General features: G+C 55.4%; 58 protein-coding genes, 5 tRNA genes and 1 pseudogene (2 of these 64 only partly in view). 39 read left to right on the top strand and 25 right to left on the bottom strand.

Translation table 11 applies throughout. The annotated features are described in order from the left end of the window. The 10 genes from A7P96_RS00575 to A7P96_RS00535 form a co-directional block, all read right to left on the bottom strand. On the bottom strand, positions 1-905 hold the 5' portion of the coding sequence (locus A7P96_RS00575; protein WP_067442237.1) for a phage major capsid protein. It extends 340 nt beyond the left edge of the window; the window shows 905 of its 1,245 coding nt (coding positions 1-905); its start codon is at positions 903-905; the stop codon falls past the left edge of the window. A 62-nt stretch (positions 906-967) separates the two neighbouring features. Continuing rightward, complete coding sequence (locus A7P96_RS00570) at positions 968-1,741, bottom strand: head maturation protease, ClpP-related (RefSeq protein WP_082887874.1); 774 nt, start codon at positions 1,739-1,741, stop codon at positions 968-970. After that, complete coding sequence (locus A7P96_RS00565; protein ID WP_067442241.1) at positions 1,707-2,960, bottom strand: phage portal protein; 1,254 nt, start codon at positions 2,958-2,960, stop codon at positions 1,707-1,709. The genes A7P96_RS00570 and A7P96_RS00565 overlap by 35 nt, the downstream gene beginning before the upstream one ends. Beyond that, a complete protein-coding gene (locus A7P96_RS00560; protein WP_067442243.1) occupies positions 2,957-4,630 on the bottom strand; it encodes a terminase large subunit in 1,674 nt (557 codons plus the stop codon). The genes A7P96_RS00565 and A7P96_RS00560 overlap by 4 nt, the downstream gene beginning before the upstream one ends. Beyond that, complete coding sequence (locus A7P96_RS00555) at positions 4,618-5,346, bottom strand: hypothetical protein (protein ID WP_156496212.1); 729 nt, start codon at positions 5,344-5,346, stop codon at positions 4,618-4,620. Before A7P96_RS00555 ends, A7P96_RS00560 begins: the two co-directional genes overlap by 13 nt. Positions 5,347-5,481: 135 nt before the next feature. Further along, positions 5,482-5,844 (bottom strand): HNH endonuclease, encoded by a 363-nt coding sequence (locus A7P96_RS10070; protein WP_082887873.1) that lies wholly within the window; start codon positions 5,842-5,844, stop codon positions 5,482-5,484. 138 nt (positions 5,845-5,982) lie between these two features. Further along, positions 5,983-6,378 carry a sigma-70 family RNA polymerase sigma factor gene (locus A7P96_RS00550; protein WP_067442247.1) on the bottom strand — a complete coding sequence of 132 codons (396 nt, stop codon included), beginning with the start codon at positions 6,376-6,378 and terminating at the stop codon, positions 5,983-5,985. Positions 6,379-6,784: 406 nt separating this feature from the next. Beyond that, positions 6,785-9,658, bottom strand: a complete 2,874-nt coding sequence (locus tag A7P96_RS00545) for a DUF5906 domain-containing protein (protein ID WP_156496211.1) — start codon at positions 9,656-9,658, stop codon at positions 6,785-6,787. A gap of 149 nt (positions 9,659-9,807) precedes the next feature. Then, on the bottom strand, positions 9,808-10,353 hold the full coding sequence (locus tag A7P96_RS00540) for a KilA-N domain-containing protein (protein ID WP_067523937.1): 546 nt from the start codon (positions 10,351-10,353) through the stop codon (positions 9,808-9,810). 12 nt (positions 10,354-10,365) lie between these two features. Next, positions 10,366-10,587 (bottom strand): YdaS family helix-turn-helix protein, encoded by a 222-nt coding sequence (locus A7P96_RS00535; RefSeq protein WP_067442251.1) that lies wholly within the window; start codon positions 10,585-10,587, stop codon positions 10,366-10,368. A 117-nt stretch (positions 10,588-10,704) separates the two neighbouring features. Here A7P96_RS00535 and A7P96_RS00530 point away from each other — a divergent pair, with 117 nt between their 5' ends. From A7P96_RS00530 to A7P96_RS00470, 13 genes are all read left to right on the top strand, one after another. Next, complete coding sequence (locus A7P96_RS00530; protein WP_067442253.1) at positions 10,705-11,397, top strand: S24 family peptidase; 693 nt, start codon at positions 10,705-10,707, stop codon at positions 11,395-11,397. A gap of 181 nt (positions 11,398-11,578) precedes the next feature. After that, positions 11,579-11,812, top strand: coding sequence for a hypothetical protein (locus A7P96_RS00525; protein WP_067442255.1), 234 nt, complete (start codon positions 11,579-11,581; stop codon positions 11,810-11,812). Continuing rightward, complete coding sequence (locus tag A7P96_RS00520) at positions 11,809-12,297, top strand: hypothetical protein (RefSeq protein WP_067523936.1); 489 nt, start codon at positions 11,809-11,811, stop codon at positions 12,295-12,297. The genes A7P96_RS00525 and A7P96_RS00520 overlap by 4 nt, the downstream gene beginning before the upstream one ends. Before the next feature lie 21 nt (positions 12,298-12,318). Next, the gene (locus tag A7P96_RS00515; protein WP_067523958.1) at positions 12,319-12,672 is read left to right on the top strand and encodes a hypothetical protein; all 354 of its coding nucleotides are present in this window, start codon (positions 12,319-12,321) and stop codon (positions 12,670-12,672) included. A gap of 39 nt (positions 12,673-12,711) precedes the next feature. Beyond that, complete coding sequence (locus tag A7P96_RS00510; protein WP_067523934.1) at positions 12,712-13,566, top strand: DUF2303 family protein; 855 nt, start codon at positions 12,712-12,714, stop codon at positions 13,564-13,566. 360 nt (positions 13,567-13,926) lie between these two features. Next, a complete protein-coding gene (locus A7P96_RS00505; RefSeq protein ID WP_067442262.1) occupies positions 13,927-14,190 on the top strand; it encodes a hypothetical protein in 264 nt (87 codons plus the stop codon). Next, entirely contained in the window at positions 14,187-14,753 is a 567-nt protein-coding gene (locus tag A7P96_RS00500) for a hypothetical protein (RefSeq protein ID WP_067523933.1), read from the top strand. The genes A7P96_RS00505 and A7P96_RS00500 overlap by 4 nt, the downstream gene beginning before the upstream one ends. Next, the gene (locus A7P96_RS00495; protein ID WP_067442266.1) at positions 14,750-15,034 is read left to right on the top strand and encodes a hypothetical protein; all 285 of its coding nucleotides are present in this window, start codon (positions 14,750-14,752) and stop codon (positions 15,032-15,034) included. Before A7P96_RS00500 ends, A7P96_RS00495 begins: the two co-directional genes overlap by 4 nt. Further along, positions 15,031-15,273, top strand: coding sequence for a hypothetical protein (locus A7P96_RS00490; RefSeq protein WP_156496210.1), 243 nt, complete (start codon positions 15,031-15,033; stop codon positions 15,271-15,273). The genes A7P96_RS00495 and A7P96_RS00490 overlap by 4 nt, the downstream gene beginning before the upstream one ends. A gap of 11 nt (positions 15,274-15,284) precedes the next feature. Further along, on the top strand, positions 15,285-15,569 hold the full coding sequence (locus A7P96_RS00485; RefSeq protein WP_067523929.1) for a pyocin activator PrtN family protein: 285 nt from the start codon (positions 15,285-15,287) through the stop codon (positions 15,567-15,569). Beyond that, positions 15,566-16,204, top strand: a complete 639-nt coding sequence (locus tag A7P96_RS00480; protein WP_067523927.1) for a hypothetical protein — start codon at positions 15,566-15,568, stop codon at positions 16,202-16,204. Before A7P96_RS00485 ends, A7P96_RS00480 begins: the two co-directional genes overlap by 4 nt. Further along, positions 16,201-16,527: a hypothetical protein gene (locus tag A7P96_RS00475; protein ID WP_067523926.1), complete on the top strand. Its 327-nt coding sequence runs from the start codon at positions 16,201-16,203 to the stop codon at positions 16,525-16,527. The genes A7P96_RS00480 and A7P96_RS00475 overlap by 4 nt, the downstream gene beginning before the upstream one ends. Before the next feature lies 1 nt (position 16,528). Then, positions 16,529-17,617 (top strand): DNA cytosine methyltransferase, encoded by a 1,089-nt coding sequence (locus tag A7P96_RS00470; protein ID WP_067523924.1) that lies wholly within the window; start codon positions 16,529-16,531, stop codon positions 17,615-17,617. Positions 17,618-17,873: 256 nt separating this feature from the next. On the opposite strand, the gene A7P96_RS00465 is transcribed toward A7P96_RS00470, so the two are convergent. After that, positions 17,874-17,949 (bottom strand) — tRNA-Lys (locus A7P96_RS00465). A 2-nt stretch (positions 17,950-17,951) separates the two neighbouring features. Continuing rightward, a tRNA-Asn gene (locus A7P96_RS00460) sits at positions 17,952-18,027 on the bottom strand. Positions 18,028-18,259: 232 nt separating this feature from the next. On the opposite strand from A7P96_RS00460, the gene A7P96_RS00455 reads away from it, so the two are divergent. Continuing rightward, positions 18,260-19,030: a YggS family pyridoxal phosphate-dependent enzyme gene (locus tag A7P96_RS00455; RefSeq protein ID WP_067523923.1), complete on the top strand. Its 771-nt coding sequence runs from the start codon at positions 18,260-18,262 to the stop codon at positions 19,028-19,030. A gap of 108 nt (positions 19,031-19,138) precedes the next feature. On the opposite strand, the gene recC is transcribed toward A7P96_RS00455, so the two are convergent. Continuing rightward, positions 19,139-22,357 carry an exodeoxyribonuclease V subunit gamma gene (gene recC / locus A7P96_RS00450; RefSeq protein WP_067523921.1) on the bottom strand — a complete coding sequence of 1,073 codons (3,219 nt, stop codon included), beginning with the start codon at positions 22,355-22,357 and terminating at the stop codon, positions 19,139-19,141. A gap of 529 nt (positions 22,358-22,886) precedes the next feature. Between recC and tatA the strand changes: the two genes are divergently transcribed. The 10 genes from tatA (at position 22,887) to A7P96_RS00395 (ending at position 32,503) form a co-directional block, all read left to right on the top strand. Then, positions 22,887-23,096 (top strand): Sec-independent protein translocase subunit TatA, encoded by a 210-nt coding sequence (gene tatA / locus A7P96_RS00440; protein WP_035581206.1) that lies wholly within the window; start codon positions 22,887-22,889, stop codon positions 23,094-23,096. 3 nt (positions 23,097-23,099) lie between these two features. After that, positions 23,100-23,555 (top strand): Sec-independent protein translocase protein TatB, encoded by a 456-nt coding sequence (gene tatB / locus A7P96_RS00435; RefSeq protein ID WP_067523916.1) that lies wholly within the window; start codon positions 23,100-23,102, stop codon positions 23,553-23,555. 14 nt (positions 23,556-23,569) lie between these two features. After that, positions 23,570-24,319, top strand: a complete 750-nt coding sequence (gene tatC / locus A7P96_RS00430) for a twin-arginine translocase subunit TatC (RefSeq protein ID WP_067523914.1) — start codon at positions 23,570-23,572, stop codon at positions 24,317-24,319. 151 nt (positions 24,320-24,470) lie between these two features. Beyond that, positions 24,471-24,818 (top strand): DUF2069 domain-containing protein, encoded by a 348-nt coding sequence (locus A7P96_RS00425; RefSeq protein ID WP_369799127.1) that lies wholly within the window; start codon positions 24,471-24,473, stop codon positions 24,816-24,818. Then, positions 24,815-26,644, top strand: a complete 1,830-nt coding sequence (locus A7P96_RS00420) for a PglL family O-oligosaccharyltransferase (RefSeq protein WP_067523911.1) — start codon at positions 24,815-24,817, stop codon at positions 26,642-26,644. The genes A7P96_RS00425 and A7P96_RS00420 overlap by 4 nt, the downstream gene beginning before the upstream one ends. A 575-nt stretch (positions 26,645-27,219) precedes the next feature. Further along, positions 27,220-27,726 carry a pilin gene (locus A7P96_RS00415; RefSeq protein WP_067523909.1) on the top strand — a complete coding sequence of 169 codons (507 nt, stop codon included), beginning with the start codon at positions 27,220-27,222 and terminating at the stop codon, positions 27,724-27,726. Between the two features lie 75 nt (positions 27,727-27,801). Further along, complete coding sequence (locus A7P96_RS00410; protein ID WP_067523908.1) at positions 27,802-28,608, top strand: hypothetical protein; 807 nt, start codon at positions 27,802-27,804, stop codon at positions 28,606-28,608. Continuing rightward, positions 28,601-29,080, top strand: a complete 480-nt coding sequence (locus A7P96_RS11090; RefSeq protein ID WP_067442291.1) for a pilin — start codon at positions 28,601-28,603, stop codon at positions 29,078-29,080. Before A7P96_RS00410 ends, A7P96_RS11090 begins: the two co-directional genes overlap by 8 nt. A gap of 87 nt (positions 29,081-29,167) precedes the next feature. Beyond that, entirely contained in the window at positions 29,168-30,034 is an 867-nt protein-coding gene (tehB, locus tag A7P96_RS00400) for a tellurite resistance methyltransferase TehB (RefSeq protein WP_067523907.1), read from the top strand. A gap of 615 nt (positions 30,035-30,649) precedes the next feature. Continuing rightward, a complete protein-coding gene (locus A7P96_RS00395) occupies positions 30,650-32,503 on the top strand; it encodes an ABC transporter ATP-binding protein (RefSeq protein WP_067523905.1) in 1,854 nt (617 codons plus the stop codon). Between the two features lie 518 nt (positions 32,504-33,021). Here A7P96_RS00395 and yidC read toward each other — a convergent pair. The 4 genes from yidC to rpmH all read right to left on the bottom strand — a co-directional run bounded on the left by yidC (position 33,022) and on the right by rpmH (position 35,439). Then, positions 33,022-34,653: a membrane protein insertase YidC gene (yidC, locus tag A7P96_RS00390; protein WP_067523903.1), complete on the bottom strand. Its 1,632-nt coding sequence runs from the start codon at positions 34,651-34,653 to the stop codon at positions 33,022-33,024. A gap of 101 nt (positions 34,654-34,754) precedes the next feature. Then, on the bottom strand, positions 34,755-34,967 hold the full coding sequence (gene yidD / locus A7P96_RS00385) for a membrane protein insertion efficiency factor YidD (protein WP_067523899.1): 213 nt from the start codon (positions 34,965-34,967) through the stop codon (positions 34,755-34,757). After that, the gene (rnpA, locus tag A7P96_RS00380; RefSeq protein ID WP_067523897.1) at positions 34,961-35,302 is read right to left on the bottom strand and encodes a ribonuclease P protein component; all 342 of its coding nucleotides are present in this window, start codon (positions 35,300-35,302) and stop codon (positions 34,961-34,963) included. Before rnpA ends, yidD begins: the two co-directional genes overlap by 7 nt. Before the next feature lie 2 nt (positions 35,303-35,304). After that, a complete protein-coding gene (rpmH, locus tag A7P96_RS00375) occupies positions 35,305-35,439 on the bottom strand; it encodes a 50S ribosomal protein L34 (protein WP_003824630.1) in 135 nt (44 codons plus the stop codon). A 217-nt stretch (positions 35,440-35,656) separates the two neighbouring features. Here rpmH and dnaA point away from each other — a divergent pair, with 217 nt between their 5' ends. The 3 genes from dnaA to A7P96_RS00360 all read left to right on the top strand — a co-directional run bounded on the left by dnaA (position 35,657) and on the right by A7P96_RS00360 (position 40,290). Then, positions 35,657-37,189, top strand: a complete 1,533-nt coding sequence (dnaA, locus tag A7P96_RS00370) for a chromosomal replication initiator protein DnaA (RefSeq protein WP_067523895.1) — start codon at positions 35,657-35,659, stop codon at positions 37,187-37,189. Positions 37,190-37,204: 15 nt separating this feature from the next. After that, positions 37,205-38,308 (top strand): DNA polymerase III subunit beta, encoded by a 1,104-nt coding sequence (dnaN, locus tag A7P96_RS00365; protein WP_067523893.1) that lies wholly within the window; start codon positions 37,205-37,207, stop codon positions 38,306-38,308. A gap of 164 nt (positions 38,309-38,472) precedes the next feature. Next, the gene (locus tag A7P96_RS00360) at positions 38,473-40,290 is read left to right on the top strand and encodes a tetratricopeptide repeat protein (RefSeq protein ID WP_067523892.1); all 1,818 of its coding nucleotides are present in this window, start codon (positions 38,473-38,475) and stop codon (positions 40,288-40,290) included. 73 nt (positions 40,291-40,363) lie between these two features. Here the strand turns inward: A7P96_RS00360 and A7P96_RS11085 are convergent, their stop codons facing one another. The 7 genes and pseudogenes from A7P96_RS11085 to A7P96_RS10905 all read right to left on the bottom strand — a co-directional run bounded on the left by A7P96_RS11085 (position 40,364) and on the right by A7P96_RS10905 (position 45,516). Further along, complete coding sequence (locus A7P96_RS11085; protein WP_082887872.1) at positions 40,364-40,573, bottom strand: hypothetical protein; 210 nt, start codon at positions 40,571-40,573, stop codon at positions 40,364-40,366. Positions 40,574-40,689: 116 nt separating this feature from the next. Continuing rightward, positions 40,690-40,809, bottom strand: a pseudogene (locus A7P96_RS11460) (acetamidase); the annotation flags it as partial. A gap of 352 nt (positions 40,810-41,161) precedes the next feature. Next, on the bottom strand, positions 41,162-42,397 hold the full coding sequence (gltS, locus tag A7P96_RS00350) for a sodium/glutamate symporter (protein ID WP_156496208.1): 1,236 nt from the start codon (positions 42,395-42,397) through the stop codon (positions 41,162-41,164). A gap of 468 nt (positions 42,398-42,865) precedes the next feature. Next, positions 42,866-43,561, bottom strand: a complete 696-nt coding sequence (gene pgl / locus A7P96_RS00345; protein ID WP_067523890.1) for a 6-phosphogluconolactonase — start codon at positions 43,559-43,561, stop codon at positions 42,866-42,868. 82 nt (positions 43,562-43,643) lie between these two features. Further along, positions 43,644-44,099: a hypothetical protein gene (locus A7P96_RS00340; protein WP_064106430.1), complete on the bottom strand. Its 456-nt coding sequence runs from the start codon at positions 44,097-44,099 to the stop codon at positions 43,644-43,646. Between the two features lie 116 nt (positions 44,100-44,215). Further along, positions 44,216-44,674: an aspartate carbamoyltransferase regulatory subunit gene (pyrI, locus tag A7P96_RS00335; protein ID WP_067523889.1), complete on the bottom strand. Its 459-nt coding sequence runs from the start codon at positions 44,672-44,674 to the stop codon at positions 44,216-44,218. A gap of 68 nt (positions 44,675-44,742) precedes the next feature. Continuing rightward, complete coding sequence (locus tag A7P96_RS10905) at positions 44,743-45,516, bottom strand: family 16 glycosylhydrolase (protein ID WP_067523887.1); 774 nt, start codon at positions 45,514-45,516, stop codon at positions 44,743-44,745. Positions 45,517-45,725: 209 nt separating this feature from the next. On the opposite strand from A7P96_RS10905, the gene A7P96_RS11080 reads away from it, so the two are divergent. Next, on the top strand, positions 45,726-45,974 hold the full coding sequence (locus A7P96_RS11080) for a hypothetical protein (protein WP_067523885.1): 249 nt from the start codon (positions 45,726-45,728) through the stop codon (positions 45,972-45,974). Positions 45,975-46,266: 292 nt separating this feature from the next. On the opposite strand, the gene pyrB is transcribed toward A7P96_RS11080, so the two are convergent. After that, positions 46,267-47,187 carry an aspartate carbamoyltransferase gene (gene pyrB, locus A7P96_RS00320; protein WP_067523883.1) on the bottom strand — a complete coding sequence of 307 codons (921 nt, stop codon included), beginning with the start codon at positions 47,185-47,187 and terminating at the stop codon, positions 46,267-46,269. Between the two features lie 454 nt (positions 47,188-47,641). On the opposite strand from pyrB, the gene A7P96_RS00315 reads away from it, so the two are divergent. The 11 genes from A7P96_RS00315 to A7P96_RS00265 all read left to right on the top strand — a co-directional run. Beyond that, positions 47,642-49,177: a helicase HerA-like domain-containing protein gene (locus A7P96_RS00315; protein WP_067523881.1), complete on the top strand. Its 1,536-nt coding sequence runs from the start codon at positions 47,642-47,644 to the stop codon at positions 49,175-49,177. A gap of 315 nt (positions 49,178-49,492) precedes the next feature. Then, on the top strand, positions 49,493-49,864 hold the full coding sequence (gene rpsL, locus A7P96_RS00310) for a 30S ribosomal protein S12 (protein WP_003824684.1): 372 nt from the start codon (positions 49,493-49,495) through the stop codon (positions 49,862-49,864). A gap of 117 nt (positions 49,865-49,981) precedes the next feature. Continuing rightward, the gene (gene rpsG, locus A7P96_RS00305) at positions 49,982-50,455 is read left to right on the top strand and encodes a 30S ribosomal protein S7 (protein WP_067523880.1); all 474 of its coding nucleotides are present in this window, start codon (positions 49,982-49,984) and stop codon (positions 50,453-50,455) included. An 18-nt stretch (positions 50,456-50,473) separates the two neighbouring features. Continuing rightward, entirely contained in the window at positions 50,474-52,579 is a 2,106-nt protein-coding gene (fusA, locus tag A7P96_RS00300) for an elongation factor G (RefSeq protein ID WP_067523879.1), read from the top strand. A gap of 133 nt (positions 52,580-52,712) precedes the next feature. Then, entirely contained in the window at positions 52,713-53,897 is a 1,185-nt protein-coding gene (gene tuf, locus A7P96_RS00295) for an elongation factor Tu (RefSeq protein WP_067523877.1), read from the top strand. A 17-nt stretch (positions 53,898-53,914) separates the two neighbouring features. After that, positions 53,915-54,226, top strand: a complete 312-nt coding sequence (gene rpsJ / locus A7P96_RS00290; RefSeq protein WP_002642322.1) for a 30S ribosomal protein S10 — start codon at positions 53,915-53,917, stop codon at positions 54,224-54,226. A 170-nt stretch (positions 54,227-54,396) separates the two neighbouring features. Further along, on the top strand, positions 54,397-54,963 hold the full coding sequence (gene rsmD, locus A7P96_RS00285) for a 16S rRNA (guanine(966)-N(2))-methyltransferase RsmD (RefSeq protein WP_067523955.1): 567 nt from the start codon (positions 54,397-54,399) through the stop codon (positions 54,961-54,963). 143 nt (positions 54,964-55,106) lie between these two features. Next, entirely contained in the window at positions 55,107-55,364 is a 258-nt protein-coding gene (locus tag A7P96_RS00280; protein WP_067442337.1) for a YfhL family 4Fe-4S dicluster ferredoxin, read from the top strand. Positions 55,365-55,469: 105 nt separating this feature from the next. Then, positions 55,470-55,553 (top strand) — tRNA-Tyr (locus tag A7P96_RS00275). A 30-nt stretch (positions 55,554-55,583) separates the two neighbouring features. Continuing rightward, a tRNA-Gly gene (locus A7P96_RS00270) sits at positions 55,584-55,657 on the top strand. A 13-nt stretch (positions 55,658-55,670) separates the two neighbouring features. Then, positions 55,671-55,690, top strand: a tRNA-Thr gene (locus A7P96_RS00265); it runs 55 nt beyond the window's last position.

The raw sequence follows: 55,690 nt of genomic DNA, 5'->3' as shown, positions 1-55,690 counted from the left end.
GTGGCATCATGCATCATAAAGCCCACTTTACCGCCGTTGCGGTAGGCCGGATCAACCGAATGCTCCAAATCCACCAAATCATCGTAAGTTATGCTGGTGGCTTGGCCGGTTTTACCTGCCTTGCCCACCGTGGCGGCGGTAATCAGCCCTTTTGGCTGGCCGCTACCGGTGCCCACCGTGAAATGCTTGTCGGTGATGCGGCCGATACGGCGTGCCAGCAGCGCCTGAATATAAGCCTCAATGTCGAACATACTGTCCTGAATCAGCTCAAAGGGCAGAGCCATATTTTTGGATGAGTATTTGAACACATCAATGCTGGTTTGGCCGAAAGTGGTGTCAGCAGTAGCTACCGCCTCATTCTGCCCCACAATCTCGCCTTCCTCGCTGGTGGCGTCGGCGGTGGGAAACAGCATTTGTGCGCCGGTGCTGGTTTGCAGGATGCGTGCCACTGAGCGGATGCCACCGGTCTGTTTCATCGCTTCGGTCAATTCGCGGTAGTATTCAGTGGCTACGGTAAAGCCGCCTTCGCTGCCGGTGGTGGTGGACATGGCCGCCTGAATATCCGGCGAACGGCGTGCGTTATGCGCCTGCAGCTGCTCGTCCGTCAGTGCCTGCAAGCCGCCGGTCAGGTAGGCGCGCAGCGGCTGGTTGTCGCCGGATTGGCGGCCGTTGTCCAAGGTAAAGCGGTTGCGGTCTTCATCGCTCACCCCTGCGCCGATGGCGTTCATGGCATCGTGGTGGCGTTTGATTTCGGCATCAATTTGGCCGATGTCGGCCATCGCCTTGTCATACTGCGCCTGATGGTCGGCAGTCCATTCCGGGGTTTTGTCTTTATCCACCAAGTTTTGCAACAGGGCGGCGGTTTGGTCGCGCTTGGCGCGCAGGGCTTGAATATGTTGAGACATTAGCATTTCCTTTTCAAAAAATAGTGCCGCAGCTGCGGCGTGGTTACTGCGATAAAAACATTTCAGGCGGCTACGGTGCCCAAAATGGCTACCTGCGCCGCCCGCGCCAAGGCGGCACGGTCGGGCTGCGGTCCGGTTTTGGCCGGCGGCCCACCCTTGGCGGCTGGGGGCGGCTGGTCGTCGGCTACGGGTGCGGAAGGGGCGTTTTGGTAGGCGGATAAATCCCAGCGGTTTTGCGCCGCACTGCCTTCTGCCACACGGTCGGCAAAGCCTTTTGCCACCGCCTCGTCGGCATCTAGCCACGTTTCCGCCGCCATCATCTCGGCCAGCTCGCTTTCAGGCAGCCTGGTGCGTGCGTGGTAGGTTTTCACCAGCGAGCCGTCCACTTTGTCCAGCAGGTCTGCCTGTTTGCGCAAATCGTTGCCGTTGCCCCACGCCAGCGTCCAAGCCTTGTGAATCATGAAAAACGCACCTTGCGCCATCTCAATTTCATCGCCCGCCAGCGCCACAAACGAAGCGGCGGAGGCGGCCAGCCCGTCCACATGTACAATCACCTTGGCCGAATGCTCACGCAGTGAGGTTTCCATCGCCCGCCCGGCAAACACCGAGCCGCCGGGCGAATTGATGCGCAGGTGGATGGTTTCGGCGTCCAGCCCGGCCAGCTGCTTTACGAACGATTGCGCCGACACGCCGCCGTACCATTCCGCCTCCTCATCGGTGGCCACGATGGCATCGTAGAGATACACCGTGGCCTCTTTGCCGTCGGCGGTGGCCTTGATTTCAAACTGCCCGCGGCCGCGGTTACGCGCCAACAGCCGCATCAGATTCTGCTTCATCTTGAGTTCCTCTAAAAAGCACATCGCCGCCCTCCAAAGGCGGCAGGTTTTCCGCACGGCGCACCTCGTTTACCGTCATCCAGCCTGGCTCGCCGGCGCGCCCCAAGGCAATGCGGTAGGATTCGTTGCGGCTCTTCAGGTCGCCGCGCTCAATGCCCTTGGTGTTAAATTCGCAAAACAGGCCGCTGAGCGCATTGCACTTGCGGTTGATTTCCTGCTCAAACTTCACCAAATGCCGCTGCATGGTGTATTTCACGAAGCCCAGCGACATTTGCTCAATCCCGCTACCCCACGAAGTGGTTTTCTCCGTCATGCCGATCATGTGCGGCGGCACGCCGAAAATCTGCGCGATTTCGTGCGCCTGCAGTTTGCGCGTTTCCAGCAGCTGCGCATCCACGGCGGTCATGGTGAGTTGCTTCAAATCCATGCCGCCGGTGAGCACCACCGGCGCACCGCTGTTGGAAACGCCGCTGTAGCGGGCATGCCACTGCTGGCGCACTTGGTCGATTTGCTCGTTGGACAGTTTCGTTCCTGCCGGCGATTGCAGTACCAAATCTGGCCGCATCCCATCGCCCAAAAACGCGCCGGCCTGACTGCCTGCATCATTGGCAATGTTTACCGGTTGGCGCAGCACATAGCTGATTTGGCTCATACCGCGCTTGCCATCAAAACCCAAGCCGGGAACGTGCAGCACATCATCTTGGTCATACACCCGAATCTGCCCGTCATCGTTGTACAGATACAGCAGCCGCCCATCCTGCTTGCGTATATCCACCGCCAGCGGGTGCAGCGGCGTGAGGCCGGCAATGCGGTTGCTGTATAAACTTACGCGGTCGATACGGAAAAACGCATCGCCGTGCAGCAATAGCGACTGCATACCAAATTCCCAACCCATCGCCGCCGTCCAGCGGGTCTGCATCTGCTCGTTTAAGATGTGCCATAAATCGTTGCGCACCCGTTCGCGGCCGTCTGCGGTGTGGCGGTACAGGTGCAGCGGCATGGAGGCCAGAGCCCCGGATAACAGCCCCACACAGGCATACACCGTGCCCTGTGCCAGTGCCGTCGTTTCCGACAGGGGGCGTCCATAGCCGGCCGCGCCACCGGTAAGCCAGGCATAGGCTGGCGTGCCGGGTACGATACCCGAGGCAGGAGACGGATTACTGCCCTCCGCCTGCGGTTCGGTTTTTTGGCTGCCTGAAAACCATTTAAAAAGTCTCATAGTGTGATAATCCCCGGGCTGTCCATGCCCAATTTCGGGTCTTGCATGATGTTCACCGCACAAAACAACGCAATCACCGGGTCGATTTTCGCCACCCCCGCCGCCTGTTTGGTGATGTACACCGCATTGCCCCGCAGTTCGGCTTTGGCGTTGGTGATACTCCATGCCAACAGCGGCTGCCCGCCGTGCAGCAACCGCCCTTCGCCCAACTTTTGCTCGGCCATTTTGATGTCATTGGTAAGCTGGTAGCCCTGTTTTACAGCGGTGGCATCGCTATCCGCGAAACCGTGCCGATTCAGTGCATCCAAAATCACGCTGTTGCGTGCCGGGTCAATGCCGATGCCGCCGAGCTGCCCGCAATCGCGCACTTCGGCAATCAGCTCGGCCATTTGTTCGTATTCTTGGCCGAATTCGTCCACAATCTGCAAATCGCCCTGCCGCTCGAAATCAAGCAAAAGCGGCGCAATTTGCTTGCGCCGCTCCAATACCACCCGGTTTACCCATGCCCGGCTCCAAACCAGCCAGCTTTCCGGGTCGGCCTTCAGCCGCCCCAGCAACACGAAGCCCAACAGGTCGTCCATGCCGCCGCCGTCGATGCCGGCCGTTACCACATCGCAATTTGCTAGCAGGTATGGCAGCCCGGCCATTTCCGGCCGTGCCTGCTTCTCCCAGAAATCCGCACCCACCCAGCGGTCGTTGCGCAGGTTCAGCCCGATTTCCACATTCAGGTGCTTGGCGTAAAACTCGGCAATCGCCTCGCCGCCCTTGGCTTCCGCCTTCTGTTTCAGCGTCAGCAGGGTGCGCACGTCCACGCTGGCTCCGAGATTCGGGTTGGTGATGTGGAAATTGTCCGGGTTTTCGTAAGCCTTGCTGTCCAGCATGGCGCGCGGAAATTCGTACAGCACCGGTAGATAATTGGGGTTTACCACCTTACCGTCGCGCACATCACGCGCCAAATCCAGCTCCGCCTTAAATACCCCGGCCGGCGGCTCGGTGGATTGGGTCGAGAGTTTGATCACAAAGCCGTCGATACGCGACAGCAAGCCGCCTGTGGCTTCGGTGATGACGGATTCGGCATTGGCCACCTTGCCGAACAAGTGCAGCTCGTCAATCAAAATCCCCGTCGCCTTCGAACCGCCTACGGTTTTATCATCCGCCGCCACCACTTTCAGCGTGGCACGGGTTACCCGGTTGGTGATGGTGCGCGTGTGCGGCTGGATGTGGTAGGTAGCGGTCAGCGCTGGGTCGGAACGGATCATGTCCCACGCCGGCTTGAAGCTGTTATCTGCTACCTCCTTAGTCGGCGCCAAAATCAAATATTCCGAGCTTTCGCGCTCATCCAAATCCATTGCCGTCAGCATAATGGCGGCGGCAATGGTGGATTTGCCGTTCTTCTTGGAAATCAACAGGAAAAAATCGTTGATTTCGCGCCGATAGGTTGTCGGGTGATGTGCGCCGAAAATCGCGCCCACGAAGTCATACACCCACGGCCGGGTTACATCGCCGATACGCGGCCGCCCTAGCACATCCCGCAATACCAGCGAGGCAAAAAACTGCACAGCTCGGTTCGCCATTTCCGGATATAGCGGCCGCACCGGCACCAGGCTTTCGCCGGCCATAATGCGCCGCTCCCAGTCCGGTAGGGCGGTTGTCCACTTTAATTCGTCCATACCGGCACCCGTCCTTTAAACGGCGCGGCTTGTCCGCCCGCCTCTTCGCCGGGCCCGTCGCCCGTTTCAAACAGCGGTGCGCCGCCATCGGTTGGGCGGCGAGCGTAGCGCAAGCGCTGCGCCTGCTCCAGTTCGGCTTCCTTCTTGTTTTGTGCGGCAGGTTTGGCCATCGTGTATTTCGCCTTAGCTTCCGCTGCCGCCTGTTTTTCTTTGTGCGAGGCGTGCGGGTTGATCAGCACGCTGTCCCAATATTGCAGGGGCTCGGTAGTTGCCCCCAACCGGCGGCAAAACACCTGCACAAGTTCGCAAAACAGCGCGTCTGCCGTATCCGCCTGCGCCAACCACGCCTTGATTTTCGGCGCAGTGATGCCCCAAGCCGCCGGCATCGCCGCCAGCACCGCCTCTGCCACCACCTGCAACTCTTCCGGCTTGGCATAGCGCAGCCAAGCGGCCACATCATCGGCACAAAAAAACGGCAATCCGTTTTGGATTGCCGTTCTATTCTGTTTTTCCCCTTGCGGCGGGCTGTAGTATTCCGGCCAGCAGGAGGCGATAAAGGCGCGTACATCCGCATCCCTCGCCCAGCGCGAGCCTGAAGCCGCCGCACACTTCGCGCTGCAGCCGATTTCCAACGCCGCAGCCCGATTCGATATTCTCTCCGGCTTGGCGGCAACAATAGCTTCCGCAAAGCTACGTTTTTTCCCAACCAAAGCCATAAAAAACCTTTAAAAACAATATATAAAAATAGTAAACAAGCCTTTAACGCTAAAGCATTAACAAACCCACCCAAAACACACTAAAAAATGCGCGTGAGGGGGCGGGCGGTCTAGGGCGGCGAGGGCTGTAGAGTTTTATACCCCCCTGCCCATAAACCGGCCACCTTGCCGCTCTTGTTTCTGTTTTCGGCTGTCGTGGCAATGCTTGCAAAGCGGCTGCCAGTTTGTGCTATCCCAAAACAAAGTATCATTGCCACCATGCGGTTTGATGTGATCGACCACCGTGGCTGGTACAGTCTTGCCATCAGCAGCACACATTACACATAGCGGATGTTCAGCCAGATAGTGCAGGCGCGCCTTTTGCCAGCGGTAGCCATATCCGCGCGCGGTGCTGCTACTGCCTTTGGCACGCCGTGCCGAGCCAGATATACCTGCGGGAATGGAAATGCGACTGGTTCCGGGTTTTAGCCGGACAGCCGCCTTTTTAAGTCGTCCCATATCAACCACCAAAACCAAACCGCCCGGTTTTTTACACCGGACGGTTTGGTATACTCGCCTAATTAATTGTATCAAGACATGGTATATACAACTTAACCCATGCTTGCACGTTATGCTACGCGCAGTTTACATAAACTGTCAAGCGGCTTTTAACATCTTTTTTAACCGCGCATCAGCAAACACAGAGTTAACAGCCGAATCAAGCAGCTTATACATAGTTCGCCGCGACACGCCCAAATCAGCCGCCATCTGATCCACTGTGCCCGACTGCTGGTAATATCGGCGCACCACCTGCTTGGGAATCATCGGCAGCCGGTTCACTGCGTAGTCAATCGCCGCAAACACCGCATCCACATCCGAGCCATAGGAAAGCACCACCGAGTGGAAGCCACCACCGCCCGGCAGGCTGCCGGACATCAAAAGGTTTAAAGAACTCGGCTTGTAGCCATTTGGCCCAACCTGCACAGTCCAACGTCGCCAAGCTGCCCATTCGCGCATCAGCGCATCTTTTACATCCTCGGAAAAATCAAACACAGCATGATACCCATGCCCCTTTTGTTACCTCTTACGCGGCAGCCCTCTGCCGCTTTTTTATTGTGCCGCTATTTTACTAAAAATCGCGATAAAACAACAGATAAAGTGGTAAAAATCCCCAGTTTCCGCTGTATTGCACAAAGTGCATATTTATGCAGTTTTAAAAACCGCTGAAAGCCTTATCTGGCGGGCATTTGTGCACTTTGTGCAGTATATGCAGTATATTTTCACACGCATGGAGAAAAAAAATAAAAAGGCGGAGAAACAGGAGGGAATACGCTTATATATAACGCGCGTACGCGTGCGCGAAAAAACGCTGCACATACTGCACAAAGTGCACAAAGCCCCGCCCAGCGTGGATTTGCAGGGAGGGGCAAAAGTGCATTTTTGTGCAGTTGTGCAGCGTTTAGTAGCCTTTCGGGTTTCGCAGGTCTTGCACGGCCTGCTGGAATCTAAGCACCTGCGGGCCGATAAAGTCCATTTCCGGCGTGCCCTGCGGCGGGCGGGTGCCGGGCGGGAGGAAGATATTATCCTGCATCTTTTCTTCCGGGCGCGGGCTGTTGGGCAAACGCCACCACCGCCGCGCCCTTGGCATCTTGCTGGCAATGTGCTGCAGGAATTTCGATTTGGAAATCTGCCGCTCGTTGTTTTTGGTGCACCACCACAAATACAAATCCCACACATCGCCGGTAATCGCAGCGCAGTAGGGGACATTTTCGATTTCGCCGCGCTCCCACTCCATATAAAACGTCTGCCACCCATACCGCCCATAATTGATAACATTAGCCTTAGCCTCCGTCATCGGCGGTTGGGTGTGCGGGTCGAAACGCGGGCCGCCCTCTTCGATCACCTCATAGGCGTCCGGCTGCACGGGGTCGCTGCTTTCTATCCGGCGGTAGTTGATGGTGAGCGGGAGGGATAACAGTAGCATAAAAAACTGCAACACGCCATCCGCGCCAAGCTCTTCGGTCAATTCCAGGCGCAGGCTCTCCGGCAGTTTGGTTTTCGGCCAAATCACAAAGTAGCGCCGGTCGTTCTCTTCGATTTTAAACGGCTGCTCCTCATTGGAGAGAAACACGCAATTGATGTGGTTGGCCTCTTCGTAGCTGTCCACAAACTTGCGCTCGATGCGCATGGTTTTGCCGGTAACCATGTGCTTCATTGCGCCGGATTGATCATACTTTTGTTTGGGATTAAAAATTTCCTCGAACACGATAAACAGCTTGCCCGAGCGGTTGCCCGTATAGTTGCTCTCCAAATCCGACTGTCCCAGCGTGGCGGCATAATCGCCGTACATCGGCTTGATAATCTCTTCAAACAGCAAGGATTTGCCCGCGCCGTGCACATCGCCGTGCATCACCAGCGACGTTGCCATTTTCGCGCCCGGGTGCTGCAAAGGGTAGGCCAGCCAGTTATACACCCACTCCATAACCAATTTATTGTGATTGCACAAATGCGCGATCAGCTTTTGGATGGCGCGGCAGCCCGGGTATAAATCCAACACATCCAGCCACCAAGTCGGCATCTCCTCACGCGGGCGCGGAAACTGCACCTGATCCGCCAGCGGCAGCCCGCGATAGATATTGATGTATTCGTCCGACATTTCCCGGCCGGGCTCGAACACCACGCGGTCAAAACGCTTAACTATCCGCGCCGGGCTGTCTTGCCAAATCTTAAACTGGCTGCCCATCGCCAACTTGGCCGAGCCCTGGTCAATCATGCGCCACAGTTTGTTGTCCCAAATGCTGGAGCTGCCGTCGAGGTACACATAGCGTGCCATCATATCCTTTAAGTCGTCGTCTTGGGCTACCTGAAACGCCGCCCGGTCGCGCTTGAGCTTGTTGACCTCATATTGGGTCATTACCGGGGCGCGGCCACAGTTATACCAGCTGTCCACCGATTTTTTGCAAAAGTGGTCGGTCAGCGCCTTGCGGCTGTATTCCACGCCCGTTTTTCTGCTCACCGCGCGGCTCTTGCCTTCGATGAGGGAGAACTCCCGTTTCAAGCGGTCGAAGTTCTCTTGATAGCGGCTTTCGCCTTCCGGCGTTTCTGGCATATTTTCCCCGCCGCCCCCCATGTTTTCGCGTGCCTCACCTTCCGGCGGCTCGCCCCCCGTGGTGGGTGCGGGAGGCGGTGCCGCCTGTTTCAGGTAGCCTGAAGCCTGCGCCGCCGCCAACACCTCGGTATATTCGGCGGTGTAATCCGCCAAATGCTGCCAGCTCAATGCCGCCAACGCATCAATAATCTGCCCACGGTCGGCCAGCGCATCGGCAATATCGTAGCCCGCCGGCCACACGCCCGGCTCAGGTGTGCGCACAAACGCCACTTGGCAGCCCTGCGCCGTCAGCCGCTCGGCAATGCCCAGCATCGCCGCCATACCCGGCTGCGCGTATTTATCCAGATACGGCTTACTTTCCGCATCCGTGCCCGCCTTGCGCTCGGCGGCAGTCAGCTTTTCGCGTTGCGAATCGCAGTCCGGCCACAAGATGACGCGCCGGTTTTGCACCGCCGCCCAATCCGTCTTATCCCAGTTGCCCGCGCCGCCGTGCCAAGTAATCACCGCATAGCCCGGCTGCGCCGCATCCGCCGCGTTTTTGCACTTCTCGCCTTCCACCACCAGCACCGGGCGCGTAGGATCGGCCGCCAGCGCGTCCAAACCGTACAGCGGGCGCAAACCCTGCCAGCCGCGCCAGCGCCACATTTTTTCGTGCGTATCCAAGTTTTCGCAAAACGTATAGGGCAGGTCGATTTTGCTGCCGTCCGACTTGATAAACCGCGCCACCGCGCCGAGCACCTGCCCCGCCGCATCGCGGAATACCGAAGTAAACACCGGCTCCGCCCGCTCGCTTTGGCGGAACGAATGGCGGAAATTCATCGTTTTTAGGGCATAGGGCGGCACGGGCACAATCGGCTGCCAGCGCGCGTTTTTGCCCGGTTTGGCCGCGCTGCCGCCATCCAGTGCCACCTTTTGCACCGGCGCAAAATTGCCCAGGCTCAAACGCTCGGCAATCGCCCGCGCCGCCTGCGCCGGGTTGCAGCTGTAGAGGTAGGCATACAAGTCGATTAAATCCCCGCCCTTGTCGCCCGTGGCAAAATCCGCCCATGCCCCAGTGCGGGTGTTGATGCGGAAACTGCCCAGCTTTTTATCCGCGCGCGTAGGATTGAGCGCCACAAACTCATGCCCGTCATAGCGGCCGGAAGGCAGCCATTCCGCCAGCAGGTTGTCCACAGCGCCCAAGGCGGCGCTTGAAATAGTGGCAAAATCAATAGATTGGCTCATAACACAGCTTTCAGGTAGCCTGAAAAAGGCGTATAAAGAGCCTGCCCCTGCTTAAACAGCGGCAGGCGGTATAAAAAACGGCGGCAAAGGGAAGCAGGAAACCGCCGAAAACCCCGGCACAAGGGAGGGAGTGCCGAAGAAAGAGGAAACTATTCCGGCAGCGTTCCGGCCAGCGCGTCTTCAATAAATACATCGCGCCAATAAGTGAGCCAATGCTCCACCTTCGCCACCCGCATATTCAGCGCATTCACCTCGCGCAACGTCTCATCCGCCAAGGCGCAGGCGGCGGCGTAATCGCGCGGCGGGCGCAACGGCAGCAGCGGCGGCCGCCAGCCCTGCACCTGCGGCAGGCTGCCGGAAATTGCCGCATCGTAAGTGCGCAACACTTGCAGAAAGAACTGCGGTGAAATCCAGGCGGCGTAGGCGTACACCAATTCTTTGCAAGCGAAAGTGCCGTGTTGTTTGCCGCCGTGAATGGATTGGATAACCTGTTGATTTTGTTTCAAGGCCGTAATCTCGGCCTTGGCTGCTTCCTTATTTAATTCTTCAATAATTTCAGAAGTTTGTTTCAATGCCAGCCAATAACTAGGGCGGTGGCGCTTTTCGCCGCCGCTGGCTTTATGCAGGTCGTTCAGGCAATACAAATCGCCGTGACGGCGAATCACTCGGTTGGCAATCACAATTTGGGTATTCATGGGTATCTCCGGTTAGGCGGCCAGTTCCGGCCAAATCTGTGCGTAATCGTGCGGGCGCAGTTCTTTCCGAGTAACCGCCCCATCTGTTTTTTGCTCAATAGCCACACACCAATGCGCGGGCACTGGGCGCGTACCTTTAGCCCAACGGGTCAAATCCGGCTGATGGCAGCCAAGCAAACGGGAAAACGCGTTTACCGTCATTTGTCGTGCTTCCAAAAATTCTGTAATTGTCATCGCCATTCCTTTATCAATAGCAATATGCTAGCAATTTGCTATTTACAAGTCAATAGCAAATTGCATATTTTATTCATATAGCGTTTTGCTATGATTTAGGGAAAAGGAGTGTGCAGCATGAAATCGATTGAAGAAATCCGCAGAGAACGCTTGAATATGCTGGTACAGGAATACGGCTCTCAAGCGGAGCTGGCGCGGAAAATTGATAAGAGCCCAACCCAAATATGGCAATGGATTAACGGTACGCCCAGCGTAACCGGTACGCCGCGCTCTTTGCGGAACACTACTGCCCGCGAAATTGAAAAACGAGTGAACAAGCCGACAGGTTGGCTTGATCGTCCGCTTGGCGAAATAGAAGAGGAAGAGCCTACAGCAGGGGATAGCATCACATTCCGCCATAAAGAAATTCTGGTATCTTGTGGCGAAGGCGTGGTAAATGCAGATTTCCCCGAAGTTATCAGAACACTAGAAATTCCAACCAATCAAGTAATAAAGCTGTTCGGACGGCATGATGTGGAACATTTAGATATTGTTGGCATCAGCGGCGATTCAATGGAGCCAACCCTGCCGCAAAAAGGGCTAGCATTTGTCGATACACACATCAACTATTTTGACGGCGACGGCATTTACGCCTTTTATTATCGGGATGGCTGTTATATGAAACGGCTGCAGAAGCTGCCCGGCAAAATGATTGCTAAATCTGACAACCCACTATACGACCCATTTGAAATCAATCCTGAGCATGAAGGGGAATTTGTCATTATCTCTAAATTTGTAGCAGTTTTACCATTAGAAATCATAAGTCTGTAATCAAAATATAAAGAATCCCGCAATCTACCACGGATTGCGGGATTTTTTTATCAAAATAATTATCTTATATATCAATAAAATAGCAAAAATATGCAAAAATAGTGCATTTTGCTATTTACTTAATCTATAGCAATTTGCTAATATGTGCTCCAACAAATCAACAACACATGGAGCAAATCAAATGCCATCCGTCACCAACTCACCCGCGAAGCCCAGCAAGGCATCCGAGCTGCTGGCCAGGCTACTAACCACCGCCCCGTTGCACATCGAAATAGATGTGCAGCCCGCCGGAATAGTCAGCCTGAATATTCGCAGCCGAGAAATCGTATTAGGGCCGAGCGACACCCTAAAAATAGTCAAACAGCTACTTACCGCGCTGGAAATCGACAACGAACCCACCAAGGGGAACCCATGAAAACCTACCCCATCATGCTGCCCTGCTACGGCGGAGAAGACGTACAAGCCGCCACCCTGACCGAATACCAAGACGGCGGCTGCGTTATCGAAACCGGCAGCACCATCACCACCGGCAACAAAGCCGCCGCCCTCGACGTCATCAAACGCCGCTGGCCATCCGCCTACATCGCCGAGGCCGTGCGCATCGAGCTGGAAAACCCGCCGGCGGCCGCACCAACAACCCACTGGGGCAGCCTGCTAGACCTCGCCATCGAAGTGCAGTCCAGCCACTGCCTCGATGTGGACGTACGCTACAACGCCGGGCGATGCGAGCTCACCCTTGAGGCACTCTGGCCGCGCTACCCGGAAGACGGCAACCACAACTACAGCTGCCACGTAATCTGCTGCAACGACTTTACCGAGCACACCCGGCCGGCCGTTATCGAAAACGCCAAAGAATGGCTTGACGGCCTAATCAAGCAATACGGCAATCCCGCCGCCTAACCCTCTCATATGGAGATCATCATGAACCAAGATAAAAAAATCATTCCCGCCACCAAGATGCTGCGCGCCATCAACAGCGGCCTGCTCGACACCGAACTGGGCGAAGCCATCAGCACCGCCGTAGCCGCCTGTTTGTCGCACGGCAAACGCGCCACGGTCACGCTCAAGCTGACGATTGACTCGCAAAACATCAAAGACGGCACCGTGCGCATCAGCCACGACATCGCCAGCAAGCTGCCGAAAGAAAAACGTGAGGGCAGCATCGTATTTGCCACCCCCGAAGGCAACCTCACCACCGAAGACCCCGCCCAGGCCAAGCTCGACCTGCAGGGCACGGGCGAATCCAAAGTAATCAAACTCACCGGCACCAAATAAGTGCCATTTACCAACCCACCTAAAACAGGAAATCCGACTATGGAAAACCAAAACAACATCATCCGCACCGCACTGGACGCGGCACAAAAACCCTTTATCGCCGCCATGCCGGACGGCACGCCGGTGGTATTTACCCCGGGCGAAAACGGCGGTTGGCACTACGATACCTACAGCGGCTGCCGTGCCGAACCTGCCCGCAAAAAAGGCTTCGCCACCGCCCACGACCTAGACAGCCTGATCGCCTACGTCAAAAAACACCAAACAGCAGGTACGGAAATCTATATCGACGCTGATTTCCTGCGTGGCGACATCGGCATCCGCGCTGTGCTCAACGGCGACACCGCCGAAGCCGGCGGCTTTAAGGATTTTGGCATCGACTACCAACCGGTATTCACGCCGGCCGCCAGCGAGTGGAAACGCTACAACGGCGAAAAACTGAACCAAATCCAGTTTGCCGGCGTACTCACCAACAACGCACGCGACATCGTGAGCTCCAACCCGGATGACCCGGAAGCCAAATACCCCACCGGCTCCGAAGTGTTGGACTTTGCCTTAAACCTCGAATACACCGAGAAAACTACCTTTAAGCAAGGCTACCGCGAGCAAGACGGCCGCATGAATTTTGTGTTCCAGAGCGAGGACGCCGGCAAAACCGACACCACCCTCAAAGCCTTTGAAAAATTCGGCGTGGCCTTTACCCCGTTTTTGGGCGGCAAAACCTACTTTGTCGAGGCGCTGCTCAAATTCCGCGTCGACAAAAACAACGGCGGCCTGATCCTATGGTACGAGCTGCAACAGCTGCACCGCGTAATGGAGCTGGCCACCCAAGACATCGCCAAAGCCCTGCGCGAAGCCCTGCCCGAACTGCCGATTTATAACGGCAAGCCGACCTAAACCTTCCCGCCGCCTGATTCAGGCGGCATCGGGCAGGCGGTTGCCGCCAACAACGGCGGAGCGGTCTTTCCTTTAACCGCACATCACAGCCGCCTGCCCCATGCCGAGGAGCGAGAAATGAACGAAACTACCGTACAACTTACCCTTATCACTTTAGCCTTTATCACGCAGGCCATCGTGCTGTTTCAGGCCGCCTGCATCCTATTTTAATCATGTGGTGGCACCCATGCCCCAGCCGCAGGTGGGCAAACGGCGGCAGCAGGTCACGGAAAAAGCAAAGACCGCCTTTCGACGCACCACAATGGAGCCGGAGACCTGCACCAAACCATTTTCAGGCTACCTGAAAAGAGAGACCGAATTATGAAACCCATCATCTTCAAACTGATTTTCGCCACCATCGCCGCAACCGCGCTGGCAGCCGTGCCCAATATCGACGCGCACGATCCCTATTTGCAGCCCGCCGCGCAAAACACTGCCAGCGAGCCCACCAGCGCCGAAATCATCGCCGCAAAAGACCTGCAGGCCGAAGCCGCCGCCGCAGCGGCGGCCAAACAGTACGAAGAAATGACCGACTACGAAATCATGCGCGGCGTGGTGTACGAGCCCGCAGGAGAGCAGCCATGACCACCAAAGCAGGTTTGTCCGCACAGCGAAAAGTGGCGGAATTGCTATCAGATGGAAATTGGTACAGCATTGCCAGCATCGCCAAAAGCACCGGCTTAGGCGCGGAAGCCATTGATGTTTTATACCGAATGGAACAAATCGGCGCGGTCGAGTGCGAAATCATCGGCGGGCGCTCAAGATACCGCGATGCCGCACAAGCAGGCAGCCTGAAACCGCAACCGCGCAAAAAGCCCGGGCCCAAACCCAAAACCAAACCCGAACCAGCACGGCAACCAGTACCGCAGCCGGAACCGCCGCCGCAGGCCGTGCAAGCAGAACCACCCACCCGCGCCGCCGAGCTACTAAGTGAAGGCGACACCGTGGCCGTACCGTTTTTACCCATCAAAGCCAACGCTGGCGAACAGCCAATCAGCGAGCGCACCCTGAAAATCGGCGGATTTTCCGACGGCAGTTTTACCATCAGCCACCGCCACGGCATCCGCAGCGAACTCACGCTCACCCGCGAAGAGGCGCAGCAGGTGGTGGCATTTATCCAGCGCTTTATCCATATGGAGGCAGTATGAATCTGCGCTATCTCTACAACAACCACGAAAACACCGTAACCATCCAAGCCGAGCTCATGGGCTACCTGCCTGCCGAAAACGCCCCACACAGCTGGAGCAACCGCCAGCCACGCCCTGGCGAAATCGAGGTGGTGTCAGAAAAAACCTTTAAACAGAGCGATACCGAGCAAATCCAAGCCTACGTTGAGAGCCTCTACGCCGCTGATGCCGACATCCGCGCCAAAGCGCAACACCGCCTGCCGGTAGCCCGCACAATACAGTATCGCTACCGTGGCGAATGATGATGGATAAAACCTGCCTAACCTGCCGCCACTGGCAAACCGCCAAGCCCGACCGCCACGGCGAACAAAAGCCCACCGCCATGCTGCGCCACAAACTCGCCCCCTGCGCACTCGGAAAAGAATACAACTCACTCCCCTACAAAACCCCGGCTTGCAACAAATACCAAGCCATCAGCCCCGCCGCCTTGCAGCGACGGGAAGAAAAAATCGCCGAAATCCAAAACACGCCCTACAGATAACGAGACAAAAGATGAATCCCACCCTCGACACCGGCTTTATGCTCGCCCTGCGCTACCGCGCCCCGGTTATCTCCCTCGAAACCGCCTGCGCCGACTTTATGCCGCACCTGAGCATAGAGGTAGCCCGCCGCCGCGCCAAAGTGCAAACCCTGCCCTTCCCGGTTTTCCAGGCGGACAAATCCCAAAAAACAACTTTTTTTGTAAACGTTTCCGACCTCGCCGCCTGGCTGGAATCCAGCCGCGAACAGGCCGCCGAAACATGGATGAAAATGCACAATATGGAGACTGAAAAATGAAAATCGCCCGAGCCACCCCCGAAGATATTAATGCTTTATGCGACCTAGCATTTGCCGTAGATGCCATCACCGCAGGCAGCATCCCGCCCGCCGAAGACGGCGAAGATGACGAATGGGAATACATCGGCGCAGGCAACCTCCTCAACATCCTGCACGACGACACCCCCGCATCCCTGCAAAAAGAATCCCTCGACATTTGCCGCCGTTGCCTGCTCCGTCTGCTCGAGATTGCGGAGAGCGCCCATATCATCCGCGCCGCCGGCAACCTCGAAGCCGTATTTTTGCCGAGCAACCGCATAATCGACCTCGAAGCCGACACACTCGAAACCCACCCCAGCATAGACCAAGGCTGGGCCGATACCGCCCGGCTGGACTGGCTTGCCGACCCGGAAAATACCATCGGCAAAGTTATGTTGCCGGGTTGGTGCTCCGGTGAATATGACAGCCTGCGCGATGCCATCGACGCCATCATAAACTCACCAACCTACCTAGAGCGTAAATACGGAAAAACCAAATCAGGCAGACTATTTGTCATCTTCGAAGAGATTTTTAACAACAAAGAAAAGGCAGTAGCAAGCAAAGACGCGATGCGAAGCCTGATCACTGGGCAACCGATAAACAAGGAGCAACCATGACCAAGCAATTTAAATTCGGCGATATTGTGTGGTTTAATCCGGCAAAGCAAATGGGTATAGTCGTTGAAATCAATGAAGAAAGAATGAAGGTTGATTTTTTCTTGGATGACGAGGATGGGTACGCCCCGAAATCTTTTTGGGATTGTTTCGAACTGATCCGTGCCGCCGACAACCACCCCGACACCGAGCGCCTAGACTGGCTGGCCGCACAAGACGACATCATCATTACCCTTGGCAACGCCATCAACCTCAAACTGCCCGACCTGCGCACCGCCACCGATGCAGCCATGCAGTCACAAGCAGCGGAAGCAGAGGCTACCTGAAATGCGCTACGGCAGCCTGTGCAGCGGAATCGAAGCCGCATCCGTGGCGTGGGAGCCGCTCGGCTGGCAGCCCGCATGGTTTGCCGAAATCGAGCCGTTTCCCAGTGCCGTTTTAAAACACCACTGGCCGCACATCCCCAATCGCGGCGACATGTCCAAATTTAAAGAGTGGCCGAATGACCCAATTGACCTTCTTGTCGGCGGAACCCCATGCCAGTCCTTCAGCGTTGCCGGATTGCGAAAAGGACTGGCAGATCCGCGTGGCAACCTCATGCTTACCTATCTTGCCATTGCTAACCGATATCGCCCCGAGTGGCTGGTATGGGAAAACGTCCCCGGCGTTTTGTCGTCAAATCGAGGGCGCGATTTTTCCTCCTTCCTCAACGGGTTGGCGGAACTCGGGTATGGGTTCGCCTACCGCGTTCTTGACGCTCGATACTTCGGAGTCCCGCAGCGGCGCCGCCGCGTCTTCGTTGTCAGCCATATTGGAGGCTGGCAACGTGCCGCAGCGGTATTATTTGAGCGCGAGAGCCTGCAAGGGCATCTTGGACAGAGCGGAACGCCGCAAGAAAACCCTGCCGCCTTTATTGAAGGCAGCTTTGGCGCGTATCGCCAATCCGACAGCGCCGGAACACTGAAAGCGAGCGGCGGTGCCCTAGCTGGCGGCAGTGAAACCCTGCTGATGGTGCACGGCCAGCAAGACCCCCGCACACCCGATCAGGCGTTTGCGCTCGACTGCCAAGGCAGCAGCAACACCAACGTTGTTTGCATTGCAGGAAACATCATCAACAGGCAGCACCACAACGGCGGAAACGGCGTAGGTGCAGACGACAGCGGCATCTGCTACACCCTAACCGCCACCGACCGCCACGCCGTATCCGATGGCGCGCAGGTGCGCCGCCTCACTCCCCACGAGTGCGAGCGCCTGCAGGGCTTTCCCGCCGGGCACACGCAAATACCTTGGCGTGGCAAACCAGCCGCCGACTGCCCGGACGGGCCGCGTTATAAAGCCATCGGCAACAGTATGGCCGTGCCGGTGATGCGCTGGATAGGCGAGTGTATCGAGCAGGTATCTAGTATCAAAGAGTAATAAAAACAGGCTGCACTTCGCAGCCTGTTTGCATATCAATTCACACACAAAAAATCACTTAATCAATGCACCATATTTGCACCATTAAAAAACAATAATATATATTATTTTGATAAATATATATTATTTTTATATATAGATGCAATCCAGCATCGGAGCAACAGATAAACGGCGGGCGGGTAGGGTTTGGCAAACGGGCATGATGGGCAGGGGATAAAGAAAAAGCCTAAACGGGATGTTTAGGCTTTTTAAAATTTGGTGGGTCGTGAGCGATTCGAACGCTCGACCAACGGATTAAAAGTCCGCTGCTCTACCGACTGAGCTAACGACCCTTTGGCTCCCCGAGCTGGGCTCGAACCAGCGACCTGCGGATTAACAGTCCGTCGCTCTACCGACTGAGCTATCGGGGAAAGGAAGCGCGCATTGTAGAGATGAAGCGGGAAATTGTCAATAAAAATTTTGCAGTAGGCGGTAAAAAAACAAGGAAAATCTAATTGATTGAAATAAAAGATGGATTCTTGGAGGAAAGTGGTTGACTTTAGGCTTATAATTTGTTCTGCAACAATTTTAGACTGTTTCATCCGGATGGTCGGCAGATGATGCCGACTGCACGCTAACTTTATAATTTGGAGAAAAAAAGAGATGCTTACCAAACCCCACTATGCCAAGGCCGAAACCATTGAAGAATTGGCCGCCAATTTTGCCGAGATTGAAAACAGAATCCGTGCCGCCTGCCACCGCGCGGGCAGGCCGGAGCAGTCGGTGCGGCTGCTGCCGGTAACCAAAACGGTGGACGAGCGGCGGCTGCGCATGGCGTACGAACTGGGCTACCGCCATTTCGGCGAAAATAAGGTACAGGAGGCGTGGGGCAAGGCGGAGGCGATGGCGGATTTGCCGATAGAATGGTCGGTAATCGGCCATCTGCAAACCAACAAAATCAAATACGTTGCCCGCTTTGCCGCCGAGTTTCAGGCTTTGGACAGCCTGCGGGTGGCCGAGCAGCTCGACAACCGCCTGCAGCAGGAAGGGCGGGAGTTGGACGTGCTGGTTCAGGTAAACACGTCGGGCGAGGAAAGCAAATACGGCTTGCCGCCGCAGGAAGTGGTGCCGTTTGTGCAGCAGCTGGTGCCGTTCACGCGCCTGAAAATCAAAGGGTTAATGACTCTTGCCCTGCTTTCCAGCGAACGCGGCAAGGTGCGCGACTGCTTCGTGCTGCTGCGCACCTTGCGGGACGAACTGCGCCGCAACCTGCCGGCAGGAATGAGCATGGACGAATTGTCGATGGGCATGTCGGGCGATTTTGAGATTGCGATTGAGGAGGGGGCAACTATTGTGCGGGTGGGGCAGGCGATTTTCGGCGCACGGGCTTTGCCGGACAGCCATTATTGGCCGGAAGGGGAAAGGCCGGACTAACCCCGGGGGACTTGGTATCGAGGGTGGATTTATCTGCCAAAACAGGCTACCTGAAAACTTCCGGTTACACGGAAAGGTTTTCAGCCAGCTTTTTTGCCTTTGCCTTCTTTATGTGCCAAACCACAAATGCAGCGGGGCGAGCAGCTCTAAAACAAGGCGGGCGAACAGGGGGCTGTTAATCGGCTCGTCTTCATCACGGCCATATACTTGGGCGACTTCAGGGTCTTGGTTTTGGCCGGAGTAGTCACGGCTGTCGCGGTATTTACTGCGGGCAGCTTTGAGGGCTGCTTCAGGTAGCCCTTGGGCGGCGAGGTTTTCGGCGGTGCAGGCTTTGGCAGTGGCAAGGCTGGTGCGGGGAAAGAAGGGTAGCGGTTGTTTTTGGCCGAGCAAGTAGTAGTCGAACCAGCGGGCAAGTTGCTCGGCAGCTTCCGTTTGCGACAGCGGAGGCAGGGTTTGCGGGCTGTCGAGGGAGACGAGGTGGGTGGCTTGCGCTTTGGGGTAAACGGCGCAATACACCAGGTGTTGCAGCCACAGCCTAATTTCGGCGGGGGCTTTGAGTTCGGCGGCGCGGTAGAAGATTTGGCCGTGTTGGTGCAGGTGGGTGAGACTACCGACGAGAGTGTGGCCGCCGTGCTCGAAACGGAAGGGAAAATCGGGCTCGCGCGGGCTGGCGAGCAGTTCGGAATCGAGCTGCTTGGCGGCGGTGCGCTCGGGCTCTTGCAGGATTTCGCCGAGCAGGCCGGCGGGTAGGAGACTGTCGGCCTGCAGCTTGGCTTCGGTTTGGGCGAAGTCTTCGCAGTGGCGGCGGGCGTCGAGGTAGCGCTGTTTCACTTCGTCGGAGTGCTCGATGGCGTAGGGCTCGGCGGAATCGGCGGGGCGGTCGGCATAGGGGCGTTGCCATTGCAGGGTGTGGCGTAACCAATAGCGCACGGGGTTGCTCCAGAAGTTTAGGAAACTGTCGAGCGATACGGCGGGCTCGGCTGCGGCTTCAGGCAGGGTATCGCTGATAAAGGGTGCAGCTTCGGCGGCTGGCTGATTGAGGGCTTGGGCGTAGTCTTGGCGGAGGCCGGATAGGCTACCTGAAAGCCCGTTTTCGCTGAGGCCGGCTGAACTTTCTCCATCCTGTTGTGGGGCAAAGTAGCGGGTGGAAAAGGCTTGCAGGGGATGTTGGCGCACATGGGCGGCGGCGAAATCGGCGCTGCTCTGGTCGGCCATTTGTGCCAGCGTGTCGATGAGCTCGCTCAGCAGCGGCGAGGGGGCTTGGGCTTCGTCTTTGAGATGGTCGCGGCCGATGTAGGACAGATAGAGGTGGCTGCGGGTGCTGAGCAGGGATTCGAGGAACAGGTAGCGGTCGTCGTCGCGGCGGGAACGGTCGCCGGATTGGGGGTGGCGGGCGATGAGGTCGAAGGAGGGGGCGGGGGTTTGGCGCGGGTATTTGCCGTCGTTCAGGCCGAGCAGGCACACGGTGTCGAACGGCAGGCTGCGCATAGGCACCATGCTGCAGAAGGTGATGCCGCCGCGCAAAAAGGCGGCTTCACTGCTTTGGCCGAAGAAGCGGCGCAGGTGCTGGCAGGCGGTGTCGGGCGGCAGGGCTGCGGCATAGCCCGCCAGCGCGGCTTCTTCCTGCCAGGTGGCCAAGGCCTGACTGATTTGCTGCCAGGCGGCTTGGTCGGCTTCGGCAGGGGTATCGCCCGCGGCATCGGCCAAAAGGGCGCGGAAACGTTCGATCCAGCCTTCGATGGACGCGAGGCTTTGCCAGCGGCGGTGGTGCTCGCGCAGTTTGCCCAGCAGCACAAACCAGGCGGCTTGGGCAGGCTGGCGGGCCAAATCGGCCGGCCAAGGATGCACACCCTGCCACAGCGTATCTTCGCCCTCGGGCAGCAGCCAGCCCAGCACGCTGCGTTCGGCGGCCTGCTGCCAAGTGAAGGCCTTGCCGCTGCCGCCGTAGTCGGCGCGCATTTCGGCATCCGCGCCCCAATGCACGTTGAGCTCGGCCACGCTGCGGCGCAGGAATTCGGCATCGGTTTCGTCAATCTGCCAATGACGGCGCACCGCTTGGGCATCGATCAGGGGCAGCAGGCGTTCGGTTTCGAAGCGGCTTTGCATCAGGGCGATGAGCTGTTCGGCCAGCAGCATTAAAGGCTGGCTGCGGCTGAGGCGCACGTCGGCCACGGAATACGGCAGGGCGCGGCTGCCGGGCGCGGCTTCGCCGAACACGGCGTGGATGAAGGGCAGGTAGTCTTCCACGGCGGGGGTGAGCACGGCGATGTGGTGCGGCTGCAGCTCGGGCCTGTCTGCCAAACGGCGCAACAGGTGTTCTTTGAGGATTTGCAGCTCGCGCAGGGGGCTGTGGGCGGCTTGGATCACGATGCTGCCGTCCATCTGCGCGCTGCCTTTTTCAGGTAGCCTCAACAGCTGGATATCAGCCTGCAGGCGTTGCAGCAGGCTGGGCGATTCGGGGGGCACGGGGAAGAGTTCCACCTGCTCCATAGGCCGTGTGCTCACGGCCAGGCGGTCGAAAAAGTCGCGCCCCTGTTTGCCCAGTGAGGAGAGCAGCGGGTGGCCGGCTTCTTCGGCTGCGGGTTCGGCCTGCGCGGCCAGCCGTTTCGGGCTTTGGATGTCGCCCCAATATTGCTGGCTGGGATTAACCGCAAACAGGTGCACATCGGTGTGCTCGGCCAAGGCCTGCAACAAATCCAGATACACCGGCGCCAGCGTGGAAATGCCGAACGCCAAATAACGCTGCGGCAGGCGCGCCGGATTCAGCGCGGCCAGCAGTTGTTCGTGTTGCGCGGCGCGGTGGGCGGCGGGGGTGTCGGCGGCGAGCGTGCGCCACAACGTGGCCTGCCAGGCTTCGTCTGCGCCCAAGCCGTTGAGCTTGCCCTGCTCCCATTGCGCGAGCCAGTGCGGGCGGTACACCAAGTATTGGTCGAACACGTCCGCCAGCCGCCCCGCCAAATGATAAGCCGCCGCCGTGCTGCTTTTCAGGTAGCCCTGCAATACTGCGGGCAGGGCCGAATCAGCACTTTCCAGCAGCGGCAGCAGCCGCCAGCGCAACACTTCCGGCGCAAACGGGTTCAGGCGCGGCGCATCCGGCAGGAAGCGGCGCGTGAGCTGCCAGCTTAGTGCCGCCGGCAGGCTGAAATTCAAATTGGCCGCAATGCCGCTGCGCTCGGCCAAATAGTGGTTGAGATAACGGCGCATCCCCTGGCTCTGCACCACGATTTCTTCCGGTGCAAACACCGCTTCCGGCGGCGCAGTCTGCATCAACGCAACGGTGGTTTCAGCAAGGAATTCTAGGCGGTTGGAAGAATAAAGATGGAGCATGGCGCGTGAGGGGCAAGGAAGTAAGAAAGAATCGGCATTATATAGCGAACAACCGGGTTTGGCGGCACGGCAGAAGGCTACCTGAAATGGTAACGGCAGGCTTGGCGGGAAGACATGGCGGCGCAGTCAAGCCGGCGTTTGGTTTGTACCCGTTTTCAGGTAGCCTCATCCAAGCTGGCAGGATAAAACCGTTCCGACGGGATAACTTGTAGCCCGCCATCTTGCAGGCTAGCTGAAACCCGGTAGGAATAGGCTTGATACCTGCCAGCAGCCCTAACAAGGGCTACCTGAAATTGGCACGGCATGGCTTGTCTGACATCCGCAGCTTGCTTACTGCTGCACCGCCATACCATCCGCCCGCTGCGTCGTTCTTTCGGTTTGCCGCGCCCGCTGTTACAATCGCGGCTGTTTGCAGATTGGCGGCGGGGCTGTTTAATTCGGCCGGAAACAACGTTTTGGCGAAACCTGCCGCGCCGGTTTCAGGTAGCCTCATGCGTGCTGCCGTTGAATGGATTGAAAGGAAAGAATGATGGGTATTTCTAGCGGCCTGCATTGGCTGGTGATTTTGATTGTGGTGGTGCTGATTTTCGGCACGAAGAAGCTGCGCAATGTGGGCAAAGACCTCGGTGGGGCGATTCACGATTTTAAAAAGGGCTTAAACGAAGGCAGCGAGGGCGAAAGCGAAACGGCTGCGCCCAAGCAGATTGTTGAACACAAAGAAGAGAAGCCGGGCGAATAGGCGATGTTTGATTTCGCGTTCAGCGAGATGCTGCTGGTGGCGCTGGTGGCGCTGGTGGTGCTGGGGCCGGAGCGGCTGCCGCAGGCGGCGCGGGCTGCCGGACGGATGGCGGGCAAGCTCCAACGCTTGGCCGGCAGCCTGAAGGCGGAGCTGGCGCAGCATGCGGATATGGCGGATTTGCGCCGGATGCAGGAAACGCTGGCGGATACGGCCAATGAGTTGCGCCAGGAAATGCAGCATTTGCGCTCTTCGGCCGCGCCGGATGTGCCGGCCTGGGAGCGTTTGCCGCCGCAGCGCACGCCGGCGGATTTCGGCTTGGACGAAGACGGCCTGCCCGCCCTGCGGGATGTGCCCGCGCCGGGCTTCCACACGCCTTCGCTGGGGCAGCGCTCGCGTGCGTGCCGGCGCAAGCTGCAGCCGCGCGTGCGGGTGCGGCCGCGTTTGCGGGTGCGCAAATAGGCGGGAGGTGGCAGATGAACGCGCAGCCTTTGGTGGAACATTTGAAGGAATTGCGCCGCCGCCTGATGTGGGTGGCGGCGGTGTTGCTGCTGTGCCTGTTTGCGGCAGTGCCGTTTGCCAACCGGCTGTATGCGCTGGTGGCCAAGCCTTTGATGGCAAGCCTGCCGCCGGGGGCGCATATGCAGGCGATCGATGTGATTGCGCCGGTGTTCGTGCCGCTGAAGGTGGCGCTGATGGCGGCGTTTTTGGTGTCGCTGCCGCATACGCTCTACCAGCTGTGGGCGTTTGTGGCGCCGGCGCTCTACCGGCACGAGAAACAGCTGGTGCTGCCACTGTTGCTCTCAAGCGTGGGGCTGTTTTTTGCGGGGATGGCGTTTTGCTATTTTTTGGTGTTCCCGCTGGTGTTTAAGGTGTTTGCCTCGGCCACGCCGGAAGGGGTGAGCATGATGACGGACATCGACCGCTACCTTTCCTTCGTATTGGGGATGTTTGTGGCTTTCGGTATGGCGTTTGAGCTGCCGGTGTTGGTGGTGTTGCTGTATCGGATGGGGGCGGTATCGCTCGCGGCGCTGAAAACGGCGCGGCCTTATGTGGTGGTGGTGGCGTTTGTGGTGGCGGGGATTGTGACGCCGCCGGATGTGATTTCGCAGTTTCTGCTGGCGGTGCCGCTGATTGCGCTGTATGAGGCTAGCTTGCTGATGTGCCGGCTGTTTAAGCCGAATGCGGAGGTGGCGGAAACTGTGGAAGCAGATGAGACTACCTGAAAACATCGGCTTTAGCGAAGCTAAGCTTCATTTGCATTTTCAGGTAGCCTTTCCATTGCAGCAGGCGGGTGTAAAACCTGCCTTTACTGGTTTCAGGCAGCTTCTTTATTGATTCAATCCAATTCTTTTTTAATTTGAACAAGCAATGCCGATTTCGCAATCTTTTGCCTACCGCACGGCTGTGTGCAGCCTGTTTGCGCTGATTTTCCTTTCCCTGGCTTGGGAGCTGTGGCTGGCGCCGCTGCGGCCGGGCGGCTCTTGGCTGGCTTTGAAGGCGCTGCCTTTGTGCCTGCTGCTGCCGGGGGTGTTGCGGCGCAACCGGCAAACTTTCCTGCTGGGCGGGATGTTGGTGCTGTTTTATGCGGCGGAGGCGGTGGTGCGGCTGTTTGACGCACAGCCGGCGAGCCGGGTTTGTGCGGCGGCGGCTTTCGCCTTGGGAGTGTTGTTTTTTGTGTCGTGCCTGATGTTTATGCGAGCAGGCAAACGGGAGCGGTCATGATGTGGGAACGATTGAAAGAAAGCTGGGTGGTGTGGCTGGGCATGGCGCTGATGGCGGTGGTGCCGTTTTTGTCGTCTTGGCGCACGGGGCCGCAGGGAGGCTGGTTTATTGAGAGCGGCTCGCTGCTGTTTGCCGCTTTGTTTGCATTGCTCACGCTGTGGCGCAATCCGGCGCGCGCGCGGCTGCCGGGGGCGATGGTATTTTTTGTGCTGCTGGCGGGATTTTGGCTGGTGCAGGCGCGGATTTTGCGGCTGCCGTATCCGGAAATGTCGGATTTGACGGCGGCGGTGTTTTGCGTGATGGCGCTGCTGGCTTGGGCTTGTCGGCTTCAGGTAGCCCGGCTGGGGCAAGACAGGGTGGTGGAAATTTTTGCCTGGGCGCTGCTTTGCGGGGCGGTGTTGCAGGGCTTGGTGTGCGTGTTTCAGTTTATCGGCCACACGTCTTGGCTGCCGGGGATGATGCGCGCGCCGCAGAAGTATTTTGTGTTCGGACAAGTGGGGCAGCGCAATCATTTGGGGCACTACATGATGTGGGGTGTGCTCGCGCTGGGCTACCTGTGGAGCAGACGGCGGCTGTCGGGGCTGATTGCGTTGGCGCTGGCGGTGTTTTTGCTGCAAGTCATCGGGGTGATTACTTCGCGCACGATTATGGTGTATGTGGGGGCGTTGTTGTTGCTGGTGCCGCTGCTGTATGTGTTGGGCGGCCGACCGCTGCGCCGTTGGTGCGCGCTGACGGGGCTGTTGGTGTTGGGCGTGCTGGCGGCGCAGTTGATTATGCCTTGGCTGGTGGATACGTGGCTGGCGCCTGATGTGCAGTCTTCGGGCGTGGGGCGTTTGGTGTCGGGCGATGCGGCCAGCCCGGGGCGTACTTCGGAATGGGCGAAGGCGTGGACGGTGTTTACCGAGCATCCGTGGCTGGGCGTGGGCTGGCAGGGCTATGCGCACGAGAGTTTCGCGCTGGCCATGCGCGGTTCGGCGTTTCGCAATTATGACGTAGGCGTGCTGTTCACCCACAGCCACAACAGTATGCTGGAAATCTTGGCCGAGATGGGCGTGGCGGGCGCCATCTTGGTGTTCGGCGGCTGGCTGGCGGTGGCCAAGGGCTACCTGAAAAAGGGATTGGGCGCGTCTTCGGCGCTGATGCTGGCGCTGATGACCGTATCATTGTGCCACAGCCTGCTGGAGTATCCGCTGTGGTATGTGTATTTCCTCACGCCGTTTGTCGTAATGATGAGCCTCACACCGGCCAAAGCACCCGGCTGGTATATCGTGCAGGCGGGCAAGTGGCCGCAACGTTTTGGCATGGCCTTTGCCGCGCTGGCGGCCGTTATCATTGTGCAATACGGCTTTGCCTACCACCGCCTGGTGTTCGCCTACGCCAACCCCACCGAAAACTATCCGCAATACAAGCAAGTGGATACCCTGCGCGAACTGGAAGGTAAACACTATTTCCTCAAATACTATGCACAGATGGGCTTAATCCGCAAAGTGGATTGGCTGCGCCCGCTGCCCGAGTGGGCGCGCGATGCTGCTTTGCGAGCCAGCCTGTTCCGCCCCTATGCCAACACCGCCGTGCGCGCCTTCTATTTGGAGCAAGAAGGCCACCCGCGCGAAGCCGCCGATTGGCTCGTGAACATGGGCCGCTACTACCCCAAACAAATGCCCGGCCTGCTCGGCACCGCCGCCGCTTTCCGCGCTGCGCCCGAAGTGGTGCAGCCCCTGCGTGAGCAGTGCCAACGCTATGTGCAAATCATGCCCCAAGCTGCCGGCAACCTCACCTGCGGCAATGCCTCTGCCCCTGCCGCCCCTAGCGGCAGTGGGGTGTGATGCGGGGGGATGCTACCTGAAAATGAGCGAGGTGGATTGCGCCAGAACGATGTTTCAGCAAGGCCGAAGCTTAGTTTCTGTGAAGCTAATCCTCCTTCTGCCAAACGGCGGGCGGCATAACAATGCCGCCTTACCTTCATTTATACCGTAGGGCGGTGCGGTCACGCTGTCGAATACGGATGAATATAGTAAAAATGCCAAAAACCGCTGCTCAACATAGCAGCCAACATAAATTGGCAGCCCATGAAACCCATAAAACGGCAATCTGTGCGAAATAGCGGGCCAAAAACTGACGATAAATGTCAGTTTTGCGGATTCGCCAGTTGCGCAGAATAACCGCATAGGCTAGCTTCTTAAATTAAAATAAAACAAAAAATGATTTAAAAACATTTATTTATAAAATAAATAAAACAGTTTTTTTGTTTTTTGGCATAGCCGTTGCTTTATGTCTCTCGTGGTGACGGCAAACAAGCCTAGCCGAAAACGAAGTTTTTTAGTTGTCTCCTTCTTTTGGTTGAAGTTCCCGGATCGAAAGATTCGGTTTATTTAAGTTCCATTTATTAAAGGAAAATGTCATGTTGAAACAAGTACAAAAAGGTTTTACCCTGATCGAGTTGATGATCGTTATCGCCATTATCGGTATCTTGGCTGCTCTGGCTCTGCCGGCTTACCAAGACTACACCATTCGCGCCAAAATGGGTGAAGTAGTATTGGCCGGTTCTACCTGCCGCACCACTATCCAAGAAGCTGCTGACTCTGGTCTGCGCGCCGCTCCTGCTGCTAACGGCTGGGGTTGCGGTGAGACTGGTGCTGGTGGTGGTGCTGGTGGTGCTACTGTGGCTTCTAGCCAGTATGTTAAAGGTATTACCACAGATGCTAACGGTGTTATTACCGTAGAAGTTCAAAACATCAACGACAGAGTTAACGGTAAGAAAATTACCCTGACTCCGTATGTTAATGATGATAAATCTACTGCAATGACTACAAACGACTTCGTTGCACCCACTAATAAACCGGTTAAAGGTTGGGTTTGCGACTTCAACGGTGAGAAAAAATACACTCCTTCTTCTTGCCGCGGCTAATTGATGCGTAGCAAAAAAGAGCAGCCTAGGCTGCTCTTTTTCTAGTTTGTATGAGTATTGCAGCGGAGCGTATCTATGAGTGAATCCATAATCCCTGTGCCGCGCTGGCGTTTTGCCCTGCGCCTGGCTTCTTTCCATTTGCTCGGTAGCGCGGCATTGGCCGGTTTGGCTGCCTGGCTGGTGGTAAAGTTTTTATATCCGTATCCTTATTCGGAAATGCTTGGCGGCCTGCATTTGCTGCTGATGATGGTGGGGATTGATGTGGTGTGCGGCCCGCTGCTCACTTTGATTTTAGCCAATCCGAAAAAATCCAAAAGGGAAACCTGCGTGGATTTTGCCTTGGTGATTGCCATCCAGCTTGGAGCCTTGTCTTACGGCATTCATACCGTGCATTTGGCTCGGCCGGTGCATTATGCGTTCGACCATGACCGCTTCACTGTGGTTACCGCCGCCCAGCTCAGCGATGAAGATTTGGCCAAAGCGCCGGAAAATATGCGTTCTCTGCCTTTATATGGTGTAGAGCAAATTAGCTTGGCATCTATTCCGCCGGAAGAGATGCAGGACAGCGTGTTATTGTCTTTAGGTGGTATCGAGCCGGTAGCCCGGCCGGGCTTGTGGTTGCCGCTGGATGCGGTCAAAGAAGCTGCTGATGTGCGTGCGGCCATGAAACCGGTGAGGCTCTTAATTCAGCATAGGGTGGCACAACAGGCTGCTATCAAGCAAAAATTGGCAGAGATTAATCTGCCTGAAGCAGAAGCCTATTATCTGCCGTTTACCAGCGATAAAAATAAAGAATGGATCGCCCTCTTGAATAAACAGGGGGAAATTGTGGGTTACTTGCCGATAGATGGCTTTATTGATTCAGGAAAAAATAATGCATAATACAAAAATAAACGGTTTCACTTTGATTGAGCTGATGATTGTGATTGCAATCATCGGTATCCTCACGGCGTTGGCCATCCCTTTTTATAATAACTACACAGGCCGGGCGAAAGTTTCCGAAGCCATCCAAGCTTCGTCGCGTTGCAAAAATACCATTTCTGAAGTGGCGAACACAGGTGTAACAGCAGACGTGTTAAACCAGGGGTTTGGTTGCGAAGGAAGCGGTGGGGTAAGCCAGTATGTGGCTGCCATTGAAACGGATGATAAAGGGGTAATCACCGTTACTTTGCAGAATATCCACGAACTCACCGGCGGTAAAATTTTGCTTACTCCGCTCAGGCCGGACGGCACTGCTATGCAGACGGCGGATTTCTTGGTGGGAACGCATCAGCCGGTGCACGGCTGGAAATGCTCACCCGGAGCATCATTAAGCGGCAAGCTAAATTTCTTGCCGGCTTCGTGCAGGGGATAGTGGTTTCTATAGCTGAATTTGAAGGGATACTTTGGAACGGATATATTGTGTGTCCGTTCCAATTTTTTACTTTTGAGAAGGAGTATTATGATGAACGAACTCATCTGCTATAAAACCATGCCGATATGGGATAAAACCACTATTCCGGAGGCAGTTTTGTCGCAGCACAACACACGGGTTGGTACGTATGGCAAACTGCGCGTATTGCGCGGGCGGCTGAAGTTTTATGAATTGCAGGAAAATGGTGCGGTGCTCGCAGAACATGTGTTGCAGCCGGAAAGCGGAGTGTGGACGATTTACCCGCAGGCTTGGCACAAAGTGGAGCCTTTGGATGATGATTTTGCCATGCAGCTGGAATTTCATTGTGAAAAAGCTGATTATTTCCATAAAAAATACGGCATGACCGCCACACATTCCGCTATCCGCGAAGCGGTGCAATCCGTGCCGCCGTGCAAGACGCTGGATTTAGGCTGCGGGCAGGGGCGTAATGCGCTGTTTTTAAGCTTGGCCGGATATGATGTGCACGCTGTAGACCATAGCCCGGCAGCAGTGGACTCGGTGCTGGATATGGCTGCACGCGAACAGCTGCCGCTGCGGGCGGATGCTTACGATATTAACGTTGCGGCCTTGGGCGAAGATTATGATTTTATCTTCTCCACCGTGGTGTTTATGTTCCTCCAGGCCGGCCGTGTGTCGGATATTATTGCCGATATGCAGGCGCACACTCGTGCCGGCGGTTATAACTTGATTGTGTCTGCGATGGATACGGCAGATCATCCCTGCCATATGCCGTTTTCGTTCACATTTAAAGAGGACGAATTGCGGCAGTATTACGCCGGCTGGGAATTGCTGAAGTACGAAGAAGCTGTGGGCTCGCTGCACGCCACCGATGCACAAGGGCGGCCGATTCAGTTGAAATTTGTTACGATGTTGGCGAAAAAGCCCGGTAAATAATTTTGTATTCTGCATTAAGAGGAAGGCTACCTGAAAGTTTCAGGTAGCCTTTTGTGTTCATATGACCAAGGCAATTATTTCATGCAAGACATATGGTAAGACGATCTAATGCAACAGGAGGTGAAGAGCTTTGGCAGCCGGTGAAGGCTACCTGAAATTTTATAGTGAATTAAAATTAAGAATACTACAGCGTTGGCTCGCCTAACCGTACTACCTGCACTGTCTGCGGCTCGCCGCCTTGCCTCATTCTCATTTTAATCCACTATAGTTTCACTGGAACTTACGAAGCTCGTTTTAACTTTGATGAAACCTCGCTTTCAGGTAGCCTGAATGGTTTGTTATTGCAGGCATCCTTTATCTGGAATGCTGCATATTATATTGCTGATCCGCCGCTCCACATCTATCGGCTTCCTAATTCCGTTCTGTGCCCAGCCTTCTGTTTCTGCTATGATAACCGTCTTTGGGGCCATACTTGCGTACCAAGCGGGCGGCCATATTTTTCAGGTAGCCGCAACCATACAGGCTACTTGAAAGCGTGAGCTTCAACGAAGCTCAAACATCAGCCCCGGCTAAAGCTAAAACCTAAATTTCTATTTAAATATAAAGCACCACACCATGTTCAACCACTTATTCTCCTGGTTTGAAAACCGCATCGACCCCTATCCCGCCAGCGAGCCGAAAACCCCGCGCAACGGCCTATTTGGCTTTATTTGGAGCAATCTCGAAGGCGTGCGTGGCTGGCTCGTGCTGCTGGCGCTGCTCTCCGGCGGCATCGGCATTGGCGAAGCCTTGCTGTTTCAATTTATCGGTAAAATCGTCGACTGGCTCGGCCGCTATACGCCTGAAACACTGTTTGCCGAAAAAGGCTTGGCACTCGTTGGTATGGGTGTGCTGATGGTGGTGCTGGTGATTTGGACGTTTTTCACTTCCTCCATCCGCCTGCAGGTATTGCAGGGCGTATTCCCCATGCGCCTGCGTTGGAATTTCCACCGCCTGATGCTCGGCCAATCACTCAGCTTTTATCAAGACGAGTTTGCCGGCCGCGTGTCGGCCAAAGTGATGCAGACCGCGCTGGCCGTACGCGATACGGTAATGACCATCGCCGATATGGTGATGTATGTGCTGGTGTATTTCATCACTTCCGGCGTGATTTTGGTGGCGCTGGATAGCTGGCTGCTGCTACCTTTTGTGGGCTGGCTCATCGGCTTCAGCCTGGTAATGCGCTTTCTGATTCCCAGACTTGGCCAAACCGCCGCCCGCCAGGCCGATGCCCGCTCGCTGATGACCGGCCGCGTTACCGATGCCTACGCCAACATCGCCACCGTGAAGCTCTTCTCCCACGGCGCACGCGAAGCTGATTATGCCCGCCGCTCGATGGAAGAATTTATGGTAACCGTGCACGCCCAAATGCGGCTAGCCACGCTGCTCTACAGCGCCAGCGCCGCAGTAAACACCGCGCTCACCCTTTCCACCGCCGTGCTCGGCATTTGGCTGTGGCACAACGGCCAGGTGGGCGTGGGCGCCGTGGCCACCGCCACTGCCATGGCGCTGCGCGTGAACGGGCTCTCGCAATACATCATGTGGGAATCTGCCCGACTGTTTGAGAATATCGGCACTGTGGCCGACGGCATGGGCACGCTCTCCAAGCCGCAAACCATCCTCGATAAGCCCGAAGCCAAGCCCCTGTTGGTGAACAAAGGCGAAATCTGCTTCAACCATATCGATTTCTCCTACGAGCCCGGCAAGCCCCTGCTCAACGGTTTCAACCTACACATCTGCCCCGGCGAAAAAGTCGGCCTTATCGGCCGCAGCGGTGCCGGCAAATCCACCATTGTGAATCTGTTGTTGCGCTTCTACGAGCCGCAGAGCGGCCAAATCTGCATCGACGGACAAAATATCGATAGCGTTACCCAAGAAAGCCTGCGTGCCCAAATCGGCTTGGTAACGCAAGACACCAGCCTGCTGCACCGATCCGTGCGCGACAATATCGTCTACGGCCGCCCCGACGCTACCGAAGAAGATATGCTGCAAGCTGCCCGCCGTGCCGAAGCCGCCGAATTCATCCCCCAGCTTTCCGATGCCAAAGGCCGCAAAGGCTACGATGCCCATGTGGGCGAGCGCGGCGTGAAGCTTTCCGGTGGCCAGCGCCAACGCATCGCCATCGCGCGCGTGATGCTCAAAGACGCACCGATTCTGCTTTTGGACGAAGCCACCAGCGCGCTCGATTCTGAAGTGGAAGCCGCTATCCAAGAAAGCCTCGGCACCATGATGGAAGGCAAAACCGTTATCGCCATTGCTCACCGCCTATCCACCATCGCCGCCATGGATCGCCTCATCGTGCTCGACAAAGGCCGTATCGTGGAAGAAGGCAACCACGCCGAACTCTTGGCTAAAGGCGGCCTCTATGCCAGCCTGTGGGCACATCAAAGCGGCGGCTTTCTCAACGTAAAAGAGCCGGAGGCAGGGTAGACGCTTGAGAAGGAGTAAAGCCTGCTGGCTGTCGGAAAACATGAAGGAAGGCTACCTGAAAATTTTCAGGTAGCCTTTTGCCGTATTTTGCTTTAATTCGCGTTCATATTGATGTTGTCTTTAAATTGTGCGTTTGATACTTGCACCATCAGTGGATCGGCTGAGCCGATGGCTTTGAGATCGTGATGTGCTCCTTACGCCGTGTTGAAAATGAAATTTATCCTTTTAATTATTAAGGACAATTTACATTATGGCGGGCTGCCTGAAAAGTGAATTCGCCCTTTATCATTCACGCTAATCTAATTGTTTCAAACATGCATGAGGGTAAGGCGGCAATCTATGCTGCCAGGAGAGCCGACGCGCATCCTATTTGGAACGACTATATAGCTGAAGCACTTATTTTCATACAAGGCAAACTAACACTGTATGAGGAGATAAGTGTTTTATCTATCACAACGCCAATAACAAAACAAGCCCGAACCTTGTGGATTCGGGCTGTTGCTATTTTCTGCTACACTTTAAAGCTTGGCGGTACCATTGATTTTCCGATTAATCAGCCACTGTTGCGCCATACTCAAGAGGTTGTTCACCACATAGTAGAGCACCAGGCCGGCGGGGAAGAAGAAGAACATCACGGAAAAAGCCAGCGGCATGATTTTCATCATTTTGGCCTGCATCGGGTCGCTCGGTGGTGGGCTGAGTTTGGTTTGGATATACATGGTCAGCGCCATCAGAATTGGCAGGATGTAGAGTGGGTCGGGGCGAGCCAGGTCAGCCACCCAGCCCCACGGGGCTTGGCGCAGCTCAACAGAGGCGAGCAGCACCCAATACAGACCGATAAACACGGGGAACTGCAACAGCATGGGTAGGCAGCCGCCCAGAGGGTTGATTTTCTCGTCTTTATACATCTTCATCATGGCCTGTTGCAGCGCTGCACGGTCGTCACCGTGCTGTTTTTTCAGCATTTCCAGCTTAGGTGCAACGGCACGCATTTTGGCCATGGAGCGGTAAGAAGCGTTGGTGAGCGGCAGCAGCAGGGTTTTGACGATGATGGTCAGCAAAACGATGGACCAGCCCCAGTTGCCGATGAGACTGTGCAGCCAGTTGAGCAAGCCGAACAGCGGCGCGGCCACCACATGGGTACGGCCATAGTCTTTCACCAGCTCCAAGCGGTCAGTCACTTTGCTGATCACGGCGTATTCCTGCGGGCCGGCATACAATTCGGCAGGCACGCTCAGTTTCTGGCCAGCAGCAATCGCGGGCAGCGGCACACGCACGCCGGCGGAGTAAAGGTTGTCGCTGCGGCGTTTGATATCGAGCAAGCAGTTGCCGTTTTGGCAGATGCTGTTGCCATCTTTGGGCTGTAACACCCATACGGTGGTGAAGTAGTGCTGAGTGAAGCCAACCCAGCCGCTGGTAGCGGTGCGCTGGTAATCGGCGCGATCACGTTTGCTCTCGAAGTCGTCGTCCAAATCTTTAAACGGCACTTTTTGGAAGTTACCATCGGGCGTGTAGGCTACTGGGCCGACATAGGTTTGGTTGAAATAACCGCTGCCCTCGGGCGTGCTGTTGTCGCGCAGCACACGATACACGCCGTCCAGCTTCAGCGGGGTATCAGTGTGGTTGGTAATATCGAACCGTACATCAATAAGGTAGCTGCCTTTACGGAAGGTGTACACTTTGTCTACCTGAACGCCGTTGGTTTCTGGCGCGCTCAAGCGCACTTCCAGCGTATCTCCATTGAGGGTGTAGCTGTTTTGCGGGGCTTTGAAGCTGCTGTCTTGTAGCAGGTAGTTGCCTTTTTGGTCGATCAACAGCGATTGCACCAAGTATTTGTGCTCGTTGTTGTCGGAGAGCAGGGTGAAGGTTTTGCTGGCATCGCCGGCGGAGTTGTGTTTGAGCAAATCCAGCCCGCGCAAATCGCCGCTGTTTTCATCGATTACGGCTTTAAGCGTGTCGGTGCTTACGGTAATCGGCTTGGTGGGAGGCAAATCGTTCCCGGCCACGGGGGCGGCGGCTTGCTGTTCCGTCTGCGCGGCTGCCTGTTCGGGCTGTTGCGGCTGGGGATTGAAATAATTCCAAACCATCAAGGTCAGGATAGCGATAATGGCAAAAACCACCGTCCGCTTCAATTCGTTGTTGGATTCCATAATCGGGTTCCGTTTGAAAACAGGAGAAAACGGCAGTCTGCATTCCAATGCAGGCTACCTGAAAATTCTGCCGCCATGCGGTACGAATACCGTAGGCAGGCTTAAGGCACAGGGTCGTAATCGCTGCCTCCCCACGGATGGCAACGGCCGATGCGCTTGGCTGCCAGCCAGCCGCCTTTGAGTGCACCGTATTTGCTCACCGCCTCAATGGCGTATTGCGAACAAGTGGGCTGATAACGGCAGCGCGGCAGCAGCAGCGGGCTGATTGCGTATTGGTAAAACCGGATCAGCCCCAGCAGGATTTTGGCTAGCATGGTTTTTTCGGTACAATCTGTTCCAACTGTGCCAACACCTGCTGCCGCTCTGCCTTGCCGAAGGGACGGCGCACACGAATCACCAAATCGCTGCTGTCTAAATGGTGCCGATTGAGACGGAACCATTCGCGCAGCGTGCGTTTCATATAATTGCGGCGGTTGGCACGTCGGGCAGTTTTCTTGGCCACCACCAAACCCAGCCGCGGATGTCCCAGCCCGTTGGGCTTGTGCCACAGTTGGATATCCGGCCGCGATTTCAGCCGGCGTAAAGCAAAAACGGATGAGAAATCATCCGTTTTCAGTAAGCGGTATGGTTTGCCGAAACAGTAATCCACTGTTACACGGCCAAACGTTTACGGCCTTTGGCGCGACGAGCAGCCAACACGGCACGGCCGCCGCGTGTTTTGGAGCGGACCAAGAAACCATGGGTACGTTTGCGGCGGATAACGGAGGGTTGATAAGTGCGTTTCATGATGTTTCCCGTAGAATAATCTCAAATCAGAAAGCAATGTATTACACCTGATTTTGCTGAAATTGTCAAACTGTTCGTGCTGTGGGCCGCTTTTCCTCCTGTCTTGGTTTGCCTCCTGAGTTTTAGGTATAATCTACCGGTACGTACCGTACCCAGATACGGTGGTGCCCCGCACACCTTTTGCCGCTTCCCTTGTATTCTTTTCAGAATAGCCACCATGACGCTCGACCAATTCTGGCCACACTGTCTGCATCATTTGCGCCACACTCTGCCTGCCAAACAGTATCAAAGCTGGATTGAGCCTTTGAGCGTGGGCGAAGGTGCGAGCGGAGAATGGGTGGTGTATGCGCCCAGCCGCTTTGTGTTGAATATGTTGCGCACCCGCTATGCTGCCGAAATCAGCAAATTGTTGGCAGAAAGGCTACCTGAAAACACTCCGACACTGCGGTTTGAACAAGGCAAAGGCAAACACCATGCCCCAACCGACAAGCCGGCACCGACACGCGCTGCCAAAGCTGCTGCACCAGTTGAACAAACCAGCAAACCAGCTGCCACGCAACATGCCGACAAACGCAGTGCCTTAGAAATCGTGCAATCCCGCTTGGAAAGCTTAGGCATCAACCCGCAGGCTGAGCCAACCGGGCAACCCACCCCGGCCAAACCGGCAGCCAAGCCTGCCCAAGCCAAATCTGCCGCCAAACGCGAAGAACGCCAGCAGCAGCGCTATGCGCAAACCAATTTATCGCCGGAATACACCTTCGACACTTTGGTGGAAGGCAAAGGCAACCGCCTGGCCGTGGCCGCTGCCCGTTCAATTGCCGAAAACCCGGGCAAAAACTACAACCCCTTCTTTTTATACGGCAGCACCGGCCTGGGCAAGACCCATCTGGCGCAGGCCGTGGGCAATGAGTTGTTGCGCCTCAAACCCGAAGCCAAGGTTTACTATATGCATGCCGAAGATTTCGTACGCGGCATGATTCAGGCCTTCCGCAACCACGCCCACGATGCCTTCCGCCAGCAATACAAGCCCTACGATTTCCTCATTATCGACGACATCCAGTTCATCAAAGGCAAAGACCGCAGCATGGAAGAGTTTTTCCACCTGTATAACCATTGCCACCACCATAAAAAACAGATTATCCTTACCTGCGACGTGCTGCCCACCAAAATCGACGACATGGACGACCGACTGAAATCCCGTTTTTCATGGGGTTTGACGCTGGAGTTGGAGCCGCCGGAATTGGAAATGCGGGTGGAGATTTTGCAGAAAAAAGCCGATTCCGTGGGCGTGGAATTAAAAGAAGAAGCCGCCTTTTTTATCGCCACCCATATCCGTTCCAACGTGCGCGAGCTGGAAGGCGCGTTTAAGCGGGTAGAAGCGCGCAGCCGCTTCGAACATAAGCCGATTGATGTGGAGCTGGCCACCGAAGCCCTGCAAGATATCGTGGCCGGCAACTTCAAACCGATTAACCTGCCGTTGATTATGGACGCAGTGGCCAAATATTACGGCATCCGTACTGCCGACCTTATCGGCAAAAAGCGCGCGCAAAGCATCGTTCGCCCGCGCCATCTGGCCATCAAACTTGCCCGCGAGCTGACCACCCACAGCTACGAAGATATCGGCAAAGCCTTCGGCGGGCGCGACCACAGCACGGTGCTCAACTCCGTGAAAAAGGCCGACGAATTGCGGCAGGATAATGCCGAAATTGCCCAAGATTACGAAAAACTATTGATTATAATCAAAAATTAAACCTAAGGAATCTGTATGTTGATTTTAGAAGCCGAGCGCGACACCCTGCTCAGACCGCTGCAAGCCGTTACCGGCATTGTGGAGCGCAAGCACACCCTGCCGATTCTCTCCAACGTGCTGATTGAGCGCACCGGCGGGCAAACCAATATTTTGGCTACCGACTTGGAAATCCAAATTCACACTCATGGCCCGCACACCGATGCCGAAGATTTCCGCATCACCACCAATGCCAAAAAACTGCAAGATATCCTGCGTGCCCTGCCCGAAGGCGCGATTGTGGCGCTGGATTGGGCGCAAAACCGCCTTACCCTTAAGGCCGGAAAATCCCGCTTTGCCCTGCAAACCCTGCCTGCCGAAGATTTCCCGCTGATGAGCATCGGCGAAGAAGTGGTTTCCGCCTTCACCCTGCCGCAGGAAACCTTCCGCAATATGCTCTCGCAAGTGCAATACGCCATGGCTGTGCAAGACATCCGTTATTATCTCAACGGCTTGTTGATGCAGGTGGAAGGCAGCAATCTGCGCCTGGTAGCTACCGACGGTCACCGCCTGGCCTATTCCGCCGCCGTAATTGATGCCGACTTGCCCAAAGCCGAAGTGATCTTGCCGCGCAAAACCGTGCTCGAACTGTTCAAGCTGCTCAACCGCCCCGAAGAGCCCGTTACCGTGGAACTCTTAAACAACCAAGTGCGCTTCCGCTGCAACGACACCGTGGTGGTGAGCAAAGTGGTGGACGGCAAGTTCCCCGATTTCAACCGCGTGATTCCACAGGATAACGACAAAATTTTCCTGCTCGGTCGCCAGCCGTTCTTGGGTGCGCTGGAACGCGCCGCCATTTTGGCCAACGAAAAATTCCGCGGCGTACGCCTGCAGCTGCGCCCTGGCCTGCTGAGCGTGTTGTGCAGCAACAGCGAGCAGGAAGAAGCGCGTGAAGAGCTGGAAATCGCCTATCAGGGCGCCGAGCTGGAAGTGGGCTTCAACATCAATTATCTGATGGACGTATTGCGCAACGTACACGCCGAAGACATCCAACTGGCCTTCGGCGATGCCAACCGCTCCACCTTGTTTACCATCCCCGACAACGCCGATTTCAAATATATCGTGATGCCGATGCGCATCTAAGGCTGTATCGCCATACGCCAACAGGCTACCTGAAAATTACAAAGTAAAAGTTTTCAGGTAGCCTGAAAAATATGTGGCAGACAAGCATACTTGCGCTATAAACTTTGCCCTTTACAGTTTCAGGTAGCCTTTTGCCGCCGCACATCTAATTCTAAGGAACCCCCATGTCTTCACGGCATTCCCGCATCCGCGCCCTCGCTCTCGCCACCCTACTGCTGCCCTTGGCGGCCCAAGCTGCGCCTGCACCGCGCAAACCCGGTTCGCAAACCCCGCTTACTCACCGCCAAATCATCGACCGCGCCAACAATCTGATGACGGCCTTCTCCTCCGAGATTGCCCTCCAGCAAGGCAAAGGCAGTGACGCCCTCGCTGCCTATATGCGCCTGTTCCGTCGCACCAACGACCCAGCCGTGGCCGAGCGCGCCGTAGACATCGCCCTTGCCACTGATGTCCGCCTGGCCGAGCAAGTGCTTGAGCACTGGCAGGCAGTTGAGCCCAAACCTTCCACCGAGCAAAAACGTATGCGCTGGGTTGTGGCTACGGCCAAAGGCGATATCGCCACGGTGCGCGCCGGCCTGCCCGAAATCCTCACCCAAACCGACCGCCACCGCATGCGCAACATCTTTCTGCGCATGTCCCAGCTTGCCCTCTATCATCCTGAAGCCGCTGATGCGCAAACCGCCCGCCGCGTGCACCAAGCCGCTACCCGCTTCCCCGGGTTGGCTGAAGCTGCCATCACCGATGCCATTTACTCTGCCCATACCCGCCGCACTACCGATGCCAACGCTGCCCTGCGCCGACTCTCCCGCCTCGACAGCGACATCCGCCCCATTACTGGCATCACCCTGCGCCTGATTGCCCAGCGCCAGCCTGAAGTGCTCGAATACTTCTTCCGCCATGCCGATAGCCGCCACCTTTCCCCCATGTGGCAAAACCTGCAAGTAGAAACCCTCATCGCCGCCAAACGCGAAGAAGAAGCCTACCGCCTGCTGCAAAATATGCTGGCCAAAACCCCAGATGCCGACCTCTACATCCAAGCCGGCATCCTCTCCGTGCGCCGCAAAGAGCCCGTGGCTACCACCGTAAACTACTTCGATAAAGCCTACCTGCACGGCACTCAGCAGCAGAAAAGCCGCGCCGTCCTGCTCGCCGCCATGCGCCTGATTGAAGACAACAACATAGCCGAAAGCCGCAACTGGCTCAATCGCGCCAGCGCCCCCGAAGCCCAGTTCGACAAACACATCCTAGAAGCGCGCATTGCCGAGGCCGAGAAAAACTGGCCGGCAGCCGAAGATGCCCTGCTGCGTGCCGAATCCATCGTATCGGCCGGCCGCAGCAATGCCATCTTCAATGCCGACGACCTCCTCGTTGCCCACCTGCGCATCGCCCGCGAGCAGCCGCCTGCCGAAGCCCTCAACAGCATCCGTAGCCTCTATCGCCGCTACAGCGACAACTCCGCCCCGCCCGCCATGATCGCCATCATCCTCGAGCAGCGCGCCATCCTGTATGCCGACCGCCTACAACAGCCCGAGAAAGCCGTAGCCGACCTCAAACAGGCGCAAGAACTCGTGCCCAAAAACCCCGACATCCTCAATTCCCTCGGCTACACCATGCTCTCCCTGCCCAACCCCGACCTGGCCCAGGCACGCCGCTACATCGAACAAGCCTTGCAGCGCCGCCCCAATTCGCCCGAAATCCAAGACAGCATGGGCTGGGTGCTGTTCAAGCAAGGCCAACCTCAAGCCGCCCTGCCGTATTTGCAGCGCGCCCACGCCAAACTGCCCGAAGCCGATATAGCCGCCCACCTCGGCGAAGTGCTGTGGACACTCGGCCGCAAAAACGAAGCCATCGTTATCTGGCAGGCCGCCCAGCGCAAAGGTGGTGATAAACCCGTATTGCAGGAAACCCTGCAACGCCTCAATGTAATCCTCCCGTCTTCAAGCGGGAAAACCAGCAGCGAAGGCAACAACAGCAGCCAATAAACCAAAGGCTACCTGAAAACAGGTTTTCCGTTTTCAGGTAGCCTTTTGCTGTTTTAGCCCTAGGCCAAATGTGTTACGGCAACTCCATCCTCTCCATCCTTAATTGTTCCGTTACCGTGCGCGGCATGGCGAAGCAGCAGGTTTTGTTGGGATCGACCACTTGGCAAATCTGCAAATCGCCGGCGATGCTTTGCAGGGCGATGGCTTGGTTGGTGTCGAGCCCGCCGTGGGCGGTGAGTAGGCCGGTGGCCATTGGGGTGGCGGTTTCGGTGGCCTGGTCCAAATCGGGGCTGGAGGCGATGGTGTACAGCAGTCGGTGGTAACGGCTAGTGGCAGGGGATAGAGGTGGCTTTTGATGACGCTCACTTCCACTTCCATCACACCTTTGATTTCCAAGCCAGAGATGCCCACCTCGCCGCCGCTCATGCCAGCATGTAAATAGCCTATGGTCAGTAGTGCGCCGGGCGCATTTATCGGCAAGAGGAATATGGTGCTTTCGGTGGTGGTTTCGGTGCCCATATTGCCACCGTGTGCATCGGGCGTGCCACAGTTGATTGTGCGGTATCGATAACGCCGATCATCGGGTTGGGCGGCAGGCGCACTTTAGCCAAACAAGATAATGTGGCCGTCCTCCACCGGCACGATGTTGATGCGTCCGCGTTCCAGCCGATTGCTGGCCATGCCTGTGCCGGTAGGGTGCCTCTCGGCTCGGCGCCTTCCACAAACAGGAGTCTGGTGGCGGGATTGATGCGGTTTCAGTTGAAATGGTCGAGGGTGTCGGCGGGGGTTTGGATTTGGTCGGTAAAGTAGTCGCAGGTTTCGAAACGCACTCGGCCGCTGGATAGATGCCGTTTGCTCACATCGGGGCGGCTTATTTCAGGAAGTTCACGAAGCCCGATAAAATCAGCGCGTTGATGATGTCCACGAAGAACGCGCCCACCAGCGGCACAATCAGGAAGGCCTTGTGTGAAGGGCCGAAGCGTTCGGTGATGGATTGCATATTGGCCACGGCCGTGGGGGTGGCGCCGAGGCCGAAGCCGCAGTGGCCGGCGGCCAGTACGGTGGCATCGTAGTCGCGGCCCATGAATACGTGGGTGACATAGGTGGCATACAGAATCATCACTATGGTTTGAATCAGCAGGATAATGGTTACTTTCACTGCCAAATCAGTCAGCTGCCACAGTTGCAGGTTCAGCAGAGCCATGGCTAGGAAGAGCGAGAGCGAGGCGTTGCCGAATACGTCAATAGCACGGTCGAACATATTGAATTTAAACGCACTTACCAATACGTTGCGCAACACCACGCCGCCAAACAGCGCCCACACGAATTTGGGCAGGTCGAACAGGTATTGTTTGTCGATGCCGTCCAGAATTTCGGCAAACGAGAGGCAGGCAGCAAACATGGCCAAGGTTTCGATGGCCGAGGTGGCGGTGATCAGGCGGGTTTGCTCGGCTCGTTCAAACATATTGTCGGTGTTGTTGTCTGGATCGTCGTCGGCACAGCGCAGGTGTTCGGCTTCAACGGTTGCGGAATCTAGGGGTTTACGCCCCATTTTGTTGATGAGGCGGCGGGCCACCGGGCCGCCGATTAAGCCGCCGGCCACCAAGCCGAAGGTGGCTGAAGCCAAGCCCAGCTCGGCTGCGGCAGGTACGCCGTATTTGATTAAGTCGGGCGCCCAGCCGGCTGCCGTGCCGTGGCCGCCAGTGAGGGTGATGGAGCCGGTAATCAGGCCGGTCATCGGGTGTAGGCCGAAGGCACTGGCCAAGCCCACGCCGATAGCGTTTTGAATAAAGATAAATGCGCCCACGATGGCGGTAAACACCACCAATGGAATGCCGCCGGCTTTCAGACGGGAGAAGTCCGCGCTCAGGCCGATGGAGGTGAAGAAAATCAGCATAAACGCATCTTGCAGTGGTTTTTGGAACTGGAAACCGATGCCTGTAAATTTATGCAGACTAAACAGGCAGATGGCTGCCACCAAGCCGCCCGCCACCGGTTCGGGAATATTGAAATCCCGCAAAAACTTGATTTTGCTAACCATCAGTTTACCCAATAGCAGCACTAGTGTGGCCGCAATCAGGGTGTAGTAGCTGTTCACTTCTATCATGGCTTATCCCCTTTGAAAATAAAGAAACAATTAAATGCAGGCCCGTTGATCCGCCAACAGGCCTCGAGTAAATATTAGGATAGTGGTTAAAAATTGTCAAAGAGTATAGATTCTTTTTTACAATCGGCAGGGCTATCTGAAAGGCGTCTAGTTAGGCTGTAATGCCTGATAGTTATGGTATTTTCACTGTGTGGAAGCTATAATTTTAGATAGTTGTGAGCATCGCAATAGGCGGGTTGGCTGCCTGTTCATTGGCTTTGTATGGCTTACGGTTACGGCGACCAATCAAAAGGCTACCTGAAACATTTCAGGTAGCCTTTTATAGCAAGCCAACTTAACTTTCGCTACAGCGTTGGTTCTCCTTGCCGTACTTCTGTACTGCCTGCGGCTCATCACCTTGTATCGAAAGTCAATTCGGCTTGCTATAGTATTCAGCCGTACAGGAAGCTCGTTGCCGATTCTGCTGTTTCAATTGGCGTAATACACTTGGCAACGCACGTTTGCCCGATGTAACAGCAGGCTGATGGGGCGTTCGTTCGAGGGCATAGCAGTGGCCTGTTCCAGTACGGCACGTTTGTCTGCGCCCTGAATCGACAAAAACAGCTGCGGTACGGCGGCGAGAGTGTTTAGGCTCATGCCGATACGTTCGTGTGCGGCGGTAACCGGGCTGGTGTGCACCAGTTTGGTGCGGCAGGCGGGCGACACGGCTGCGGCCAGTTGCGGGGCTTGCGGGAACAGCGAGGCGGTGTGGCCGTCCGTGCCCATACCGAGCACGGCGATGTCGGGCATGGGAAAGCCGGCCTCGGTTTCGGCTAGGGCGGCGGGGTCGGACACATCGATTTGTTCATTCCCCAGCGGTAGGAAGCGGGCGGCTGCGGCAGCGTGTTGCAGCAGGTGGCGGCGCACCAGCGCGGCATTGCTGTCGGGGTGCTGTGGCGGCACGAGCCGTTCGTCCACTAGAGTGACGGTAATATTCGGCCAATCTAGTTTTTGCTGCGCCAGGGCTTCAAAAAACGCTATGGGCGAGCGGCCGCCAGATACGGCCAGCACGGCATGGCCTTGTGTGTGCAGGCAATCGCGCAGGCCGTTGGCTACGGCTTCGGCCAGTGCGGCAGCTTGGGCAGCGGGAGTGGGGAAGGTGTGCCAAGTGAGGGATGGGGGCATAAAAGATTTCGGCAAGGGGAAGGTAAAATTTCAGGTAGCCTAAGGCTACCTGAGGGGGGGATGCGGCTTGCTTTAGGTCTCATTAAGAGGCAATAAAGGCCAAGATAAAGATACAAACATACAACGCAACGATGCCAAGGACACCGAACAATATGGGTTTGCCCCACGAGCGGCGTGGGTAGTTTGAGCCATATCGCTCTTTCACTAAGGCCACTTGCTTGCGCCCTACTGCGCCATACCAAGCACCGAGTGCAGCAAGGCCGACAAAGTTGGCGTTTATTTTGGTGAAAATAGCGAGGAGGATAGCGATCACCAGTACGGCCAGCGTACCCCACATAAAGCCCTTATTCAGCTTTTCCAGTTCGGCGTCGCCCATAGCGCGGGCGTTAAACATATGCAGCGCAGCGCCGAAAACGGGGGAAAACAGCAGTGACCAGCAGGCAGCGGCGTTCGGGTTCCACAATGCAGGGGCTGCTTGGCCGGTGCCTGAGCCAAGGTCTTCACTTTGTGGGGGGCGATAGCGTTCGTCAGAACTCATGGTAGTCCTCCTTGTTAGGTTAAGTATGTAAATCAGTTAAATTATATCTGGAGATGAGGGTGTTTACTATAGGGGGCTACCTGAAAATTTAGGTAGCTTTTATTGTGCCTACCGTTTCAAGCTTCGGTTACGAGGCTGCGGTCGTAGGTTTTTTCGCAGTAGTGGCATTTGAGGCGGGTTTGGTCGCCCGGGCGGCGCACGTAGAAGCGGCTGGAAACAGGTTCGTTGTGGCTGGCACAGTTGGGGTTGGGGCAGCGGAAGACTTCGCTGATGGTTTCGGGCAGTCTGAGCGGCATTTTTTGTTCGACTTTGAAGTTAGCGATGAGGTTCACCGTGGCTTCGGGGGCGAACAGGGCGAGGCGGTTGGCGGCGGCTTCGTTGAGCCTGATACCGTTGATTTTGATGATGTCTTTGCGGCCATGCCGTTTGCTGGGCAGGTTGAAGCCAACAGTTACGGCGCAGCCTTCGCGCAACAGTTTGAATTGGCGTAGGATGGTGAGGGCGAGGCCGGCAGGGATGTGGTCGATAACGGTGCCGTTTTCGATGGCTTCGACGCTGAGTCTTTTCTTGTCCATTTGGATTTCCGATGGGGATTGGATGGAATACAGGCTACCTGAAATTTCAGGTAGCCTGCAAGAGCTGGTTAGTTTTTCTGATACAGCCGCACGTAGTCGATCAAGGTGGTTTGGATGCGGAAGTTATCGGTGGGGCGTGGTGGCTTGAGCTTGTCTTCCCATTCCGCGTAGTCATTCAGAATGAAATACCAAGGGCCTTTGGTTCTGAATATCTGATCCAGCATTTGGCGGTTGACGTTGAGTTTTGCAAAGTCTTCATCAGGCATGGTGGAAGGGTAGCCGCCTGATTCGTCGGTGCGGCTGCGGTCGATAACGTCCACTGTGGTGTTGTCGTCCACCGTGTAGTGGGACACGGGGATGAGCTTGCCGTCTAGATAGTAACGCACTTTTTGGCCGTCAAACTCTATTGCCCATACATGCCACTCGCCATCTAACGGTGTGGCTTGCCGATTGATGTGCTGCTCCAAACGGTGTGCGAAAACGCGCGTGCGCCAAGTGCCTCTTTTGTGACTATAGAAACAGCTGGCGTGTGTTGAGGACCAAGCATATGCCCGTGCAGAGGAATACCACTCGAGAATATCGAGCTCACCATAGGGGTCATTGGCAGCAGGGTTGCTGCCGCAATTTTGCAAGGTTTCGCTATTGCGCATCCATAGCGCCGTGCGCATGCCTCTTGAGCCGTTCCAGTTGATTAGGGCGCGGATTTCGGCGCGGAAGGGTTTGCTGGCATCAACTATGGGTTTGGATTCCAATCTGCCGCTTGAGTATTTGGTTTTCTCGCCGGCCTGGCAGGGTGTTTCCCTGGTGTTGCTGTCGGTTAGGGCTTCGCTGTCGTTCCGCACGCAATGGCGGCGTGTGGTAATTCTGGCGAAATCATTATTTACGAATCCAATATTTCCGGGAAGATAAGAGAGGTGGCTGCCTAAATGGTTGAGTATGGTTTTTGCCTCCCAATCATTTGGCACATTATTATCTTTAAACTCATAACACTTGAGGCTGCGCCATTGTCCTGACGCATCAGTCGCACTTTCGCAACCGTTGGAAGGGGGCTGTGGTTGCGGAGGCTGTGGTTGCGGAGGCTGTGGTTGCGGATGCTGTGGTTGCGGAGGCTGTGGTTGCGGAGGCTGTGGTTGCGGAGGCTGTGGTTGCGGAGGCTGTGGTTGCGGAGGCTGTGGTTGCGGAGGCTGCGGTTGCGGAGGCTGCGGTTGCGGAGGCTGCGGTTGCGGAGGCTGCGGTTGCGGAGGCTGCGGTTGCGGCTGATTTTGAGGTTGCCCTTGATTCTGTCCCTGTTGCTTCATAGGGACGGACATTGTCAATGATTGCCCTGAACCGCCACTACCGTTGGCAAATCGTATCGACTGTACTGATTGTCCATCTCTGCTTTTGCCGTCACCGCAGCCGGCCAGTACGCCCAGGCACATAACGGCTAACATGTTTTTTACGTGCATTATTCAATTTCCTTTGCTAGACAGAATTTAGTTATTCAAGCAAGTCGATGATGTTCGCCAGCACCGCAAATCAGGCCGGTTTGCAGCCTTTATATTGCTTTTGTTAGGGGATCGGCTTTTAGGCAGTCTGCCTAGATGCCGGGGTTAGATTATTTCGTTTAACACCAATGACAGCATGGCCATGCGTGCGAATACACCGTTTTTGGCTTGTTCGAAATAATAAGCATAAACCGTGCCATCCACATTGGGATGGATTTCGTCGACGCGGGGCAGGGGGTGCAGTACGCGCAGGTTGGGTTTGGCCTGGGCGAGGGTGGCGGCTTCGAGGTTGAATTTGCCTTGGATTTTGGCGAATTCTTGTTCGTCGAAGCGTTCGCGTTGCACGCGGGTCATGTAGAGGATGTCGGCGTGGCGGGTGGCTTCTTCGAGGCTGGGCAGGATTTGGTAGCGGCAGCCGGCTGTGTCGAGCTCTTCGGTGATGTAGTCGGGCATGGCGAGGCTGGGCGGGGAGACGAAGATGAATTCGGCTTGGTGCCGTTTCATGGCTTGGGCGAGGGAGTGGACGGTGCGGCCGTATTTGAGGTCGCCGGCCATGGCGATAACGAGCTTGTCCAGCCGGCCTTGGGTTTCTTGGATGGTAACGAGGTCGAGCAGGGTTTGGCTGGGATGCTGGTTGGTGCCGTCGCCGGCGTTGATGACGGGCACGGCGGAGAATTCGGCAAGCACGCGGGCGGCGCCGTCTTTGGGGTGGCGGATGATGATGGCGTCGGTGTAGCTGGAGATGATGCGGGCGGTATCGGCCAGGGTTTCGCCTTTTTTGGCACTGGTATTGGCACCGTCGGAAAAGCCGATAACTTTGCCGCCGAGCCGCTGTACGGCGGTTTCGAAGGATAGACGGGTGCGGGTGGAGGGCTCGAAGAAGCAGGAGCCGATGAGCCGGCCTTCAAGCAGGTTGCGGCGCGGTTCGCGCTTGAGGCGCAGGGCGGTATCCAGCAGGCATTCGAGCTGTTCGTTGCTTAGGTCGGGAATGGAGATGAGATGCTGGCCGTAGAGTGGATTGGGCATGGGTGGCTCCGGGCGGGTTGGCAAACGGGCGTATTATGCGCTGTTTGCCGGGAAGAGGCTACCTGAAAACGGTGGGGAGGCCTGGCTGCTATAGTGAATTAAAAGAAGAATGAAAAGAAGAATGCGACAGCGTTGGCTTGCCTTGCCGCATCGAGTGTACTGTCTGCGGTTCGCCACCTTGTCCCATTCTTAATTTAAATCCACTATATATATTTCAGGCAGCCGCATACTTTCAGCGTGCCTCTTTAAAATCGGCAATCAGGCTACCTGAAAATTTGGAGGAGCTGTTTCACTTCTTTTATATTCGTGGCAGTGAGTGCTTTCAGGTAGCCTTATGTTGGCGCAACAGGCTACCTGAAAACATGCTCTCTACGCTGCCAAACAAATTTGCCGTCAAACGCCGCAATTCCGTTACAATATCGCCCGTTATCAATTTTTCAGTTGGAGAGGCGCAATGGCTGAATTTCACATTGCCAAAACCGTGGCCGAAGGCCGCGATTTATTCTTGCTCGGCCAGATGGCCAACCGCCACGGCCTGATTGCCGGGGCTACCGGCACGGGCAAAACCGTTACCCTGCGCAAAATGGCCGAAGGCTTCAGCGCGCAAGGCATTCCCGTGTTTATGAGCGACGTGAAGGGCGACCTCTCCGGCATCGCCAATCCGGGCGACGGGCAGGGCAAGGTGGGCGAGCGCATGGCCCAATTCGGGCTGGATGCGGAAGGCTACCTGAAAGGCTGTCCGGTGCGCTTTTGGGATGTATACGGCGAAACCGGCATTCCTGTGCGCGTAACCATTTCCGAAATGGGCCCCCTGCTGCTCTCCCGCCTGATGGGGTTGAACGACACGCAGGAAGGCCTGCTCAACCTGGTATTCAAAGCCGCCGACGATAAAGGCTGGCATCTGATCGATTTGAAAGACCTGCGCGGCATGCTGCAATACGTGGCTGAGCACGTCAAGGAATACCGCACTCAATACGGCAACGTTTCCGCCGCCAGCGTCGGCGCCATTCAGCGCCAGCTGTTGCAGCTGGAAAGCGAGGGCGGCGATGTGTTTTTCGGCGAGCCGGAGCTTAATCTGCAAGACTGGCTGCAAACCGAAGGCGGGCAAGGCGTCATCAATATCCTGAATGCCAAAAAATTGATGCGCTCGCCGCGCCTCTATAGCGCGTTCTTACTGTGGTTTTTGGCCGAACTGTTTGAAACCCTGCCCGAAGCTGGCGATTTGGACAAACCCAAATTCGTCATGTTCTTCGACGAGGCTCATTTGCTGTTCGACAATGCCGCTGACACCCTGCTCAAGCAAGTTGAGCAAGTGGTGCGCCTGATCCGTTCCAAAGGCGTGGGTGTATATTTTGTTACCCAAAACCCACTCGATTTGCCCGACACCGTGCTCGGCCAGCTCGGTAACCGCGTGCAGCACGCCCTGCGTGCCTTTACCCCGCGCGATCAAAAAGCCGTGCGCGCTGCCGCCGAAACCTTCCGCAGTAATCCTAATCTCGATGTGGCGCAAGCGATTACCGAATTGGGCGTGGGCGAGGCGCTGGTGTCTTTCCTTGATGAAAAAGGCATGCCCGGCATCGTGGAGCGCGCCTTCATCTTGCCGCCGCAATCCCAGCTTGCCCCGCTTTCCGCCGCTGAACGCGACAGCCGTTTCCAAAACGACATCCTTTACCGCCACTACAAAGACGCGGTGGACAACTTCTCCGCCTACGAAGCCTTGCAGCAGCTGGAACAAGAGCAGGCCGCCGCTGCTCAGGCAGAAGCCGAAGCCAAAGCGCAAAATGCCGCAGCCGCGTCTGCCCAAAAAGCCGAAAGCAACAAAGGCGGCCTGCTGGACGGTTTCCTCGGCGGCCTGTTCGGCAGCCGCAAACGCGCCAACCAAGGCTTGGGCTACGATTTGGCCGATTCGCTCGGCAGCCAGGTGAACAAGCAGATCACCCGTAGCATCACCCGCAGCATCATGGGTGTGATCCGCAATGCGATAAAGTAAAGGCTACCTGAGAGCTGTAGCCTGGTTTGCTGCTAGAAGCAGAGATTCGGCCCAGCCAAAAGCAGATGCTTTATATAGAGTATTAAAAGGCTACCTGAAAACCGACTAGGACGGTTTCAGGTGGCCTCGTTGTTTGGCTGATTGATGAGAGGGGCTTCTTGTCTTCTGTGCAGAAAACAACAGACCCGCCCGTAAACCACGAAAAGCTAAGGTATATTCTGCTGCTGCCATTGACCTGCTGCTTGCAAAAGAACTATAATTCCGCTCTTGCCGACATGGTGTCGGCAAATATTTAACTCAACAGGACGAGAAAATATGCCAACTATTAACCAGTTAGTACGCAAGGGCCGCAAAAAGCCCGAGTACGTAAACAAGGTGCCCGCACTGGAAGCCTGCCCGCAAAAACGCGGCGTATGCACCCGTGTGTACACCACTACTCCGAAAAAACCGAACTCCGCTTTGCGTAAAGTGTGCAAAGTGCGCCTAACCAACGGATTTGAAGTGATTTCATATATCGGCGGTGAAGGCCACAACTTGCAAGAGCATAGCGTGGTGCTGATTCGCGGCGGTCGTGTAAAAGACTTGCCGGGTGTGCGCTACCACACTGTTCGTGGTTCTTTGGATACTGCCGGCGTGAAAGATCGCAAACAGGCGCGCTCCAAATACGGTGCTAAACGCCCGAAATAATTTTTTAATACAGGCACGTCGGCCGTTATTGCTGATATAAGCCGGCCGAGTAAGTGAATGCTCCCCAATGGACATTCGCGGGAATTATCCCAGCTGAATAGATTAAAGGAAATTGAAATGCCAAGACGTAGAGAAGTCCCCAGGCGCGACATATTGCCGGATCCGAAGTTCGGCAGCGTTGAACTGACCAAGTTTATGAATGTCTTGATGGTTGACGGTAAAAAATCGGTTGCCGAGCGCATCGTGTACGGTGCTCTGGAGCAAATTGCCAAGAAAGTACAGGGCAAAGAAGCAATCGAAGTGTTTAACGAAGCCATCGACAATGCCAAACCCATCGTGGAAGTGAAAAGCCGCCGTGTTGGTGGTGCTAACTACCAGGTTCCTGTTGAGGTTCGTCCTTCCCGCCGTTTGGCCTTGGCAATGCGCTGGGTGCGCGACGCAGCCCGCAAGCGTGGCGAAAAATCTATGGATTTGCGCCTGGCCGGTGAGTTGATTGATGCCGCAGAAGGCCGTGGCGGTGCCATGAAAAAACGTGAAGAAGTACACCGCATGGCTGAAGCCAACAAAGCCTTCTCTCACTTCCGCTTCTAATTTTGAAAGGTGATTGAAATGGCTCGTAAAACCCCGATTAATTTGTACCGTAATATCGGTATTTCTGCCCACATCGATGCGGGTAAAACCACCACTACCGAACGTATCCTGTTCTACACTGGCTTGACCCACAAGTTGGGCGAAGTGCATGACGGTGCGGCTACTACCGACTACATGGAACAAGAGCAAGAGCGTGGTATTACCATTACCTCTGCTGCCGTAACTTCCTATTGGTCTGGTATGGCGAAGCAGTTCCCTGAGCATCGCTTCAACATCATTGATACCCCCGGACACGTTGACTTCACCGTAGAGGTGGAGCGTTCTATGCGTGTATTGGACGGCGCAGTAATGGTTTACTGTGCGGTAGGTGGTGTTCAGCCACAGTCTGAAACTGTGTGGCGCCAAGCCAATAAATACCAAGTTCCGCGCTTGGCATTTGTAAACAAAATGGACCGTCAAGGTGCCAACTTCTTCCGCGTAGTTGAGCAGATGAAAACCCGTCTGCGCGCCAATCCTGTGCCGATCGTGATTCCGGTTGGTGCCGAGGATAAATTCGAAGGCGTGGTGGACTTGCTGAAGATGAAAGCTATTATTTGGAATGAAGCCGACAAAGGCGTAACTTTCGAATATAGCGATATCCCGGCTGATTTGGTTCCGACTGCCGAAGAGTGGCGTCAGAATATGATCGAAGCCGCTGCCGAAGCCAGCGAAGAGCTGATGGACAAATACTTGGGCGGTGAAGAGCTGTCTGAAGAAGAAATCGTTGGCGCGCTGCGTCAGCGTACGTTGGCCGGTGAAATCCAGCCGATGTTGTGCGGTTCTGCATTTAAAAATAAAGGTGTTCAGCGTATGCTGGATGCTGTGGTTGAACTGTTGCCTGCTCCGACCGATATTCCTCCGGTTCAAGGTGTTAACCCTGATACCGAAGAAGCCGACAGCCGCCAAGCCAGCGATGACGAGAAATTCTCCGCTTTGGCTTTCAAAATGCTGAATGATAAATACGTTGGTCAACTGACCTTTATCCGTGTTTACTCTGGTGTGGTGAAATCTGGTGACACTGTACTGAACTCTGTTAAAGGCACTCGTGAGCGTATCGGCCGTTTGGTGCAGATGACTGCCGCTGATCGTACTGAGATTGAAGAAGTACGTGCTGGCGACATCGCTGCTGCTATTGGTTTGAAAGACGTAACCACTGGTGAAACTCTGTGTGCAGAAAATGCTCCGATTATCTTGGAACGCATGGAATTCCCCGAGCCGGTAATCCACATTGCCGTTGAGCCGAAAACTAAGGCCGACCAAGAGAAAATGGGTATCGCTCTGAACCGTTTGGCTAAAGAAGACCCTTCTTTCCGCGTGCGTACTGATGAAGAGTCTGGCCAAACTATTATTTCCGGTATGGGCGAGCTGCACTTGGAAATTATCGTGGACCGCATGAAGCGTGAGTTCGGTGTGGAAGCTAATGTGGGTGCACCCCAGGTAGCCTACCGCGAAACCATCCGTAAAGAAGTGGAATCCGAAGCTAAACACGTTAAGCAGTCTGGCGGTAAAGGTCAGTATGGTCACGTTGTGATCAAAATGGAACCGATGGAGCCGGGTGGCGAAGGCTACGAATTTATCGATGAAATTAAAGGTGGTGTGATTCCTCGTGAATTCATTCCGTCTGTTGATAAAGGTATCCGTGACACTCTGCAAAACGGTATCGTAGCCGGTTATCCGGTAGTGGACGTCCGCGTTCGTCTGACTTTCGGTTCTTACCACGATGTGGACTCTTCGCAAATCGCGTTTGAATTGGCCGCTTCTATGGCATTCAAAGACGGTATGCGTAAAGCCTCTCCGGTGCTGCTGGAGCCGATTATGGCTGTAGAAGTAGAAACTCCGGAAGAGTACATGGGCGATGTGATGGGCGATTTGAACCGTCGCCGTGGCATCGTACTGGGTATGGACGACGATGGTATTGGCGGTAAGAAAGTTCGTGCCGAAGTACCGTTGGCTGAAATGTTTGGTTACTCAACCGACCTGCGTTCAGCTACCCAGGGTCGTGCCACCTACACCATGGAGTTCAAGAAATATGCAGAAGCTCCGGCTCATGTAGCAGAGAAAGTTGTAGCAGACCGCAAAGGTTAACTTTGCAATCTAGGCTGTCCGTTGAGATGGGCAGCCATTTCAGGCTACCTGAAAACCATTTCAGGTGATGAAGCCGATTTTCAGGTAGCTTTTGTTCTTTATAATCGATCTTTATATGAAAAGGAATTAGCTCATGGCTAAGGAAAAATTCGAACGTAGCAAACCGCACGTAAACGTTGGTACCATTGGTCACGTTGACCATGGTAAGACCACACTGACAGCAGCATTGACCACCATTTTGGCCGAAAAATTCGGTGGTCAGGCCAAGGCTTATGACCAGATTGACAACGCCCCGGAAGAAAAAGCTCGCGGTATTACCATTAACACTGCTCACGTAGAATATGAAACCGAGACCCGTCACTATGCTCACGTAGATTGTCCTGGTCACGCCGACTATGTAAAAAACATGATTACCGGTGCTGCCCAGATGGACGGCGCTATCCTGGTGGTGTCCGCTGCCGATGGTCCCATGCCGCAGACCCGCGAACACATCTTGCTTGCCCGTCAGGTAGGCGTACCCTACATTCTCGTATTTATGAACAAATGCGATATGGTAGATGATGCCGAACTGCTCGAACTGGTTGAGATGGAAGTCCGCGATCTGCTCTCCAGCTATGATTTCCCTGGCGACGACTGCCCGATCGTACAAGGTTCCGCCCTCAAAGCCCTCGAGGGCGATGTTGGCTACAAAGAAAAAATCTTCNAACTGGCCGCCGCTCTGGATAGTTACATCCCCACTCCCCAGCGCGCCGTAGACAAACCTTTTCTGTTGCCGATTGAAGACGTATTCTCTATCTCTGGTCGCGGTACCGTGGTAACCGGTCGTGTAGAGCGCGGTATTATCAAGGTGGGTGAAGAGATCGAAATCGTTGGTCTGAAACCCACCCAGCAAACCACCTGTACCGGTGTGGAAATGTTCCGCAAGTTGTTGGACGAAGGCCGGGCAGGCGATAACGTAGGAGTGCTGCTGCGTGGTACCAAACGCGAAGAAGTGGAGCGCGGGCAAGTGTTGGCCAAACCCGGCACTATTACCCCGCATACCAAATTCAAAGCCGAAGTATATGTGCTGAGCAAAGAAGAAGGAGGTCGTCACACCCCGTTCTTTGCCAACTACCGCCCCCAATTCTACTTCCGTACCACTGACGTAACCGGTGCCGTAGAGCTGGAGCCTGGTGTGGAAATGGTCATGCCCGGTGAGAACGTAACAATCATTGTAGAGTTGATTGCTCCGATTGCTATGGAAGAAGGCCTGCGCTTTGCAATTCGCGAAGGTGGTCGTACGGTAGGTGCCGGTGTGGTGGCTTCCGTGATTGCTTAAAGAAGGATATCGAGTAAATGGCAAATCAAAAAATCCGTATCCGTCTGAAAGCTTATGATTACAGCCTGATTGACCGTTCTGCTCAGGAAATCGTTGAAACCGCCAAGCGCACTGGTGCTGTAGTAAAAGGTCCGATTCCACTACCGACCAAAATCGAGCGTTTCAATATCCTACGTTCTCCGCACGTGAACAAAACCTCACGTGAGCAGTTGGAGATCCGTACTCATCTGCGTTTGATGGATATTGTAGATTGGACTGATAAAACTACCGATGCATTGATGAAGCTGGATTTGCCGGCCGGGGTGGATGTGGAAATCAAGGTTCAGTAATCTACTTGCAGATAATATCGAAGCCGAACGGAGTCTCTGTTCGGCTTTTTGTGGTTAAGAGTTTTACTTGACAAGGTAAAGTAAATTGACACTATATGAAAAAGTGAATGTTTAGCTGTATTATTAAAAATAACCAGCTATGGATTCTACGTATTCTTTGTGGAATAGATATGCAAAAACACAACATGCACAACAAACACAAAAATCAAATCCGCATCATTGGCGGTGAGCAGCGTGGGCGGAAAATCCGATTTGCAGATGCAGAAGGTCTACGTCCAACCGCCGATAGCGTGCGTGAGCGTTTATTCAACTGGTTGAGACACGAGTTAACAGGCCGAACGGTGCTGGACTTGTTTGCTGGTAGCGGGGCGCTGGGCTTTGAGGCTATTTCGAGAGGGGTGAAACGGGTTGTGCTGGTAGAAAATAATCGGCGGACTGCAGCAAGTTTACAACAGCAAATACAAGAATTGAGACTATCCGAAAAGATGGAAGTTCGAGCACTTGATGCTTTTGAATATTTGTCAAAAACACATGAGCAGTTTGATGTGGTGTTTTTAGATCCGCCATTTACTTGGCGAGAATGGGCTAAACTGTTTATGCGCTTGCAGCGGCATTTGCATAGTGGTGCATATATATATGTTGAAGCAGGAGATTTGCCTGTTTGGCCTGATTATTTGTTGGAATTGAACGTAGGACGATCGGGTTTGAGTAAGTATGCACTGCTCAAGAAGGAGTGAGAATAAGTGGCTTTAATAATTGTTATCAAAGAAGAAAACTTTATGTCTTGCTAAGGGTGTAGGCTGCCTGAAGGAGGGCTTATGCTATAATTTTATTCTTTAATTTTGGATAATTTTAAAAGAATAAATATTAAGAGGAAAGCATGTCTCTTGTTATTACCGATGAGTGTATCAATTGTGATGTGTGTGAACCGGAGTGCCCGAATGATGCCATTTCACAGGGTGAGGAAATTTACGAGATTGATTCGAATCTGTGCACACAGTGTATTGGACATTACGATGAGCCACAATGCCAGCAGGTGTGTCCGGTGGACTGTATTTTGATTGATGAAGAGCATCCAGAAACTGAAGAACAGCTGCGTGCTAAGTATGAAAAGATTATTTTGTTGAAAGGGGGATAAGCTAGAATCCCAATTAAAAATACTGATTTGCAGTTAATTTTAGAAAGACGGGCAAATTTTGCTTGACGAGCGGTTGGGAAAACCGCTATATTTATTTTCTCTTTTGGTGGGATTCCCGAGCGGTCAAAGGGGGCAGACTGTAAATCTGTTGCGAGAGCTTCGAAGGTTCGAATCCTTCTCCCACCACCAATACTATTGCTATTGCTTGGGGCATTAAGGGCGGGTGTAGCTCAATGGTAGAGCAGAAGCCTTCCAAGCTTACAGTGAGGGTTCGATTCCCTTCGCCCGCTCCAATAAATTTTTAAAGCCCATGTAGCTCAGGGGTA

It is taken from the genome of Eikenella sp. NML03-A-027, assembly GCF_001648395.1.
Taxonomy (GTDB): domain Bacteria; phylum Pseudomonadota; class Gammaproteobacteria; order Burkholderiales; family Neisseriaceae; genus Eikenella; species Eikenella exigua.
This window is presented reverse-complemented; position numbering and strand designations above follow the sequence as displayed.

Bases quoted from the DNA above. Each gene is read 5' to 3' on its own strand.
- A7P96_RS00570 (WP_082887874.1), bottom strand. From the start codon at position 1,741: ATGAAGCAGAATCTGATGCGGCTGTTGGCGCGTAACCGCGGCCGCGGG.
- A7P96_RS00565 (WP_067442241.1), bottom strand. From the start codon at position 2,960: ATGAGACTTTTTAAATGGTTTTCAGGCAGCCAAAAAACCGAACCGCAG.
- A7P96_RS00560 (WP_067442243.1), bottom strand. From the start codon at position 4,630: ATGGACGAATTAAAGTGGACAACCGCCCTACCGGACTGGGAGCGGCGC.
- A7P96_RS00555 (WP_156496212.1), bottom strand. From the start codon at position 5,346: ATGGCTTTGGTTGGGAAAAAACGTAGCTTTGCGGAAGCTATTGTTGCC.
- A7P96_RS10070 (WP_082887873.1), bottom strand. From the start codon at position 5,844: ATGGGACGACTTAAAAAGGCGGCTGTCCGGCTAAAACCCGGAACCAGT.
- A7P96_RS00545 (WP_156496211.1), bottom strand. From the start codon at position 9,658: ATGAGCCAATCTATTGATTTTGCCACTATTTCAAGCGCCGCCTTGGGC.
- A7P96_RS00540 (WP_067523937.1), bottom strand. From the start codon at position 10,353: ATGAATACCCAAATTGTGATTGCCAACCGAGTGATTCGCCGTCACGGC.
- A7P96_RS00535 (WP_067442251.1), bottom strand. From the start codon at position 10,587: ATGACAATTACAGAATTTTTGGAAGCACGACAAATGACGGTAAACGCG.
- A7P96_RS00530 (WP_067442253.1), top strand. From the start codon at position 10,705: ATGAAATCGATTGAAGAAATCCGCAGAGAACGCTTGAATATGCTGGTA.
- A7P96_RS00525 (WP_067442255.1), top strand. From the start codon at position 11,579: ATGCCATCCGTCACCAACTCACCCGCGAAGCCCAGCAAGGCATCCGAG.
- A7P96_RS00520 (WP_067523936.1), top strand. From the start codon at position 11,809: ATGAAAACCTACCCCATCATGCTGCCCTGCTACGGCGGAGAAGACGTA.
- A7P96_RS00515 (WP_067523958.1), top strand. From the start codon at position 12,319: ATGAACCAAGATAAAAAAATCATTCCCGCCACCAAGATGCTGCGCGCC.
- A7P96_RS00510 (WP_067523934.1), top strand. From the start codon at position 12,712: ATGGAAAACCAAAACAACATCATCCGCACCGCACTGGACGCGGCACAA.
- A7P96_RS00505 (WP_067442262.1), top strand. From the start codon at position 13,927: ATGAAACCCATCATCTTCAAACTGATTTTCGCCACCATCGCCGCAACC.
- A7P96_RS00500 (WP_067523933.1), top strand. From the start codon at position 14,187: ATGACCACCAAAGCAGGTTTGTCCGCACAGCGAAAAGTGGCGGAATTG.
- A7P96_RS00495 (WP_067442266.1), top strand. From the start codon at position 14,750: ATGAATCTGCGCTATCTCTACAACAACCACGAAAACACCGTAACCATC.
- A7P96_RS00490 (WP_156496210.1), top strand. From the start codon at position 15,031: ATGATGATGGATAAAACCTGCCTAACCTGCCGCCACTGGCAAACCGCC.
- A7P96_RS00485 (WP_067523929.1), top strand. From the start codon at position 15,285: ATGAATCCCACCCTCGACACCGGCTTTATGCTCGCCCTGCGCTACCGC.
- A7P96_RS00480 (WP_067523927.1), top strand. From the start codon at position 15,566: ATGAAAATCGCCCGAGCCACCCCCGAAGATATTAATGCTTTATGCGAC.
- A7P96_RS00475 (WP_067523926.1), top strand. From the start codon at position 16,201: ATGACCAAGCAATTTAAATTCGGCGATATTGTGTGGTTTAATCCGGCA.
- A7P96_RS00470 (WP_067523924.1), top strand. From the start codon at position 16,529: ATGCGCTACGGCAGCCTGTGCAGCGGAATCGAAGCCGCATCCGTGGCG.
- A7P96_RS00455 (WP_067523923.1), top strand. From the start codon at position 18,260: ATGCTTACCAAACCCCACTATGCCAAGGCCGAAACCATTGAAGAATTG.
- recC (WP_067523921.1), bottom strand. From the start codon at position 22,357: ATGCTCCATCTTTATTCTTCCAACCGCCTAGAATTCCTTGCTGAAACC.
- tatA (WP_035581206.1), top strand. From the start codon at position 22,887: ATGGGTATTTCTAGCGGCCTGCATTGGCTGGTGATTTTGATTGTGGTG.
- tatB (WP_067523916.1), top strand. From the start codon at position 23,100: ATGTTTGATTTCGCGTTCAGCGAGATGCTGCTGGTGGCGCTGGTGGCG.
- tatC (WP_067523914.1), top strand. From the start codon at position 23,570: ATGAACGCGCAGCCTTTGGTGGAACATTTGAAGGAATTGCGCCGCCGC.
- A7P96_RS00420 (WP_067523911.1), top strand. From the start codon at position 24,815: ATGATGTGGGAACGATTGAAAGAAAGCTGGGTGGTGTGGCTGGGCATG.
- A7P96_RS00415 (WP_067523909.1), top strand. From the start codon at position 27,220: ATGTTGAAACAAGTACAAAAAGGTTTTACCCTGATCGAGTTGATGATC.
- A7P96_RS00410 (WP_067523908.1), top strand. From the start codon at position 27,802: ATGAGTGAATCCATAATCCCTGTGCCGCGCTGGCGTTTTGCCCTGCGC.
- A7P96_RS11090 (WP_067442291.1), top strand. From the start codon at position 28,601: ATGCATAATACAAAAATAAACGGTTTCACTTTGATTGAGCTGATGATT.
- tehB (WP_067523907.1), top strand. From the start codon at position 29,168: ATGATGAACGAACTCATCTGCTATAAAACCATGCCGATATGGGATAAA.
- A7P96_RS00395 (WP_067523905.1), top strand. From the start codon at position 30,650: ATGTTCAACCACTTATTCTCCTGGTTTGAAAACCGCATCGACCCCTAT.
- yidC (WP_067523903.1), bottom strand. From the start codon at position 34,653: ATGGAATCCAACAACGAATTGAAGCGGACGGTGGTTTTTGCCATTATC.
- yidD (WP_067523899.1), bottom strand. From the start codon at position 34,967: ATGCTAGCCAAAATCCTGCTGGGGCTGATCCGGTTTTACCAATACGCA.
- rpmH (WP_003824630.1), bottom strand. From the start codon at position 35,439: ATGAAACGCACTTATCAACCCTCCGTTATCCGCCGCAAACGTACCCAT.
- dnaA (WP_067523895.1), top strand. From the start codon at position 35,657: ATGACGCTCGACCAATTCTGGCCACACTGTCTGCATCATTTGCGCCAC.
- dnaN (WP_067523893.1), top strand. From the start codon at position 37,205: ATGTTGATTTTAGAAGCCGAGCGCGACACCCTGCTCAGACCGCTGCAA.
- A7P96_RS00360 (WP_067523892.1), top strand. From the start codon at position 38,473: ATGTCTTCACGGCATTCCCGCATCCGCGCCCTCGCTCTCGCCACCCTA.
- gltS (WP_156496208.1), bottom strand. From the start codon at position 42,397: ATGATAGAAGTGAACAGCTACTACACCCTGATTGCGGCCACACTAGTG.
- pgl (WP_067523890.1), bottom strand. From the start codon at position 43,561: ATGCCCCCATCCCTCACTTGGCACACCTTCCCCACTCCCGCTGCCCAA.
- A7P96_RS00340 (WP_064106430.1), bottom strand. From the start codon at position 44,099: ATGAGTTCTGACGAACGCTATCGCCCCCCACAAAGTGAAGACCTTGGC.
- pyrI (WP_067523889.1), bottom strand. From the start codon at position 44,674: ATGGACAAGAAAAGACTCAGCGTCGAAGCCATCGAAAACGGCACCGTT.
- pyrB (WP_067523883.1), bottom strand. From the start codon at position 47,187: ATGCCCAATCCACTCTACGGCCAGCATCTCATCTCCATTCCCGACCTA.
- A7P96_RS00315 (WP_067523881.1), top strand. From the start codon at position 47,642: ATGGCTGAATTTCACATTGCCAAAACCGTGGCCGAAGGCCGCGATTTA.
- rpsL (WP_003824684.1), top strand. From the start codon at position 49,493: ATGCCAACTATTAACCAGTTAGTACGCAAGGGCCGCAAAAAGCCCGAG.
- rpsG (WP_067523880.1), top strand. From the start codon at position 49,982: ATGCCAAGACGTAGAGAAGTCCCCAGGCGCGACATATTGCCGGATCCG.
- fusA (WP_067523879.1), top strand. From the start codon at position 50,474: ATGGCTCGTAAAACCCCGATTAATTTGTACCGTAATATCGGTATTTCT.
- rpsJ (WP_002642322.1), top strand. From the start codon at position 53,915: ATGGCAAATCAAAAAATCCGTATCCGTCTGAAAGCTTATGATTACAGC.
- rsmD (WP_067523955.1), top strand. From the start codon at position 54,397: ATGCAAAAACACAACATGCACAACAAACACAAAAATCAAATCCGCATC.
- A7P96_RS00280 (WP_067442337.1), top strand. From the start codon at position 55,107: ATGTCTCTTGTTATTACCGATGAGTGTATCAATTGTGATGTGTGTGAA.